Annotated in this window: 46 protein-coding genes (2 of these 46 cut by a window edge); 20 read left to right on the top strand and 26 right to left on the bottom strand. The window is 72.8% G+C overall.

The features are described from left to right. The 3 genes in view from pdhA to ACH4RC_RS17415 are tightly spaced (at most 16 nt apart) and all read left to right on the top strand, a layout consistent with a single transcriptional unit that may run on beyond the window. Window positions 1-833 carry the 3' portion of a pyruvate dehydrogenase (acetyl-transferring) E1 component subunit alpha gene (gene pdhA / locus ACH4RC_RS17425; RefSeq protein ID WP_398201244.1) on the top strand. Its footprint begins 379 nt before the window's first position, so the window shows 833 of its 1212 coding nt (coding positions 380-1212); its start codon lies off the left edge, out of view; it ends in the stop codon at window positions 831-833. Between the two features lie 3 nt (window positions 834-836). Next, complete coding sequence (locus ACH4RC_RS17420; RefSeq protein WP_398201241.1) at window positions 837-1817, top strand: alpha-ketoacid dehydrogenase subunit beta; 981 nt, start codon at window positions 837-839, stop codon at window positions 1815-1817. Between the two features lie 16 nt (window positions 1818-1833). Then, complete coding sequence (locus tag ACH4RC_RS17415; RefSeq protein ID WP_398201238.1) at window positions 1834-3291, top strand: dihydrolipoamide acetyltransferase family protein; 1458 nt, start codon at window positions 1834-1836, stop codon at window positions 3289-3291. Between the two features lie 91 nt (window positions 3292-3382). Here ACH4RC_RS17415 and ACH4RC_RS17410 read toward each other — a convergent pair whose 3' ends face one another. Beyond that, complete coding sequence (locus ACH4RC_RS17410) at window positions 3383-4240, bottom strand: D-alanyl-D-alanine carboxypeptidase family protein (RefSeq protein WP_398201597.1); 858 nt, start codon at window positions 4238-4240, stop codon at window positions 3383-3385. Between the two features lie 215 nt (window positions 4241-4455). Here ACH4RC_RS17410 and ACH4RC_RS17405 point away from each other — a divergent pair, with 215 nt between their 5' ends. Both ACH4RC_RS17405 and ACH4RC_RS17400 read left to right on the top strand, forming a co-directional pair. After that, complete coding sequence (locus tag ACH4RC_RS17405) at window positions 4456-5142, top strand: GntR family transcriptional regulator (protein WP_398201235.1); 687 nt, start codon at window positions 4456-4458, stop codon at window positions 5140-5142. Further along, window positions 5139-6476, top strand: coding sequence for a nitrate/nitrite transporter (locus ACH4RC_RS17400; protein WP_398201232.1), 1338 nt, complete (start codon window positions 5139-5141; stop codon window positions 6474-6476). The genes ACH4RC_RS17405 and ACH4RC_RS17400 overlap by 4 nt, the downstream gene beginning before the upstream one ends. A gap of 254 nt (window positions 6477-6730) precedes the next feature. On the opposite strand, the gene ACH4RC_RS17395 is transcribed toward ACH4RC_RS17400, so the two are convergent. After that, window positions 6731-7555, bottom strand: coding sequence for a maleylpyruvate isomerase family mycothiol-dependent enzyme (locus tag ACH4RC_RS17395; protein ID WP_398201229.1), 825 nt, complete (start codon window positions 7553-7555; stop codon window positions 6731-6733). 223 nt (window positions 7556-7778) lie between these two features. On the opposite strand from ACH4RC_RS17395, the gene ACH4RC_RS17390 reads away from it, so the two are divergent. Further along, the gene (locus tag ACH4RC_RS17390; protein WP_398201226.1) at window positions 7779-8579 is read left to right on the top strand and encodes a carbon-nitrogen family hydrolase; all 801 of its coding nucleotides are present in this window, start codon (window positions 7779-7781) and stop codon (window positions 8577-8579) included. A gap of 16 nt (window positions 8580-8595) precedes the next feature. On the opposite strand, the gene ACH4RC_RS17385 is transcribed toward ACH4RC_RS17390, so the two are convergent. Further along, window positions 8596-9093 carry an LURP-one-related/scramblase family protein gene (locus ACH4RC_RS17385; RefSeq protein ID WP_398201223.1) on the bottom strand — a complete coding sequence of 166 codons (498 nt, stop codon included), beginning with the start codon at window positions 9091-9093 and terminating at the stop codon, window positions 8596-8598. A 236-nt stretch (window positions 9094-9329) separates the two neighbouring features. On the opposite strand from ACH4RC_RS17385, the gene ACH4RC_RS17380 reads away from it, so the two are divergent. Continuing rightward, on the top strand, window positions 9330-11162 hold the full coding sequence (locus tag ACH4RC_RS17380; protein WP_398201220.1) for a thioredoxin-like domain-containing protein: 1833 nt from the start codon (window positions 9330-9332) through the stop codon (window positions 11160-11162). A 17-nt stretch (window positions 11163-11179) separates the two neighbouring features. Here ACH4RC_RS17380 and ACH4RC_RS17375 read toward each other — a convergent pair whose 3' ends face one another. From ACH4RC_RS17375 to ACH4RC_RS17355, 5 genes are all read right to left on the bottom strand, one after another. Further along, a complete protein-coding gene (locus ACH4RC_RS17375; protein WP_398201217.1) occupies window positions 11180-11905 on the bottom strand; it encodes a DUF4232 domain-containing protein in 726 nt (241 codons plus the stop codon). Between the two features lie 107 nt (window positions 11906-12012). Further along, entirely contained in the window at window positions 12013-14787 is a 2775-nt protein-coding gene (locus tag ACH4RC_RS17370; RefSeq protein WP_398201214.1) for a BTAD domain-containing putative transcriptional regulator, read from the bottom strand. Window positions 14788-14890: 103 nt separating this feature from the next. After that, window positions 14891-15115 (bottom strand): DUF6458 family protein, encoded by a 225-nt coding sequence (locus ACH4RC_RS17365; protein WP_398201211.1) that lies wholly within the window; start codon window positions 15113-15115, stop codon window positions 14891-14893. Between the two features lie 113 nt (window positions 15116-15228). Continuing rightward, a complete protein-coding gene (locus ACH4RC_RS17360) occupies window positions 15229-16536 on the bottom strand; it encodes a M18 family aminopeptidase (protein WP_398201208.1) in 1308 nt (435 codons plus the stop codon). Between the two features lie 544 nt (window positions 16537-17080). Further along, window positions 17081-18919: an acyl-CoA dehydrogenase gene (locus ACH4RC_RS17355; protein WP_398201206.1), complete on the bottom strand. Its 1839-nt coding sequence runs from the start codon at window positions 18917-18919 to the stop codon at window positions 17081-17083. Window positions 18920-19145: 226 nt separating this feature from the next. On the opposite strand from ACH4RC_RS17355, the gene ACH4RC_RS17350 reads away from it, so the two are divergent. From ACH4RC_RS17350 to ACH4RC_RS17340, 3 genes are all read left to right on the top strand, one after another. Then, a complete protein-coding gene (locus tag ACH4RC_RS17350; protein WP_398201203.1) occupies window positions 19146-19607 on the top strand; it encodes an SseB family protein in 462 nt (153 codons plus the stop codon). Window positions 19608-19734: 127 nt separating this feature from the next. Continuing rightward, window positions 19735-20700 (top strand): pirin family protein, encoded by a 966-nt coding sequence (locus ACH4RC_RS17345; RefSeq protein ID WP_398201200.1) that lies wholly within the window; start codon window positions 19735-19737, stop codon window positions 20698-20700. A 148-nt stretch (window positions 20701-20848) separates the two neighbouring features. Next, complete coding sequence (locus ACH4RC_RS17340) at window positions 20849-22006, top strand: AI-2E family transporter (RefSeq protein ID WP_398201198.1); 1158 nt, start codon at window positions 20849-20851, stop codon at window positions 22004-22006. On the opposite strand, the gene ACH4RC_RS17335 is transcribed toward ACH4RC_RS17340, so the two are convergent. Next, complete coding sequence (locus ACH4RC_RS17335; protein WP_398201195.1) at window positions 21919-24129, bottom strand: SpoIIE family protein phosphatase; 2211 nt, start codon at window positions 24127-24129, stop codon at window positions 21919-21921. The genes ACH4RC_RS17340 and ACH4RC_RS17335 overlap by 88 nt on opposite strands. A gap of 135 nt (window positions 24130-24264) precedes the next feature. Between ACH4RC_RS17335 and aspS the strand changes: the two genes are divergently transcribed. Continuing rightward, window positions 24265-26031, top strand: coding sequence for an aspartate--tRNA ligase (gene aspS, locus ACH4RC_RS17330; protein WP_398201192.1), 1767 nt, complete (start codon window positions 24265-24267; stop codon window positions 26029-26031). Window positions 26032-26232: 201 nt separating this feature from the next. Then, a complete protein-coding gene (locus ACH4RC_RS17325) occupies window positions 26233-27156 on the top strand; it encodes an intradiol ring-cleavage dioxygenase (RefSeq protein ID WP_398201189.1) in 924 nt (307 codons plus the stop codon). Here ACH4RC_RS17325 and ACH4RC_RS17320 read toward each other — a convergent pair. Both ACH4RC_RS17320 and ACH4RC_RS17315 read right to left on the bottom strand, forming a co-directional pair. After that, complete coding sequence (locus ACH4RC_RS17320; RefSeq protein ID WP_398201186.1) at window positions 27153-27845, bottom strand: response regulator; 693 nt, start codon at window positions 27843-27845, stop codon at window positions 27153-27155. The genes ACH4RC_RS17325 and ACH4RC_RS17320 overlap by 4 nt on opposite strands. After that, window positions 27842-28942 (bottom strand): sensor histidine kinase, encoded by a 1101-nt coding sequence (locus tag ACH4RC_RS17315; protein ID WP_398201183.1) that lies wholly within the window; start codon window positions 28940-28942, stop codon window positions 27842-27844. Before ACH4RC_RS17315 ends, ACH4RC_RS17320 begins: the two co-directional genes overlap by 4 nt. A 330-nt stretch (window positions 28943-29272) precedes the next feature. Here ACH4RC_RS17315 and ACH4RC_RS17310 point away from each other — a divergent pair, with 330 nt between their 5' ends. From ACH4RC_RS17310 to ACH4RC_RS17300, 3 genes are read left to right on the top strand one after another with little or no spacing between them, the layout of a single operon-like run. Further along, entirely contained in the window at window positions 29273-30229 is a 957-nt protein-coding gene (locus tag ACH4RC_RS17310; RefSeq protein WP_398201180.1) for an ABC transporter ATP-binding protein, read from the top strand. Continuing rightward, window positions 30226-31668 (top strand): hypothetical protein, encoded by a 1443-nt coding sequence (locus ACH4RC_RS17305; protein ID WP_398201178.1) that lies wholly within the window; start codon window positions 30226-30228, stop codon window positions 31666-31668. The genes ACH4RC_RS17310 and ACH4RC_RS17305 overlap by 4 nt, the downstream gene beginning before the upstream one ends. Continuing rightward, a complete protein-coding gene (locus ACH4RC_RS17300; RefSeq protein WP_398201175.1) occupies window positions 31665-32429 on the top strand; it encodes a hypothetical protein in 765 nt (254 codons plus the stop codon). Before ACH4RC_RS17305 ends, ACH4RC_RS17300 begins: the two co-directional genes overlap by 4 nt. Window positions 32430-32474: 45 nt before the next feature. On the opposite strand, the gene metG is transcribed toward ACH4RC_RS17300, so the two are convergent. From metG to ACH4RC_RS17285, 3 genes are all read right to left on the bottom strand, one after another. After that, window positions 32475-34202, bottom strand: coding sequence for a methionine--tRNA ligase (gene metG / locus ACH4RC_RS17295; RefSeq protein WP_398201172.1), 1728 nt, complete (start codon window positions 34200-34202; stop codon window positions 32475-32477). A gap of 155 nt (window positions 34203-34357) precedes the next feature. Then, on the bottom strand, window positions 34358-36871 hold the full coding sequence (locus ACH4RC_RS17290; RefSeq protein WP_398201170.1) for a VWA domain-containing protein: 2514 nt from the start codon (window positions 36869-36871) through the stop codon (window positions 34358-34360). Between the two features lie 157 nt (window positions 36872-37028). Beyond that, the gene (locus tag ACH4RC_RS17285) at window positions 37029-37964 is read right to left on the bottom strand and encodes a LysR family transcriptional regulator (protein ID WP_398201167.1); all 936 of its coding nucleotides are present in this window, start codon (window positions 37962-37964) and stop codon (window positions 37029-37031) included. A gap of 185 nt (window positions 37965-38149) precedes the next feature. On the opposite strand from ACH4RC_RS17285, the gene snpA reads away from it, so the two are divergent. Next, window positions 38150-38824 carry a snapalysin gene (gene snpA / locus ACH4RC_RS17280; protein ID WP_398201594.1) on the top strand — a complete coding sequence of 225 codons (675 nt, stop codon included), beginning with the start codon at window positions 38150-38152 and terminating at the stop codon, window positions 38822-38824. A gap of 43 nt (window positions 38825-38867) precedes the next feature. Here snpA and ACH4RC_RS17275 read toward each other — a convergent pair whose 3' ends face one another. The 8 genes from ACH4RC_RS17275 to ACH4RC_RS17240 form a co-directional block, all read right to left on the bottom strand. After that, window positions 38868-40844: an FUSC family protein gene (locus ACH4RC_RS17275; RefSeq protein WP_398201164.1), complete on the bottom strand. Its 1977-nt coding sequence runs from the start codon at window positions 40842-40844 to the stop codon at window positions 38868-38870. 69 nt (window positions 40845-40913) lie between these two features. Next, entirely contained in the window at window positions 40914-41420 is a 507-nt protein-coding gene (locus ACH4RC_RS17270; protein WP_398201162.1) for a hypothetical protein, read from the bottom strand. Continuing rightward, window positions 41417-42343 carry a hypothetical protein gene (locus tag ACH4RC_RS17265; protein ID WP_398201159.1) on the bottom strand — a complete coding sequence of 309 codons (927 nt, stop codon included), beginning with the start codon at window positions 42341-42343 and terminating at the stop codon, window positions 41417-41419. Before ACH4RC_RS17265 ends, ACH4RC_RS17270 begins: the two co-directional genes overlap by 4 nt. A 70-nt stretch (window positions 42344-42413) precedes the next feature. Continuing rightward, window positions 42414-42884 (bottom strand): hypothetical protein, encoded by a 471-nt coding sequence (locus ACH4RC_RS17260; protein ID WP_398201156.1) that lies wholly within the window; start codon window positions 42882-42884, stop codon window positions 42414-42416. A gap of 100 nt (window positions 42885-42984) precedes the next feature. Then, entirely contained in the window at window positions 42985-44397 is a 1413-nt protein-coding gene (locus ACH4RC_RS17255; RefSeq protein WP_398201153.1) for a helix-turn-helix domain-containing protein, read from the bottom strand. Window positions 44398-44436: 39 nt separating this feature from the next. After that, window positions 44437-45246, bottom strand: a complete 810-nt coding sequence (locus tag ACH4RC_RS17250) for a ParB/RepB/Spo0J family partition protein (protein WP_398201151.1) — start codon at window positions 45244-45246, stop codon at window positions 44437-44439. Next, complete coding sequence (locus ACH4RC_RS17245) at window positions 45246-45992, bottom strand: ParA family protein (RefSeq protein WP_398201148.1); 747 nt, start codon at window positions 45990-45992, stop codon at window positions 45246-45248. The genes ACH4RC_RS17250 and ACH4RC_RS17245 overlap by 1 nt, the downstream gene beginning before the upstream one ends. Next, window positions 45913-47364: an MFS transporter gene (locus ACH4RC_RS17240; RefSeq protein ID WP_398201145.1), complete on the bottom strand. Its 1452-nt coding sequence runs from the start codon at window positions 47362-47364 to the stop codon at window positions 45913-45915. The genes ACH4RC_RS17245 and ACH4RC_RS17240 overlap by 80 nt, the downstream gene beginning before the upstream one ends. 82 nt (window positions 47365-47446) lie before the next feature. Between ACH4RC_RS17240 and ACH4RC_RS17235 the strand changes: the two genes are divergently transcribed. Then, window positions 47447-48385 (top strand): LysR family transcriptional regulator, encoded by a 939-nt coding sequence (locus tag ACH4RC_RS17235; RefSeq protein WP_398201142.1) that lies wholly within the window; start codon window positions 47447-47449, stop codon window positions 48383-48385. A gap of 112 nt (window positions 48386-48497) precedes the next feature. Here ACH4RC_RS17235 and ACH4RC_RS17230 read toward each other — a convergent pair whose 3' ends face one another. Then, on the bottom strand, window positions 48498-50828 hold the full coding sequence (locus tag ACH4RC_RS17230; RefSeq protein WP_398201139.1) for a DUF6049 family protein: 2331 nt from the start codon (window positions 50826-50828) through the stop codon (window positions 48498-48500). Window positions 50829-51046: 218 nt separating this feature from the next. On the opposite strand from ACH4RC_RS17230, the gene cbiE reads away from it, so the two are divergent. Together cbiE and cobM are read left to right on the top strand one after the other, a co-directional pair. Continuing rightward, window positions 51047-52327: a precorrin-6y C5,15-methyltransferase (decarboxylating) subunit CbiE gene (gene cbiE / locus ACH4RC_RS17225; protein WP_398201136.1), complete on the top strand. Its 1281-nt coding sequence runs from the start codon at window positions 51047-51049 to the stop codon at window positions 52325-52327. Next, entirely contained in the window at window positions 52324-53073 is a 750-nt protein-coding gene (gene cobM / locus ACH4RC_RS17220) for a precorrin-4 C(11)-methyltransferase (RefSeq protein ID WP_398201133.1), read from the top strand. The genes cbiE and cobM overlap by 4 nt, the downstream gene beginning before the upstream one ends. Window positions 53074-53330: 257 nt before the next feature. Here cobM and ACH4RC_RS17215 read toward each other — a convergent pair whose 3' ends face one another. Next, the gene (locus ACH4RC_RS17215) at window positions 53331-54461 is read right to left on the bottom strand and encodes a cobalt-precorrin-5B (C(1))-methyltransferase (RefSeq protein WP_398201130.1); all 1131 of its coding nucleotides are present in this window, start codon (window positions 54459-54461) and stop codon (window positions 53331-53333) included. Window positions 54462-54472: 11 nt separating this feature from the next. On the opposite strand from ACH4RC_RS17215, the gene ACH4RC_RS17210 reads away from it, so the two are divergent. Further along, window positions 54473-55240 (top strand): cobalt-precorrin-6A reductase, encoded by a 768-nt coding sequence (locus ACH4RC_RS17210; RefSeq protein ID WP_398201127.1) that lies wholly within the window; start codon window positions 54473-54475, stop codon window positions 55238-55240. On the opposite strand, the gene cobJ is transcribed toward ACH4RC_RS17210, so the two are convergent. Continuing rightward, complete coding sequence (cobJ, locus tag ACH4RC_RS17205; protein ID WP_398201126.1) at window positions 55207-56733, bottom strand: precorrin-3B C(17)-methyltransferase; 1527 nt, start codon at window positions 56731-56733, stop codon at window positions 55207-55209. The genes ACH4RC_RS17210 and cobJ overlap by 34 nt on opposite strands. Then, window positions 56730-56801 carry the final stretch of a precorrin-8X methylmutase gene (locus tag ACH4RC_RS17200; RefSeq protein WP_398201125.1) on the bottom strand. Its footprint extends 570 nt past the window's final position, so 72 of the gene's 642 nt are visible here — the last part of the coding sequence; its start codon lies off the right edge, out of view; it ends in the stop codon at window positions 56730-56732. The genes cobJ and ACH4RC_RS17200 overlap by 4 nt, the downstream gene beginning before the upstream one ends.

Below are 56801 nucleotides of genomic sequence, written 5' to 3'. Positions count from 1 at the left end.
TCCCGACCTACCGCGAGCACGGCGTCGCCTGGTGCCGCGGGGTCGACCCGACCAACCTGCTCGGCATGTTCCGCGGCGTGAACCACGGCGGCTGGGACCCCAACAGCAACAACTTCCACCTGTACACGATCGTCATCGGCTCGCAGGCGCTGCACGCCACGGGCTACGCGATGGGTGTGGCCAAGGACGGCGCCGACTCCGCGGTCATCGCCTACTTCGGCGACGGCGCCTCCAGCCAGGGCGACGTCCTGGAGTCCTTCAACTTCGGCGCCGTGTACAACGCGCCCGTGGTGTTCTTCTGCCAGAACAACCAGTGGGCGATCTCCGAGCCGACCGAGCGCCAGATGCGCGTGCCGCTGTACCAGCGCGCGCAGGGCTTCGGCTTCCCCGGCGTCCGCGTGGACGGCAACGACGTCCTGGCCTGCCTCGCGGTGACGCGCTGGGCCCTGGAGCGGGCGCGCAACGGCGAGGGCCCGACCCTGGTCGAGGCGTTCACGTACCGCATGGGCGCGCACACCACCTCCGACGACCCGTCGAAGTACCGGGCCGACGAGGAGCGTGTCGCGTGGGAGGCGAAGGACCCGATCCTGCGCCTGCGCACGTACCTGGAGTCCCAAACGGACACGGATGAGGGATTTTTCGCGGAACTCGACGCCGAGAGCGAGGCGTTGGGCAAGCGAGTGCGTGATGTCGTACGGGCCATGCCGGACCCGGGCCACCTCGCGATCTTCGAGAACGTGTACGCGGACGGGCACGCGCTCGTCGACGAGGAGCGCGCGCAGTTCGTCGCCTACCAGGCGTCGTTCGCCGACGAAGCGGCCGGGGAGGCCTGAGACATGGCGGTACAGAAGCTTCCGATCGCCAAGGCGATCAACGAGTCGCTGCGCACGGCGCTGGAGAACGACCCGAAGGTCCTCGTCATGGGCGAGGACGTCGGCAAGCTCGGCGGCGTCTTCCGCGTCACCGACGGCCTGCAGAAGGACTTCGGCGAGGAGCGGGTCATCGACACCCCGCTGGCCGAGTCCGGCATCGTCGGCACGGCCATCGGACTCGCGCTGCGCGGCTACCGCCCCGTGGTGGAGATCCAGTTCGACGGTTTCGTCTTCCCGGCCTACGACCAGATCGTCACGCAGCTCGCGAAGATGCACGCGCGCGCTCTGGGCAAGATCAAGACGCCGGTCGTCGTCCGGATCCCGTACGGCGGCGGCATCGGCGCTGTCGAGCACCACAGCGAGTCCCCCGAGGCGCTGTTCGCGCACGTGCCGGGGTTGAAGGTGATCTCCCCCTCGAACTCCTCGGACGCGTACTGGATGCTCCAGCAGGCGATCCAGAGCGACGACCCGGTGATCTTCTTCGAGCCGAAGCGGCGCTACTGGGACAAGGGCGAGGTCGACACCGAGGCCGTCCCCGGCGACCTGCACAAGGCGCGTGTGGTGCGCGAGGGCACCGACCTGACGCTCGTCGCGTACGGGCCGATGGTGAAGGTCTGCCTGGAGGCCGCGGCCGCCGCCGCGGAGGAGGGAAAGTCCCTGGAGGTCGTCGACCTGCGCTCGATCTCCCCGATGGACTTCGACACCGTGCAGAAGTCGGTGGAGAAGACACGCCACCTGGTCGTCACGCACGAGGCACCGGTCTTCCTCGGCTCGGGCGCCGAGCTGGCCGCGCGGATCACCGAGCGGTCCTTCTACCACCTGGAGGCGCCCGTGCTGCGGGTCGGCGGCTACCACGCCCCGTATCCGCCGGCGCGCCTGGAGGACGAGTACCTGCCGGGCCTGGACCGGGTGCTCGACGCCGTCGACCGCTCGCTTGCGTACTGAGAGGGGCCTGACAGTCATGGCGCGCGAATTCAAGATGCCCGACGTGGGCGAAGGCCTGACCGAGGCCGAGATCCTCAAGTGGTACGTACAGCCCGGCGACACCGTCGAGGACGGGCAGGTCGTCTGCGAGGTGGAGACGGCGAAGGCGGCCGTCGAGCTGCCGATCCCGTTCGACGGCGTCGTCAAGGAGCTGCTGTTCCCCGAGGGGACGACCGTCGACGTCGGCCAGGTGATCATCTCGGTGGACGTGGCGGGGGACGCGCCCGCGCCGGAGCCCGAGCCCGTGGTGCAGGCGCCGGTGGAGACCGAGGCCGAGGCCGAGGGTGCCGAGCCGCAGGGGCGGCAGCCCGTGCTCGTCGGCTACGGCGTCGCCGAGACGTCCACCAAGCGGCGGGCCCGCAAGGGTGCCGAGGCAGCGGCCAACGGGGCAGCGGCCAATGGCACGGCCACGAACGGCACGGCCACGAACGGCACGGCCACGAACGGCACGGCCACGAACGGGACGGTCGCCAACGGGACGGTCGCCAACGGGACGGCGGCTCCGGCCGTCGTGGAGCGGCCGCTGGCCAAGCCGCCCGTGCGCAAGCTCGCCAAGGACCTCGGCGTGGACCTCGCCGCGGTGGTCCCGTCGAGCCCGGACGGGATCATCACGCGCGAGGACGTGCACGCGGCGGTGGCGCCCGCGTCCGCGCCGACGGCCCCTGAGGCCCCGGTGCGGGCTCCGGCCCCGGCCGCCGCGTCGGTGGCGGCGCCCGCGGCCTCGTACGACAGCGTCCGTGAGACGCGCGTCCCCGTGAAGGGCGTGCGCAAGGCGACGGCGCAGGCGATGGTCGGCTCGGCGTTCACCGCGCCGCACGTCACCGAGTTCGTGACGGTCGACGTGACGCGCACGATGAAGCTCGTCGAGGAGCTCAAGGCCGACAAGGACATGCAGGGGCTGCGGGTCAACCCGCTGCTGCTCATCGCCAAGGCCCTGCTCGTCGCGATCAAGCGCAACCCGGACATCAACGCGTCCTGGGACGAGGCCAACCAGGAGATCGTCCAGAAGCACTACGTGAACCTGGGCATCGCCGCGGCGACCCCGCGCGGGCTCATCGTCCCGAACATCAAGGACGCCCACGCCAAAACCCTGCCCGAACTGGCATCCGCATTGGGTGACTTGGTGGGCACGGCGCGTGAGGGCAAGACGTCGCCGGCGGCGATGCAGGGTGGCACGGTCACCATCACCAATGTCGGCGTCTTCGGTGTCGACACCGGTACGCCGCTGCTCAACCCGGGGGAGTCGGCGATCCTCGCCGTCGGCGCGATCAAGCTCCAGCCCTGGGTGCACAAGGGCAAGGTCAAGCCGCGTCAGGTGACGACCCTCGCGCTCTCCTTCGACCACCGGCTGGTGGACGGGGAGCTGGGGTCGAAGGTGCTGGCGGACGTGGCGGCCGTGCTCGAGCGTCCCCGGCGTTTGATCACTTGGGCCTAACACCTCGACGGTGCCGCTCCGTTCGCGGTGCGGCACCGTCGTGGCTGGTCGCGCAGTTCCCCGCGCCCCTGTGGGGGCGCTCCGTACGGGACTACTTCTTGAAGCCGTAGTCCATGAGCTTCTTCGCGTCGGACGTGCGGGCGTTGACCGACGTCGACTTCAGGACCGTACCGATCACGGTCTTGCCGCTGCGGGTGGCCGCGAAGACCAGGCAGTAGCCGGCCTCCGGGCCCGAGCCGGTCTTCACGCCGATGGCGCCGGAGTACGAACCGAGCAGCGTGTTCGTGTTCGACCACGACATGTAGCGGTAGCCGCCGGACTTCGTCGAGACCTTCTGCTTCGTCGACTTGGTCTTGACGACCGAGCGGAACGTGGAGTTCTTCATCGCCGACGAGGCGATCTTCGTCAGGTCGCGCGGCGTCGAGTAGTTCTTGCCCTTGCCGATGCCGTCGAACGAGTCGAAGTGGGTGTTCTTCAGGCCCAGATCCTTGGCGCTCTTGTTCATCTTGGCGATGAAGTTGTTCACGCGCGCGGTGCGCGTGGAGCCCGAGCCGAACTTGTCCGCGAGCGCGTACGCGGCGTCGCAGCCGGACGGCAGCATCAGCCCGTAGAGGAGCTGGCGGACGGTGACCTTGTCGCCGACGATGAGCCGGGCCGACGAGGCGTTGTTCTTGACTATGTAGTCGCTGTACGCCTTCTGGATCGTGACCTTGGAGTTCAGGTTCAGGCCGCGCTGGGCCAGCACCACCTTCGCGGTCATGATCTTCGTGGTGGAGCCGGTCGACCGGCGGGTGTCCGCGGCCTTGGTGTACAGGGACTTGCCCGTCCCGTTGTTCATCACGAAGCCGCCGACGGCGGCGATCTTGGGTACGGCCGGTGCGGAGGCGGCCTGTGCGGAGGTGGTCAGCGCTCCGCTGGTCAGCACGGTTCCAGCGACGAGAACAGCGATGCCCGTTATGCGAGTCTTCAAGATGGACGCTCCAAGTGCCCCTAATGCGCCGCCCCTTGGGCGGGACGCGCATTGGTGAGACACCCCGGACGGGTGGGGGGTTGCACAGGCGGAGCACAAAATCTTGTAAAGCCGCCCAGTGCCACCAATTGGCCCGGCATCCCACATGACGGACGCTGTCCGACTTGCGTACCTGTTGTATCTATGATGTGCGCATGCCCTCGACCGTCACCGAGAAACGCACCGCCGAAAAGCGCACCGCCGAAAAGCGTGCCCCTGCCGCCGACCGCGTCTATGACCATGTGAAGCGCGGTGTGCTCGAACGCCACTACGAGGGCGGGACGTTGCTCACCGAGGGCGAGCTCGCCGAGGCCGTCGGGGTGTCCCGCACCCCCGTGCGGGAAGCGCTGCTCAAGCTCGAGGTCGAGGGGTTGCTGCGGCTCTACCCGAAGAAGGGCGCCCTGGTGCTGCCCGTCTCGGCGCAGGAGATCGCGGACGTCGTCGAGACCCGGCTGCTCGTCGAGGAGCACGCGGTGCGCAAGGCGGTCCCGGCGCAGCCGTGGCTGATCGAGCGCCTGGAGGAGCTGCTCGACACCCAGCGGCTCCAGGCCGCCGCGGGGCAGTTCGCGGACGCCGCCGCCACCGACCGGTGCTTCCACGCGGAGATCGTGCGCAGCGGGGGCAACGAGATCCTCTCCCGCCTCTACGACCAGCTGCGCGACCGGCAGCTGCGGATGGGCGTCGCCGTCATGCACTCCCACCCGGACCGCATCGCCAAGACCCTCGCCGAGCACGGCGAACTCCTCGACGCGCTGCGCGCCGGGGACGTCGAGGCGGCGGTCGCCGTGGTGCGGCGGCACGTGGGCTGGTTCCAGAGCCTGGCGCGGGGTGACGTGCGATGAGCTCCGCCTCCTCCGCCTCGTCCGCCTCATCCGGGTCCCCCGCCTCGTCCCTGCCCGGGGATCCGCCGGGCGGACGCAGAGCGATAGCCGTGTGGTGCATCGGCGTCGCCGTCTACTTCGTCGCCGTCATCTTCCGTACGTCGCTGGGCGTGGCCGGGCTCGACGCCGTCGAGCGGTTCCACATCAACGCCTCCGCGCTCTCCACCTTCTCGATCCTCCAGCTGCTCGTGTACGCGGGCATGCAGATACCCGTCGGCCTGATGGTCGACCGGCTCGGCACGAAGAAGGTGCTGACGTTCGGCGTGGTGCTGTTCACCATCGGACAGCTCGGCTTCGCGTTCTCGTCGTCGTACGGGATGGCGCTCGCCTCGCGGGCGCTGCTCGGGTGCGGTGACGCGATGACGTTCATCAGCGTGCTGCGGCTCGGCACCCGCTGGTTCCCGGCGCGGCGCGGGCCGCTGGTCGCGCAGCTCGCCGGGCTCGTCGGCATGGCGGGCAACCTGGTCTCCACCCTGGTCATCGCGCGGCTGCTGCACGGGGTCGGCTGGGAGGCCGCGTTCGCCGGGAGCGCGTTCGCGGGCGTCGTCGTCCTGGTGCTGATGCTGTTCTTCCTCAAGGACCACCCCGAGGGGTTCGAGCCCGCGCCGGTGCCCGCGTCGCACAAGGGGACGGTGTATGTGCGGGCGCAGATCGCGGCGGCCTGGCGGGAGCCGGGGACGCGGCTGGGGATGTGGGTGCACTTCACCACGCAGTTCCCGGCGATGGTCTTCCTGCTGCTGTGGGGGCTGCCGTTCCTCGTCGAGGCGCAGGGGCTGTCGCGGGGGGTCGCCGGTGAGCTGCTGACGCTTGTGGTCCTGGCCAACATGGTCGTCGGGCTCGTGTACGGGCAGATCGTCGCCCGGCATCATGCGGCGCGGCTGCCGTTGGCGCTCGGGACGGTGGGGGTGACCGCGCTGGTGTGGGCCGCGCCCATCGCCTGGCCGGGGCGGGCGCCCATGTGGCTGCTCGTCGTGATGTGCGTGGTGCTCGGGGCGTGCGGACCCGCGTCCATGATCGGGTTCGATTTCGCTCGGCCGGCGAATCCGCCTGAGCGGCAGGGGACCGGGTCCGGGATCGTGAACATGGGCGGGTTCATCGCGTCCATGACTACGTTGCTGCTGGTCGGGGTCTTGCTTGATGCCTCCGGCGATGACTACCGGGTGGCGTTTTCCGCGGTGTTCTTGTTGCAGGTGCTGGGGGTCAGCCAGATTCTGCGGCTGCGGAGGAGGGCGGCTCGCGCCGAGCGGGAGCGGCTGGTCGCGTCCCGGGTCACGTCTGTGCACGTGCCGGCGTGAGCCGTACGGGGTTGTAGCGGCGGCCCTTTTTGCCGACGCGTGCCCGGCGCTGGGGTCCGCCTTGCCCACCCGTGCCACCCCGGGGCTCCGGACGAAGTCCGGGGGAGGCAGACGGCCCAAGGCAGACGGCCCAAGGCGGGGCGAGCCGCGGCGGGGCGGGGATCGGCGGAGGCGGCAACCTGCCCCGAGGCGGGGTGGTGGTCGCTCGCTGTAGGGCGGGCCAGTTGCTGTGGCTGGCCTGCGGCTTCCGCGTTCTACGGAGTCACTCTCAGCGCTGCCACTATCGCGGCTGCCAAGTCCATGTCGCCGTCTGCCTTCACCTGGTCCCTCACCGCTTCCGGTGTTACTCGGCCGCAGGACAGGCGGACGTAGGTCTCCCAGTCCAGGGCCAGGGTCACCGCCGGGCCCAGGGAGGGCGCTCCGTCGATCGTGCCCCGGCCGTCCGCGTCGACACGGACCGTGCGGAGGAACTCGACGGGGCCGTGGACGTCGAAGACGATGGCCGAGTTGGCGGGGGCCCCCGCGTCCTTCGCGACGACCTTCGGCAGGGCCGCGAGGAGCATGTCGCGGGTGACGTGGGCGCCCGGGGAGTCGAGGTTGCCGGGCTTGCCGAGGGCCCAGCGGAGGTCCTGTTCGTGGACCCAGATGTCGAACGCGCGCCTGCGCATGGCGAACTCGAGGGTCTCCTCGACGGCGCGCGGGCCGCGCACGACGGTCCCCGGGGCGCGGCTCTCGTTCCGCAGCTGACGCGAGCGGCGGATGATCGTGTACTCCAGCTCGGCGACCATCTCCGGCGCCGTGTGATGGCGGCGGACGTCGACCTGGACCTCCTGGTAGCGCTGCGACTCGGTCTGTACGTGGTACAGGTCGCGCGGCAGGGTGTGGATCGGCCGGGGGTCGCCGAGCATCTCGCAGTCGGCGCCGATGACATGGGACACGATGTCGCGCACCGACCAGCCGGGGCACGGCGTCGCGCGGTTCCACTCACCTTCGACGAGCGGTGTGACCAGCTCGGATATCGCTTCCACGGAGTGGGTCCAGGCGTCGGCGTAGGTCTGAAGGCTGGGGTGGAGACTCACGGAAGGGGACCCCTCGAGCGGTGTGGTGCACGGTCGGTGAAGTAGACGGGCGGATGCGGGCGGCGGTGCGGTCGCGGGCTGCGGGGTGGATCATGGCGCGTCCGTGGGGGTCCGGGGGCTCCCCCGGGTTGGCACAGTACGCTGCCCGTAGGCACCCCTGCAGTGCTTTCGTGTGACGATCGTAGGCCCGTGTCGAAGACTCGAATGCCAGGACGGTGGTAGTGTGCGCGCCTCCCTCATCCAGATCGCGGTAAACGAGGGCGAATCGGTCAACGAGCGGCGAGATCGAGTGAGTTCGCTGGTCGGCGCGGAGTCAGGCGCCGCCGATCTCGTCGTCCTCCCCGAGCTGTGGACGACCGGCGCCTTCGCCTATGACCTGTTCGCGGAGGAGGCCGAGCCGCTGGAGGGGCCGACCTTCGAGGCGATGGCCAAGGCGGCGAGCGAGGCGGGCGTGTGGCTGCACGCGGGGTCGATCCCCGAGCGGGACCCTGAGGGCCCGCTGTACAACACGGCGCTCACCTTCTCACCCGACGGCGAACTCGTCGCCGCCTACCGCAAGATCCACCGGTTCGGCTTCGACAAGGGCGAGGCCGTGCTGATGAGCGCGGGCGAGGAGCTGGTGAGCGTACGTCTGCCGGAGACGGTCCTGGGCGTCAGTACCTGCTACGACCTGCGCTTTCCGGAGCTGTACCGGGGGCTGGTCGACCGGGGCGCGGAGACCTTGCTCGTCGCGGCCGGCTGGCCCGAGCGGCGCCGCGCGCACTGGACGCTGCTCGCGCAGGCGCGCGCCGTCGAGAACCAGGCGTACGTGCTCGCCTGCGGAAGCGCCGGGACGCACGCGGGCGTTCCGCAGGCGGGGCACAGCATCGTGGTCGATCCGTGGGGCGAGGTCCTCGCGGAGGCGGGCGCCGGGGAAGAGGTGCTGCGGGTGGAGTTCGACCCGGCGCGGGTCTCGGCCACCCGGGATCAGTTCCCGGCGCTCAAGGACCGCCTTCTCGGCATGGAGACGCCGCCCCGCCGCTGAGAGCGGACCTCACGGATCAGTCGCCGGCCCCCCGTTCCTTCTCCGCGAGGTGGATGACGCAGACCGCGACGGCGATGATCAGGGCCGGGTCGGCGTCCTCGCGGACCACGTTGACGCCGTAGGTGTCGCGCACGCGCAGCCAGCGCCGGGAGATCTCGGCGAGGAGTTCGCCGTCGTACTCGATGGCGAACTCACGGTCCAGGATCTTGCCGCTGACGTCGAGTTCGGTGCCGTCGACCAGCTCGACCCGGTAGTGGTTGCGCAGCAGCGACAGCCGTTTGCGCTTGATCTTGGCGAGCTGGTCGTCACCGCGCTCGATGACCATCGTGTCGCGCAGGGCGAACATCTTCTCGTGGATGTCGATGAGGACGCGCCCGTCGGGACCCTTGAGCTCGAAGGTGTCCCGCAGGTGCATCGCCTTGCCGTCGACGAGGAACGCCTTGTGGCCGTTCTCGTCCTCGATCCAGTAGTCCTCGCCGATGGCGAAGAGCCGTTCCCGTACTTCGTAGCGCATACGTCGATGCTTGCCCGGAAGCCGCCGCTCGGACCCTCCCGCGGTGCAGCCGGGTGACAACGGCGCGAACTCGTCGCACGGCGACAAGACTGCCGCGCCGCTGGGAAGCCCACTCCGGGAGGTACGGCGGAAGCCGCCGTGGTGGAACCTATGCCTTGAGCAGGTGCTTCGTTGTATGAGCAGGTGCTTCGTACGGGCGTGATCCCGCGTTCGCGGAGCGATGGCAAGCTTGAAGCATGAACGATGCTGCCCCTGCGCCCACCCCCGCGCCCCTCCGCCGTGCCCGTGTCCGCGCCCCCGAGCTGATCGGCAAGGGCGGCTGGCTGAACACCGGTGGGAAGGAACTCACGCTCGCTGACCTACGAGGTAAGTGTGTCGTTGTAGATTTCTGGACCTTCTGCTGCATCAACTGCCTGCACGTCCTCGATGAGCTGCGGGAGCTGGAGGAACAGCACCGGGACACCCTCGTGATCATCGGCGTGCACTCGCCGAAGTTCGTGCACGAGGCCGAGCACGCGGCGGTCGTCGACGCCGTGGAGCGGTACGGGGTGGAGCACCCGGTGCTCGACGACCCCGAGCTCGCGACCTGGAAGCAGTACGCGGTGCGGGCCTGGCCGACGCTGGTCGTGATCGACCCCGAGGGGTACGTCGTCGCGCAGCACGCCGGTGAGGGGCACGCGCACGCCATCGCCAAGCTCGTCGAGGAGCTGGAGGCCGAGCACGGGGCGAAGGGGACGCTGCACCGCGGCGAGGGCCCCTACGTCGCGCCCGAGCCGGTCGCCACGGACCTGCGCTTCCCCGGCAAGGCGCTGCTGCTTCCCTCCGGGAACCTCCTGGTCAGCGACACCACCCGGCATCAGCTCGTCGAGCTGGCGGCCGACGGCGAGAGCGTCGTGCGGCGCATCGGCAGCGGCGAGCGCGGCTTCGGGGACGACGCGTTCAACGAGCCGCAGGGGCTCGCGCTGCTCGACGAGAACACCGTCGTCGTCGCAGACACGGTCAACCACGCGCTGCGCGCCGTCGACCTCGCGAGCGGCGCCGTCCGCACCCTCGCCGGTACCGGCAAGCAGTGGTGGCAGGGGTCGCCGACCAGCGGTCCGGCCCTGGAGGTCGACCTGTCGTCGCCGTGGGACGTCGCCGTCTTCGGCGGCAAGGTGTGGATCGCCATGGCCGGTGTGCACCAGCTGTGGACGTACGACCCGCGGGCGGGGACCGTCGAGGTCGCCGCCGGGACGACCAACGAGGGCCTCGTCGACGGACCGGGCGCCGAGGCCTGGTTCGCGCAGCCCTCCGGGCTCGCCGCCACCGAGGAGCGGCTGTGGGTCGCCGACCCGGAGAACAGCGCCCTGCGCTGGGTCGGCCTGGACGGGCACGTCCACACGGCCGTCGGCACCGGCCTCTTCGACTTCGGGCACCGTGACGGCGACGCCGCACAGGCCCTCTTCCAGCACCCGCTCGGCGTCACCGCCCTGCCCGACGGCTCGGTCGCGGTCTCGGACACGTACAACCACGCCCTGCGCCGCTACGACCCGGCGACGGAGCAGGTGACGACGCTTGCCACCGACCTGCGCGAGCCCAGCGACGCCGTCCTCGTGGGGGACGACATCGTCGTCGTGGAATCCGCGCGGCACCGGCTGACCCGGCTCCGGCTGCCCGAGGAGGCCGTCCGCGTCGAGTCCGTCGCCCACCGCACGCAGCGCGCGGCGACCGACGTGGCGGGCGGAAAGCTCGCACTCGATGTCATCTTCCAGGCACCGGCCGGGCAGAAGCTCGACACCCGCTACGGGCCCTCGACCCGGCTCCTCGTCTCCGCGACCCCGCCCGAGCTGCTCGCCTCCGGCGACGGCGCGGGCACCGACCTGGCGCGCGAGCTGACCCTGAACCCCGAGATCACCGAGGGCGTCCTGCACGTCTCGGCGATGGCCGCGTCCTGCGACGACGACCCCGCCAACGAGTACCCGGCGTGCCACGTGCACCAGCAGGACTGGGGCGTCCCGGTCCGCGTCGCCGAGGGCGGCGCGGACCGGCTGCCGCTGGTGCTCGCCGGGATGGACGAGCAGGGGGCCTGACAGGGCCTGACAGCGGCTCAGTAGTCGAACGGCTTGCGGGTGTTCCAGGAGAGCACCTCGATGCCGTCCGCCTGCTTGCCCGCGTACTCGACCTCGCCCGGCGTCTTCAGCGTGACGAAGGCGCCGGACGCGTCGGCGTCGTTCATCACCAGGGACAGCTTGATCGACGTGAAGTAGTCGTCCTCGGCCTTGATGTCCTGGTAGACGGGGAGCGCCGAGTAGACGGTGGAGCCCGGCTTCACGAGGATCGGCTGCGCGGGCCGCTGGTCGTCCTTGGCGAGCGGCACGTCGCCGTTGGCGTCGCCCGGGGTGACGACCGGGAACTTCTGCACGGTGCAGGCGGCGCCGGACTTGTTGACCGCGGTGATCAGCAGGTGGTCGCCCTGCTGCTCCGGGTTCTTGCGCTGGAGGGTGTAGCCGAGCGACGTCACCTTGCACTCGGGCGCGGCGGCCTTGGTGCCTGCGGCGGCGCCGTTCTTCGCGGTGCCGGTGCCGCTCTTGGCGGTGCCGGTGCCGCTCTTGGCGGCGTCCGCCTTGGACGCGCCGCCCGCCTGCGTGTTCGTACCGGAAGCGGCTTCGGCGTCGGTCGCGGTGCCCGTGACCGTGGTCGCGGCGACGGTCGCCTTCGGGGCGGCGCCCTCGTCCTTGGTGCCTCCGTCGCCGCCGGAGCAGGCGGTCATCGTGAGGCCGGCGACGAGAGCGGCGGCGGCGAGAACGGTCGTACGGGCGGTGATGCGGGCCATGGTGGAGATTCCCCCGGTTTCGAGCGGTTGCGATGTGCCCGCCTGGTCCGGCGGGCTGCTGTGTGTCCCACAGTGCCCGCCGCTGTCGCCGTCCGGTCGCCGACGCGTTATCGCCTCGTCGCCGTTTGGCTGTCGGCCCGTGTGAGCTGCGCTTCCGCCCGCTGGATGCCGTCCTCGAAACCCTGGCGCACCGCGTCCTCGTACGCCCGGCGCAGACACGTACGGGCCTCCTCCGCGCGGCCCGTGCCGAGCAGCGCGGCGCCGCGCGAGACCCGGAGCAGGGTCTGCCGCAGGGGAGCGAGCCCTTCGGCCGCGACGCCCGGAAGAGCGAGGCCGCGCTCCGTGCAGGCGAGCACGGCCGGGTGGTCGCCGAGGGCGAGGAGGCGGCGGGCCCGGTGCTCCAGGGCGAGCAGTTCGGTCAGTACGTCACCGGCGGCGCGGGCCAGGTCGGCGGCGCGGGTCAGATGGGCGAGGGGCTCGGGGCCCGCCGCCCCGCCGCGGTCCAGGGCGACGGCCAGGTTGACCAGGGCGGTCGCCTCGCTGGACGGGTCGCCCGCGCGCGCGGCGAGCGCCGGGGCGCGCTCCAAGTGCTCAAGAGCCTGGGCGAGCCGGCCCTCCTCGGTGAGGACCCAGCCGCACAGCGCGCGGATCCGGGCCTCGGCGTCCGGGTCACAGAGGCGCACGGCGGCGGCCACGCCCTGTTCGAGCAGCGGCATCCAGTCGTCGCGTACGTAGCTGACGACGGAGGGCCACTGGAGTACGACCAGGCGCCAGGCCCGGTCGTCGTGCCCGGCGGCGTGGGCGGCCCCGGCGGCCGCCGCGAGGTTCTCGCGCTGCGCGGTGAACCAGCCGAGCGCGGCCGCCCGGTCGGGCAGCGGCGGTCCGCCCAGGTCGGGGCGGACGTCGGCGGGCAGGACGCAGCAGGGCCGGTCGTCGGGTTCGGCGACGGTGGTGGCGCGCAGGGCGGTGCGGACGTAGTGGTCGAGGAGGCGGACGAGAGGTTCGCCCGGATCACCGTGGGTCTCAGAAGAAGGTGGCGCGTCGTCACGGGCGGGGCCGCGCGCGTAGAGCCGTACGAGATCGTGCATCCCGTACCGTCCTGGTGCCCGCTCGGTGACGAGGTGGGCGGCGGCGAGGCGGTCCAGGGCGGTGGCGGCGTCGCCGGGCGAGGTCCCGGTGAGGGCCGCGGCGGCGTACCGGTCGAGGTCGGGGCCCGGCAGGTCGCCGAGGCGGCCGAAGAGGGCCCTGGCGTCGGCGGGCAGGGCGAGCAGGGTGAGGCGGAGCGCGGCGGCGACGCCGGTGTCGTCGACGTCGAGGAGGGCGAGGCGGCGCTGTTCGTCGGCGAGTTCCTCGGCGAGGGGGGCGAGCGGCCACCGCGGCCGGGCGTTGATCCGGGCCGCGACGACGCGCAGCGCGAGCGGCAGGCCCGCGCACAGGGCCGCGAGCCGGGCGGCGGCGGCCGGTTCGGCGGCGAGCCGCTCCTCGGCGCCGGTGGCGGCGGCGAGCAGCGCGGCGGACGCGGGCCCGTCGAGGACGCCCATGTCGACGGTGCGGGCGAGTTCGCTGACCGCGAGCCCGTCGAGCCGCAGCCGCGACGTGACGAGCGCGGCGCTGCCCCGCCCGGCCGGGAGGAGCGGGCGGACCTGCGCGGCGGTCCGGGCGTTGTCGAGGACGACGAGCAGTCGCCGGTCCTCGGTACGGAACCGGTAGGCGGCGGCCAGCGCGCCCGGCGTGTCCGGCAGCTCGCGGGGCGCGACCCCGAGGGCGATCAGGAACTCCCGGAGCACGTCGGCGGTGTCGGGGGCGCCCGGGTCGCCGCCGGCCTCGTCGTCGAAGCCGTGCAGGTCGGCGAAGAGGACGCCGTCGTAGTGCGGGCGTGCGGCGTGCGCCCAGTGCAGGGTCGCGGCCGACTTGCCGACCCCGGCGGGCCCGGTGACGACGACGACGGCGTGCTCGCGCCGCGCGGCGGCGGTGATCGCGGCGAGCTCCCGGTCCCGCCCGACGAACCCGCGCGGCGGACGCGGCAGCAGGTCGGGACCGTCCGCGCGGGGCGCGGGATCGATGGCGGGGGCCGGTACGGGGACCGGTTCGGACCGGGCGGGGTCGGGGGCCGGGGCAGGGGCCTGGCAGCCCGCGAGGATCTCCCCGTACGCCTCGCGGAGCGCGGCGCCGGGATCGACGCCGAGCTCGTCGGCGAGCAGGGTGCGGGTGCGGTGGTACTGGTCGATGGCGTCGGACTGGCGGCCCGAGCGGTACAGCGCCCGCATCAGCGCGGCGGCGAGCGACTCCCGCATCGGGTGGGCGACGGCCTCGGCGTGCAGCAGGGAGGCGGCGCGCGCGTGCTCGCCGAACTCGCCGTAGGTGCGCGCGAGGTGCTCGACCGCCGAGATCCGCGCCTCCTCCAGGCCGTCCGCCGCGACCCGCAACGGGCCCGCGGTGGCGACGCCGACGAGCGCGGGCCCGTGCCACAGCGCGAGCGCCTCGCGCAGCAGGGCCGCCGCGTCGTCGGGCGAGCGCTGCGCGTGGGCGAGGCGGACCAGTTCGTCGAAGCGGTGGGCGTCGAGCAGCGACTCGGGCATCTCCAGGACGTACGCGTCGCCGCGCGTGACGAGCCGCACGCCCCACATGTCGGCGCCGCCCTGCGCGAGCAGCGCCCGCAGCCGCGAGACGTGGCCCTGTGCGACGGTTCTGGCCCGTGCGGGCGGCCCCTCGGGCCACAGCGCGTCGATCAGCTGATCGAGGGGGACCGTCGTGTTGGGGCGCAGCAGCAGCGCCGCGAGGAGGCTGCGCCGCTTGGCGGGGCCGAGCGGCAGCTCCCCGCTCCCGGTGGTCACGGCGACCGCGCCGAGCAGCCGGAACTCCACGGCGTCGTCCCCCTCCACCTGCCCCGAAAACCCAGGTGATCAGGGTACGTGGCGGGGGCTACCGGGGAGTACGCAGCGCCGGGCACATGGCCGGTACGCGCCGGGTCACCGCGGAACAGGATCAGATGCGGCGGTGCCGCTCGTCCTCGATCACGGTCGTCTGCGCGGGCGGTACGACCACGCCGCGGCGCCGGCCGACGCTGCGGAACACGAACAGGCCGATCAGACCGACGATCATCAGGATCCAGCCGACGAGCGTGAGGTTGACCCCCTTCATGTGCCAGTCGGTCGCGAAGCTGAGGATCGCCCCGACGGCGATCAGGATGATGCAACCTCCCATGCTCATGAGGTCCGCCTCCCCAAAGTTGTCTGTCACGTGGCTACTTGAGGGCTCCGGGTACCCGGAGCGCCTCGCGTCACACGGCTGTCGGGGAGGCGGCGTGCGAGCCGCGGGGGTTCTCAGCCCTCCAGGAACGCGGTCAGCGCGTTCGCGAGAAGGTACGGGTCGTCGGCGCCGCACAGTTCACGGGCGCTGTGCATCGACAGGATCGCCGCACCGATGTCGACCGTCTTGATGCCGTGCCGGGCCGCGGTGATCGGGCCGATCGTGGTGCCGCAGGGCATCGCGTTGTGGGAGACGAACGACTGGAACGGCACGCCCGCCTTCTCGCACGCCGCCGCGAACACGGCCCGACCGCCGCCGTCCGTGGCGTACCGGTTGTTGACGTTGACCTTGAGGATCGGGCCGCCGTTGGCGCGCGGATGGTGCGTGGGGTCGTGGCGCTCGCCGTAGTTCGGGTGCACGGCGTGCCCGGTGTCCGACGACAGGCACACCGTCCCGGCGAAGGCCCGCGCGCGGTCCTCGTAGGAGCCGCCGCGTGCGAAGACGGAACGTTCCAGCACGGTGCCGAGCAGCGGGCCGTCGGCGCCGGTGTCGGACTGCGACCCGTTCTCCTCGTGGTCGAAGGCGGCGAGCACCGGGATGTACGGGAGCGCGCCCGCGTCGTCACGCCTGCCGACCTCGGCAAGGGCGGCGGTGCAGGCGTGCACGGACAGCAGGTTGTCCATCCGGGGCCCTGCGACGAGTTCCTTGTCGCGGCCCAGGTAGGCGGGGGGTTCGACCGAGTACGTCATGAGGTCCCAGCCGGTGATCGAGCGGCGCTCCAGGCCGTACTCGTCCTCGACGAAGCCCAGCAGATCACCCTCGTGCACGTCGCCGCCCAGGCCCCAGATGGGCTGCATGTGGCGCTGCTTGTCCAGCTTCAGACCGTCGGCGGTGACGGAGCGGTCCAGGTGGATCGCGAGCTGCGGGACGCGCAGCAGCGGGCGGTCGATGTCGATGAGCCGCTCGCTGCCGTCGCGGAGCGAGATCCGGCCCGCCAGGCCGAGGTCCCGGTCCAGCCAGCTGTTCAGCAGCGGGCCGCCGTAGACCTCGACGGCGACCTGGCGCCAGCCGTTGCTCCCCATGTCGGGCTGCGGCTTCACCCGCAGGTTCGGGGAGTCCGTGTGCGCGCCGACGATGCGGAACGGGGTGTGCGGGTGCGCTCCGCTCGGCACGTACCAGGCGACGACGGCGCCGCCGCGCGTCACGAACTTGCCTCCGCTGGTGCCGTCCCAGGCGTCGACCTCCGCGACCTGCTTGAACCCCGCCTCCTCCAGGCGTGCGGACACCGTTGCCACGGCGTGGTACGGGGTGGGGCTTGCGGCGAGGAAGGTCAACAGGTCGTCGGTGTGCCCGCGATCGAAGGGGCCGGGAGGGTTTGCCATGCCGCCAGGGTAGTGCGGGTTGCCGGGGCGGGCCTGGGGTGGTCCCGGGCCTCGTGATCTGCCCCGTTTGCACGAAGCGTCTGCCCACCGGGGGTTTCGTGTCTCGCGCGGCTCCGTGTCGGCTGGTCGCGCAGTTCCTCGCGCCCCTGAGGGGGTGCCTCTTCGGGTCTTTCGCGGGTGCGGGTGTCGTGGTGGCTTGTCGCGCAGTTCCTCGCGCCCCTGGTGGGTGCGCCTTGGGGTCCGGTGGTGGGTGCGGCGCTCGCCGTGGCTTGTCGCGCAGTTCCTCGCGCCCCTGAGGGGGTGCCTCTTCGGGTCTTTCGCGGGTGCGGGTACGGGTGCGGGTGTCGTGGTGGCTGGTCGCGCGGTTTTTCGCGCCCCTGGAGGCGTGCCTCTATTGCGGTGCGCCCCTGAGATGCGCACGCAGTGCGCATCTCAGGGGCGCGGGGAACTGCGCGACCAGCCACGACGGGAGCGGCGGACGGACGAAGGCCCGTCGTCCCCGGGGGAGACAACGGGCCCGGCCTGGATACCGGCTCGGCGGAGCCTAGAACGCCGCTTCGTCGAGCTCCATGACGTCAAGCCCGGACTCACTCGTGGCCTGCGCCAGCTTGCGCGCCCCGACGACCCCCGGCAGGACATTCGCCGCGAAGAACTTCGCCGCCGCGATCTTGCCCTGGTAGAACGGCATGTCCTTGCCGGCAGCGCCACCCGCGAGGGCCTCGGCCGCGACAGCCGCGCCCTTCAGAAGGAGGTAGCCGACGACCACGTCGCCGGAGGCCATGAGGAGCCGCGTCGTGTTCAGACCCACCTTGTAGATCGACTTGACGTCCTGCTCCGTGGCGGCCAGATCGGTCAGCATGACGCCGACGATCGCCTCCAGCTCGACAGCCGCCTTGGCCAGCGACTCGCGCGCCCCGGCAAGCTCCTCACCGCCCGTCTCGACCGCGAGGAACTTCTTGATCTCCTCGGCGAGCCCGTTCAGCGCGGCACCCTGGTTACGGACGATCTTGCGGAAGAAGAAGTCCTGGCCCTGGATGGCCGTCGTGCCCTCGTACAGCGTGTCGATCTTCGAGTCACGGATGTACTGCTCGATCGGGTACTCCTGGAGGAACCCGGAGCCGCCGAACGTCTGGAGGGACTGCGCGAGCTGCTCGTAGCCCTTCTCGGAGCCGTAGCCCTTGACGATGGGGAGGAGCAGGTCGTTGAGCGCGTGGTCGGCCGACGCGTCCTCGCCCGCCGCCTCCTTGACCTGGATCGCGTCCTGGACCGAGGCGGTGTAGAGCACCAGCGAGCGCATGCCCTCGGCGTACGCCTTCTGCGTGAGCAGGGAGCGGCGGACGTCGGGGTGGTGCGTGATGGTGACCTTGGGCGCCGTCTTGTCCATGAACTTGGCGAGGTCAGGGCCCTGCACGCGCTCCTTGGCGTACTCCAGGGCGTTCAGGTAACCGGTCGAGAGCGTCGAGATCGCCTTCGTGCCGACCATCATGCGGGCGAACTCGATGATCCGGAACATCTGGCGGATGCCCTCGTGCTTGTCGCCGATCAGCCAGCCCTTGGCGGGGTGCTTGTCGCCGAAGGTCATCTCGCACGTGTTGGACGCCTTGAGGCCCATCTTGTGCTCGACGTTGGTCGCGTACACGCCGTTGCGCTCGCCCAGCTCGCCGGTCTCCCAGTCGAACTCGAACTTCGGAACCAGGAAGAGGGAGAGACCCTTCGTGCCCGGGCCGTGGCCCTCCGGGCGCGCGAGGACGTAGTGGAGGATGTTCTCCGACATGTCGTGCTCACCGGACGTGATGAACCGCTTCACGCCCTCGATGTGCCAGGAGCCGTCGTCCTGCTGGACGGCCTTGGTGCGGCCGGCGCCGACGTCCGAACCGGCGTCCGGCTCGGTGAGGACCATGGTCGAGCCCCACTGCTTCTCGACGGCGACCGCGGCCGCCTTCTTCTGCTCCTCGGTGCCCTCTTCGAAGAGGATGCCGGCGAACGCCGGGCCGGAGGAGTACATCCAGACCGCCGGGTTGGCGCCCAGGATCAGCTCGGCGTGGGCCCAGATCAGGGAGCGCGGCGCGGTGGTGCCGCCGATCTCCTCGGGCAGGCCGAGGCGCCAGTACTCGGCGTCCATGAACGCCTTGTAGGACTTCTTGAAGCTGGCCGGGACCGGCGCCGTGTTGGTCTCCGGGTCGAAGACCGGCGGGTTGCGGTCGGCGTCCGCGAAGGACTCGGCCAGGTCGTTCTCGGAGAGGCGGGCGACCTCTTCGAGGATGCTCTTCGCCGTGTCGACGTCCATGTCCCCGAACGGTCCTGTGCCGTACAGCTTGTCGCGGCCGAGCACCTCGAAGAGGTTGAACTCGATGTCGCGGAGATTCGACTTGTAGTGCCCCATGGCGACGGCTCCGTAAAGGATCAGGGAGGTAGACCCGCGGCATGGGGCCCGTCTCGTGCCGGGCTCCGGGATCGTCCTCGTACGCGTACCAACTAGTAATCAACAGGATGCTACCCGTCGGTAATAAGACGCAACCCCTGGCACGGCAACTGTGACGAACGAGCCGTAAGTGGCCGGATCCGCTGCCCGGCCCACCGGCCCCCTCGCCCTCGGTAGGCTTTGCCCCATGTACGGATACGAGCAGCACGCCGGCGCTGCCGGGCAGCAGTACGCGCCGCCGCAGCAGGGCGGGTACGGGCAGCAGGCGCCGCCGCTGTACCCGGAGCCGTCGCCGCCCTCGCTCTCCGACGCGGTCCGCGCGTTCACCACCGGCTCGATGTCCGCCGAGGACTTCCAGCAGATCTTCGCCTCGTCGAAGGTCTACTGCCCGCGCGGCGACAACCCGGGCTTCCTCGCGCTGCACAACACCCAGCAGCCGGTGATCCCGATGTTCTCCACGCTCAAGGAGCTGCGCCGGTACGCGGGCAAGGAGTCCAAGTACTTCGTCATCACCGGCGCCGAGGTGATCGACCTGCTGCCCACCGGGTACGGCTTCGTCCTCGACATGGAGGGCGAGCACCGGATGGTCTTCGACGCGAAGGCCGTCGAACAGATGGTCGACTTCGCCATGCGGCGCATGTACGGCTGATACCGGCCGCCAGCCACCTTCACCGGACGCCCGGAGGGAATTCCCTCCGGGCGTTCCGCGTTCTGGGTGGCAGAAAGTTCTACGTTCAACTAAAGTCGAGGCACGAGGACGCCAAGGAGGCCCCCAAATGCCCGCTGTGACCGTCGAGAACCCGCTGACCCTGCCCCGTGTGGCCGCGCCGGCGGATGCCGTGGCGCGCCCCGTGCTCACCGTGACCACCGCCCCGAGCGGCTTCGAGGGCGAAGGATTCCCGGTGCGCCGCGCGTTCGCCGGGATCAACTACCGCCACCTCGACCCGTTCATCATGATGGACCAGATGGGCGAGGTGGAGTACGCGCCGGGAGAGCCCAAGGGCACGCCCTGGCACCCCCACCGCGGCTTCGAGACCGTGACCTACATCATCGACGGCACCTTCATCCACCAGGACTCGCACGGCGGTGGCGGCACCATCACCAACGGCGACACGCAGTGGATGACGGCGGGCTCGGGCCTGCTCCACATCGAGGCCCCGCCGGAGTCCCTCGTCATGTCCGGCGGCCTCTTCCACGGCCTCCAGCTGTGGGTGAACCTGCCCGCCAAGGACAAGATGCAGAACCCGCGCTACCAGGACATCCGCGGCGGCCAGGTCAAGCTGCTCACCACGGCCGACGGCGGCGCGCTGCTCCGCGTCATCGCCGGCGAGTTCGACGGCCACGAGGGCCCCGGCATCACGCACACCCCGATCACGATGGTGCACGCCACCGTCCGCCCCGGCGCCGAGGCCACCCTGCCCTGGCGCGAGGACTACAACGGCCTGGTGTACGTGCTCGCGGGCCGCGGCACCGTGGGCGCCGATCGCCGCCCGGTCCACGCGGGCCAGACCGCCGTCTTCGGCGCGGGCTCCTCCCTGACCGTGCGCGCCGACGAGTCCCAGGACGGCAACACCCCCGACCTGGAGGTCGTCATCCTCGGCGGGCAGCCGATCCGTGAGCCCATGGCCCACTACGGCCCGTTCGTCATGAACACCAAGGCCGAGCTCCAGCAGGCCTTCGACGACTTCCAGGCGGGCCGCCTGGGCGTCGTCCCGTCGAAGGAGCGCCTGCCGCACACGTAACCGAGCCGCACACGCAACCGACCCGTGTGCCCTTGAACCGACGGCCCGCCGACTCTGCACCCGGCGGGCCGTCACCCATATGTGCCCCTGCTCACCCGCCCGGTCCGCCCGAGAGGTGAGCCGCGCCCGGTCATGATCGTCTGACCGGGTGCCGACCCGTCAGCGACTCCTCCCCGAACCCGCCCGCCGCGTCGCCGCCTGGTGCGCGGTGGCCCTGCTCGTCGCAGGGGTCGCCTGGGTCGGGATCCGGCTCTGCGTCGAGCTCAAGACGGCCGTCGTACCGGTCCTGCTCGCGCTGCTCGGCACCGCCCTGCTGCGCCCCGTCTACCTCGCCCTGCGCCGTGCCAAGGTGCAGCGCTCCCTCGCCTCGGGCCTGACCTGCGCGCTGATCCTGATCGTCGTCGGCGGCGCCGGATACATCGTGGTCGCGGCCCTCATCGACACCGGCGACCAGATCGTGGCCTCGGTGAAGACCGCCGCCAACGACCTCTCCGACCGGTTCGGCACCGGCGCGATCGACTTCGACCACCTCGCCGACAGCGCCCAGGACCTGCTCAAGAAGTACGGGGGCAGCGCCGCGTCCGGCGTCATCAGCGGGCTCAGCGTCGTCGGTGAGGTCGTCGCCATGGCGGTCCTCGCGCTGCTGCTCTGCTTCTTCTTCCTCCGCGACGCGGGCCGCTTCCGCAGAGCCCTGCGCCACGCCGCGCCCCACAACGGCGAGACCCTGGAGGCGATCGCCCGCCGCTCCTTCAACTCCATCGCGGGGTTCATGCGCGGCACCACACTCATCGCCCTCATCGACGCCACCTGCATCGGCGTCGGCCTGCTCATCCTGCGCGTCCCCGGCGCCGTCGGCCTGGCCGCGCTCGTCTTCGTCGGCGCCTACATCCCCTACCTCGGGGCCTTCATCTCCGGCGCCGTCTCCGTCCTCGTCGCCCTCGCCGACCGGGGTTTCGTCATCGCTGTCTGGGCGCTCGGCGTGGTTCTGGCGGTGCAAGTGCTGGAAGGGCACGTCCTCCAGCCCATGATCCAGTCGCGCACGGTGCAGATGCACCCGGCGGTGGTGCTGCTCGCCATCACCGGCGGCGCCTCCGTCGCCGGGATCATCGGGATGCTGCTCGCGGTGCCGCTGACGGCGGCCGCGTTCGGCATCGTGAACGAGCTGCGGGGACGCTACGGGGCCGGAGGCGACGGGACCGGAGACTACGGGACCGAAGGCTACGGAAACGGAGGCGTCGGCGTTTCACGTGAAACAACCGGCTCCTCGTCCCCGGCGCCCGACGGCTCGTGGAGCGACTTCTCATAGAGCTCGAACCAGATGCACTTGCCTTCGCCCTGCGGGTCGACGCCCCAGCGCTCGGCGAGCAGCTCCATGAGGACGAGGCCGCGCCCCGACGAGGCCAGCTCCCCCGGCCTGCGCTTGTGCGGCAGGTTGTCCGAGGCGTCCGCGACCTCCACGCGCAGCCGCCGCGCGCCCTCCGCGTCCTTGGCGACCTCGGCGACGAGCAGCGCGTCGCCGTCGGTGTGGACCAGGACGTTGGTGACCATCTCGGAGATGAGCAGCACGGCCGAGTCGACCTGGTCGTCGTCGGCCCAGTCGTGCAGCAGCTCGCGCATCTGCTGGCGGGCGGCGGCGATCCGCTCCGGCTCGGCCTGCGCGATCGTCATCGCCGTGCGGCGGCCGGTCGAGGGCTTGCTCGACTGGAGCGTACGGCGCAGGAGGAGCAGCGCTATGTCGTCCTCGCGGCGATCGACGAGCGGGCCCGTGGTGTGGTGCGACGACGGTCCGTGCACCGCCTGGACGAGGGAGTCGGCCAGCTCCTCCAGGGAGTCGGCGGGGCCGGTCTCCAGCGTCCTGCGCACCCGGAGCCAGCCCGTGTCGAGGTCGTGGCCGCCGGTCTCGATCAGGCCGTCGGTGCACAGGAGCAGCGTCTCGCCGGGCTCCAGGACGAGCCGGGTCGTGGGGTAGTCGGCGTCCGGGTCGATGCCGAGCGGGAGCCCGCCGGCCGTGGGCCGCATCATGACCGTGCCGTCGGCCATCCGTATCGCAGGGTCGGGATGGCCCGCACGGGCGATCTCCAGGACGCCGGTCGCCGGGTCCGCCTCCACGTAGAGGCAGGTCGCGAAGCGCAGGTCGTCCGGGTCGCCGCCGTTGACGGTGTCGCTGATGCCGTTCAGGAAGCGGGAGGCGCGGGAGAGGACCGCGTCGGGGCGGTGCCCCTCGGAGGCGTAGGCGCGCAGGGCGATGCGGAGCTGCCCCATGAGGCCGGCGGCGCGCACGTCGTGGCCCTGCACGTCGCCGATGACCAGGGCGACCCGGCCGCCTCCGGCCTCCGTCCTGGCGGCGCCGCCGGGCAGCGGGATGATGTCGTACCAGTCGCCGCCGACCTGGAGGCCGCCGCCGGTCGGCACATAGCGGGCCGCGATGGCGATGCCGGGGATCTCGGGGCCCAGGTTCGGCAGCATCGACTTCTGCAGGCCGTCCGTCAGCTCCCGCTCCGACTCGGCGACCCCGGCCCGCGACAGGGCCTGCGCCAGCATCCGCGCGACCGTCGTCAGGACCGAGCGCTCGTCGGGCGTGAACGACACCTGGTAGGCGAAGCCCGCCATCCACGCGCCGATCGTCCGGCCCGCGATGATGAGCGGCAGGAACGCCCACGACTGGCGCCGGAACCGGGCGGCCAGCGGCCAGGCCGCGGGATACCGCTTCTGGTACTCGGCGGGTGACGAGAGATAGACCGCGCGCCCGGTCCGGCAGACCTCGGCCGCCGGATAGTCCGTGGACAGGTCCATGTCGGTGAAGGGGTGCTCGGAGTCCGCCGGCTGCCCGTAGTGCCCGATGACGGTGAGGCGGTCGCCGGTGACGCCGAACACCGCGAGCCCCTCCGGGGAGAACCCGGGCATCGACAGGCCCGCGGCGACCCGCAGCACCTCCTCCGTCGACCCGGCCTCGGCGAGCGCGCGGCCCGCGTCGAGCAGGAACGCCTCGCGCGAGCGGCGCCAGTCGCCGGTCACGGGGGCGCGCGCCGCGGCGCCCGGCGGCGGCTCGGTGACCTCCTGGAGCGTGCCGATCAGCTCGTACGAGTCCGGGCTCTCGCCGGTCATCACCGGCTTGGAGCGGCTGCGCACGGTTCGGATGACGTGCCCGCGTTCGTCCATGACGCGCAGGCGGGCCTCGGCGAGGGTGCCCTCGGCGACGGCGAGCTGGACGACGCCGTCGATCTCGTTCCAGTCCACGGGGTGGAAACGGGCCCTGGCCCCCGACTCCGACAGGCTGACCGGACGCCCGTCGGGCGACGGCATCCCGATCAGCCGGGCGGCCTCCACGTCGAACGTGACGAGGCCCGCCCGGTTGTCCCACCGCCACAGGCCGGTCGCGAGAGCGGCGAGGACGTCCTCCACCGGAGGGAGGGGCTCACCAGTGCGCATGGCCCCACTCTAAGAAGAGGTGATCGCATACGGCCACCGAGAGTATCTGGCGGCTGATCCCGAGGCGGCCGGTACCCTTGGGGGAACCGGGCTGTCACCCCGGAACCCCGAAACGCGAAGGCTGGATGAACGACGATGCATCGGTACAGGTCCCACACCTGCGGCGAGCTCCGCGCCACTGACGTCGACGCCGACGTCCGGCTGAGCGGCTGGCTGCACAATCGCCGAGACCTGGGCGGCATCCTCTTCATCGATCTCCGCGACCACTACGGCATCACACAGCTCGTCGCCCGGCCCGGCACCAAGGCCGCCGAGGTCCTCGACAAGCTGACCAAGGAAACGGTCGTCCGCGTCGACGGCAAGGTCGTCTCGCGCGGCGCGGACAACGTCAACCCGGAGCTGCCCACCGGCGAGATCGAGATCGAGGCCGCCGACATCGAGGTGCTCGGCGCCGCCCAGCAGCTGCCGTTCCAGATCAACCAGGACGACGGGGTCGGCGAGGAGCGCCGCCTGGAGTACCGCTTCCTGGACCTGCGCCGCGAGCGCATGCACCGCAACATCATGCTGCGCTCCTCCGTGATCGCGTCCATCCGCTCCAAGATGGTCGCCCTCGGCTTCAACGAGATGGCGACGCCGATCCTCACCGCGACGTCCCCCGAGGGCGCCCGTGACTTCGTCGTCCCCTCCCGTCTGAACCCCGGCAAGTTCTACGCGCTGCCGCAGGCCCCGCAGCAGTTCAAGCAGCTGCTGATGATCTCCGGCTTCGACCGGTACTTCCAGATCGCGCCCTGCTTCCGCGACGAGGACGCGCGCGCGGACCGTTCGCCGGGCGAGTTCTACCAGCTGGACGTCGAGATGAGCTTCGTCGAGCAGGAAGACGTCTTCCAGCCGATCGAGAAGCTCATGACCGAGCTGTTCACGGAGTTCGGCGGCGGCCGCGAGGTCACGTCCCCGTTCCCGCGCATCCCGTTCCGCGAGTCGATGCTGAAGTACGGCAGCGACAAGCCGGACCTGCGCGCCAAGCTCGAACTCGTCGACATCTCCGACATCTTCGAGGCGTCCGGGTTCAAGGCGTTCGCGGGCAAGCACGTGCGCGCGCTGCCCGTGCCGGACACCGCCTCGCAGTCCCGCAAGTTCTTCGACGGGCTCGGTGACTACGCGGTCGAGCAGGGCGCCAAGGGCCTGGCCTGGGTGCGCGTCGCCGAGGACGGTTCGCTGACGGGCCCGATCGCCAAGTTCCTCACCGAGGAGAACGTGGCGGAGCTGACCAAGCGCCTCGGCCTCGAAGCCGGTCACGCCGTGTTCTTCGGCGCGGGCGAGTTCGACGAGGTCTCCAAGATCATGGGCGCGGTGCGTGTCGAGGCCGCCAAGCGCGCGGGCCACTTCGAGGAGGGCGTCTTCCGGTTCTGCTGGATCGTCGACTTCCCGATGTACGAGAAGGACGAGGAGACCGGCAAGATCGACTTCTCCCACAACCCCTTCTCGATGCCCCAGGGCGGCATGAAGGACCTGGAGGAGAAGGACCCGCTGTCCATCCTTGCCTGGCAGTACGACATCGTCTGCAACGGCACGGAGCTGTCCTCCGGCGCGATCCGGAACCACGAGCCCGAGATCATGCTCAAGGCGTTCGAGATCGCAGGCTACGACCGCGACACCGTCGAGGCCGAGTTCGCGGGCATGCTCCGCGCCTTCCGCTTCGGCGCCCCGCCGCACGGCGGGATCGCCCCCGGCGTCGACCGCATCGTCATGCTCCTCGCCGACGAGCCCAACATCCGCGAGACGATCAGCTTCCCGCTGAACGGCAACGCGCAGGACCTGATGATGGGCGCGCCCACCGAGCTGGACGAGTCGCGCCTGCGCGAGCTGAACATCCAGCTGCGCAAGCCGGTGGAGAAGAAGTAGCGCGCTGACGCTCCGCTGATCGACGCGGTGTGAAGGGCCCGGAACCGAACGACGGTTCCGGGCCCTTCGGCGTACACGGCGTACACGGCGTACACGGCGTACACGGCGTTCATCGGGATGGGAGCGGCGGTTTTCGGCTCACATGGAACACACAGCTCTCACCCATCTCTTTGACAGCAGGCGCCCCTAGCTTCCTCGGCCATGACGGAGAACGAGTTACCTCAAGAGGGCGCGGCTGTACCGGAGTTCACGCGACGCAAGGTCGTCGTCGCCGGTGGGGCGGCTGTGGCGGCGGTTGCTGTCGGTGGTGGTGTTGCCTTCGCCGGGCAGGGTGAACGGGGTGCGGAGGAGTGCTACCGGCTCACCGCCGAGACCACCGAGGGGCCGTACTACATCGACGCCGACAGGATCCGCCGTGATGTCACCGAGGACAAGGACGGCATCCCGCTGATCCTGCGCGTCAAGGTGATCGACAGTGAGAGCTGCCGGCCGCTCAAGCACGCCGCCGTCGACATCTGGCACTGCGACGCGCTCGGGATCTACTCCGGGTACGAGGACGCGTCGCAGGGCGGGCCGCCCGGGGGGCCGGGTGGGCCCGGCGGTTCCGAGCCACCCACTGCGCCGCCGACCGAGCCGCCGCCGGGTGGTGGCGGCGGTCTCGGGAAGACCGAGCCGACCGACGACCACCGCTACCTGCGCGGCACCTGGCTCACCGACCGGCACGGGTTCGTCGAGTTCAGGACGGTCTTCCCGGGCTGGTACCGGGGACGGGCCGTGCACATCCACACCAAGGTGCATGTCGGCGGCAAGCTCACCGAGAGCGGCTACGAGGGCGGGCACACCTGCCACACCGGCCAGTTCTTCTTCGACGAGGCCGCCGTCCTCGCCTCCGCCGAGGTCGCCCCGTACTCCACCAGCACCACGGAGCGCACGACGCTCACCGAGGACACCATCTACGACCGGAGCGGCGTCAGCGGCGGCCTGCTGCGGCTGCGCTACAAGAGGGGCCACATCGCGCGCGGTGTCGTCGCCTCCATCACGGTCGGCGTGGACCCGGACGAGACGCACGAGGGACAGGACGACCCGGGGACCGCTCCCCCGGCGCCCTCGCCCTCGGCCTCCTAGGCGCCCGAGCGCGGCACCACCAGGCCCGACTCGTACGCCGCCACCACCGCCTGCGCCCGGTCGCGTACGCCGAGCTTGGCGAGGACCCGGCTGACATGGGTCTTCACGGTCTCCCCGCCGACCACGAGCCGCTCCGCGATCTCCTGGTTCGACAGGCCCTCGGCGATCAGCCGCAGCACCTCGCGTTCGCGCGGGGTCAGCGCGTCGATACCGAGGGCCTGTCGCGGTGGCACGGCCCGTGGGCGCAGCCGCGTGAACTCCGCGATCAGGCGGCGCGTCACCGTCGGCGCCAGCAACGCCTCACCCGCCGCGACGACCCGTACCGCCTCGAAGAGCCGCTCGGCCTGCATGTCCTTGAGCAGGAAGCCGCTGGCGCCGGCGGCGAGCGCGTCGTACACGTACGCGTCGAGGTCGAACGTCGTCAGCATCACGATCCGGGTCTCCGGCAGCTCCCGGGCGATCCGGCGCGTCGCCTCGATGCCGTCCATGCCGGGCATGCGTACGTCCATCAGGACCAGATCGGGGCGGACCGCCCTGCAGACGCGGACCGCGTCGGCGCCGCCGGGCGCGCTGCCGACCACGGTGAAGTCCGGCTGGCTGTCGAGGAGCGCGCCGAAGCCGGCCCGTACGACGTCCTGGTCGTCGGCGACGACGACGCGGATGCCGGGGGGATCGGTCGCCGCCGTCATGAGTCGTGGCTTTCGGTGGCGACGATCGGCAATGTCGCCTCCACCAGGAAGCCGCCCGCCGGGGCCTGGCCCGTGCGAAGCGTGCCGCCCGCCATCGCCGTGCGTTCGCGCATGCCGAGCAGGCCGTGGCCCGGGGTGGTGTCGTGGGGCGGGGCGCCCGCGCCGCTGTCGCGGACGCGTATGGCCAAGTGCCGCGGCGCGTACGTGAGCCGGACGTCCACCGCGCCTCCTCGCGCGTGCCTGCGGGCGTTGGTCAGGGCCTCCTGCACGATGCGGTACGCCGTCAGCTCCAGGCCCGGGTCGAGTGCTGTGACCGGTCCGCTCACGATGAGCCGTACCGCGCCGGCGGCCGTCTCCCGGGCCTCGTCGACGAGTGCGACGAGCTGGTCGAGGCCGGGTTGCGGGGCGCGTTCGGGTGGGGTGGCGGCCGTCTCGGGCGGGTCCTCGCGCAGGACACCGAGCAGGCGGCGCATCTCCGTCAGCGCCAGCCGCGCCGTGTCCCCGATCGCCAGGAACGTCGCCGCGCCCTCCGCCGTCAGGCCCGGCGTCGTGAAGCGGGCCGTCTCCGCCTGCACCGAGATCGTCGACACGTGGTGCGCCACGATGTCGTGCAACTCGCGTGCGATGCGGGCGCGTTCGCCCAGCGCCGCGTGGGCCAGGGCCGTGCCCGTGTACGACTGGTCGGCGGCGCGGCGGCGGGTGTCGTCGGCGCGGGTGCGGTGAGCGTGGCCCGCGGTCAGTGTCGCGGCGGCGCCGATTAGGAGGGGGACGGCGCGATCCTCGCCGGTCAGGGCGTAGAGGGCGAACGGGGTGGCGAAGAGGGTCGCCGTGCGGCCGTGGTGGTGGCGGGCGATGACGTACAAGGAGATTGCCAGCGCCGGGAGGCCGGAGAGGATGACGTGGCCGTAGGCGGGGATGGCGAGCAGCGCCGCTGCGGTGACGGTGAGCGCCGCCAGTACGGGCTGGGGGCGGATGAAGATCAGGGGAAGAGTGGTGGCCAGGGCCAGGGCGGTGGGGCCCAGCGGGTCCGCGGTCGCGGGCAGGGCGGGGCGCAGCACCTCGGTAAGGGCGGCGAGGGTCAGAGAGGCGATGGCCATGAGCTCCGCGGGTCTGCGGGTTTGTGTTGGCCTGGGCCACGTCATGGGGGTCATTATCGGGCGGGGGCCGGGGAAGGGGCGTCACCCTGTGGGGGGAAGGGGCCCTTACGAAGGGTTGCCGGGTGTGAGTGTGGGTGTGGGTGCGTCGTGGTCGCTCGCGCGGTCTCCCGTGCCCCTGGAGCATGCGGCTCCGCCGCAGCCCCACAGGGCGCGCGTGACGGGAGCCGGGGACGGACGACGGGCCTCTCCCCCGCGCGGGGGAGCGCGGCCTGGCACAGACCCCGCTCCGGTGGGACGCCCGCCCGTACCCCCGTGGCTACCGTCTGGGCCATGACCACCGACATGACGATCGAGGCGCGAGCCCTGAGCAAGCGGTACGGGGGCACCGTCGCCGTGGACGCGCTCAGTTTCAGTGTGCGGCCGGGGCGGGTGACCGGGTTCGTGGGGCCCAACGGGGCGGGGAAGTCGACGACTTTGCGGATGATGCTCGGGCTTGACAGTCCGGACGGCGGGGAGGCGTTGATCGGGGGCAGGGCCTACGCGCGGCTCGACGACCCCCTCGGCACCGTGGGCGCCCTGCTCGACTGCGAGGCGCTGCACCCGGGGCGGCGCGCCCGCGATCACCTGCTCTGGCTGGCCCACTACAGCGGGCTGCCGGCGCGGCGGGTCGACCACGTCCTGGATCAGGTCGGGCTCGCCCCCGCCGCCAGGAAGCGCACCGGAGGCTTCTCGCTCGGCATGCGGCAGCGGCTCGGCATCGCGGCTGCGCTGCTCGGTGATCCGCCCATCCTGATCCTCGACGAGCCGGTCAACGGGCTCGACCCCGAGGGCATCCAGTGGATCCGGCAGTTCCTCAAGGGCCTGGCCGCCGACGGGCGAACGGTGCTCGTCTCCTCGCACCTCATGAGCGAGTTGCAGGACACCGCCGACCACCTCGTGGTCATCGGGCGCGGGCGGCTGCTCGCCGACACGGACGTGGGGGAACTGCTCGCGGAGGTGTCCGGTGCCCGGCTCGCCCTGCGCACCGCCCGCCGCGCCGACGCGATGACCGTGCTGACCGGCGCGGGCGCCACCGTAGCCGTGACCGGTGCCGACTCCCTGACGGTCACCGGACTGGCCGCCGAACAGGTCACCGCGCTGCTGGGCGCGCGGAACATACCCTTCTCCGAACTCGCGCGCCACCGGGCCACGTTGGAGGAGGCGTACATGGAGCTGACCGCCGACATGACCCAGTTCCGCGCGCAGGAGCCGTCATCGCAGGTGCCGTCATCGCAGGAGGCGTCATGAGGGGCGGCACCGTGCGCGGAGCGCTCCGCGCCGAGTGGACGAAGCTGCGGTCCGTGCGCAGCACACCGCTGGCGCTGCTCGCGCTGCTCGGCCTGCTCCTGCTGATGACGGTGGCGTCGGCGAGCGGCAGCACGTTCGGCTACGGCGGCCCGGACGCGTACGACGGGGTGAGCTTCGCGCACCGGAGCAGCACCGGTGCGGATGGCAGCGCCTACACCGTTCGCGTCGCCGAGCAGCGCGACAGCCACCCCTGGGCGAAGGCCGGGCTGCTGCTCAAGGACGGAACGGCGAGCGGATCCTCGTACGCCGCTCTCATGGTCACGCCGGGGCACGGAGTACGGATGGCGGCCGACGGGAAGCACGAGCTGACCGCCGCCGCCGGTGACAGTGGGGCGCCCGTGTGGCTGCGGCTGCGGCGGGAGGGGGCGCGCGTCACCGGGTACGTGTCCCACGACGGGCGGTCCTGGCAGCGCGTCGGGGCGCTGACCGTGCGCGGGCTGCCCGCCGCCGCGCAGGCCGGTGTCTTCGTCACCTCGCCCGAGCGCGCCGTCGAGAAGCGCACCGGGCCCACCCAGGTCACCGCCCACCCCGTACCCACCGTGGGCCGGGCCGTCTTCGACCACCTGGACTTTCCCCGTACGCACGGGGCGTGGCGGCACACGGACGTCGTGCAGCCGCCCGACGCGAACGCGCCGCCCCCGGACGCCGCCGCCCCAGCAGGCACCCTCCACCGCACCGCCGGCGCGCTCACCCTCACCGGCAGCGGGGACCTCGGCGGGCTCGGCATGGGCGGGGTCGGAGGCGGCCCGGAGATCGATCTCGTGCGGCAGTCCCTGGACGACGGGACGCAGTTCGCCGCGCTCGCGGTGATCGCGCTCGGCGTCCTGTCCGTCACGTCCGAGTACAGGACGGGCACCTTGCGCACGACGTTCACCGCGAGCCCGCGCCGCGGCCGGGTCCTGGCGGCGAAGGCGGTGGTGCTCGGGGCGGCGGTGTTCGCCGTCGGCCTCGTGGGCAGCGTCACCGCGTTCCTCCTTGCCCGGCCGTACCAGCGCGAGAACGGCTTCCGGCCGCCCCTTTTCGACAACCCCGCCCTCACCGACCCGGACAGCGTCCGTGCCGTCGTCGGCAGCGCCGCGTTCCTCGCGCTGATCGCCGTCCTGAGTCTGGGTGTCGGGGCGCTGCTGCGGCGTACCGTGCCCGCCGTCGTCCTGATGTTCGTGACGGTGGTCGTGCTGCCGGTCGTCGCCGCCACGACCTCCATCACGCTCGACGACGTCGTCGGCAGCGCGACGCCCGTCGCCGGCATGGCGATCCAGCAGACCAGGCACCTCATCGAGGACGCGACCACCCCGTGGGCGGGCTTCGGTGTGCTGTGCCTGTACGTGATCCTCGTGCTCGGAGCGGCACGGTGGCGGCTCGTCCGGCGGGACGCATGACGGGGGTGGGGGCGGCCGTCCACGGGGAGTGGACCAAGCTGCGCACCGTACCGGGACAGCTGTGGACGGTACCGGGGCTCACCGTCGCCATGGTCGCGCTCACCGCGCTCATCGCGGCGGGCGCCCGCCCCGAGGAGAGTGGCACCCTCGACCCGACGGCGCTCTCCCTGTCCGGCGTCTACCTCGCGCAGGCCGTCGCCGTCCTGGTCGCGGTCGCCGTCGTGTCGTCGGAGTACCCACGGATGATGCGGACGACGCTCGCCGCGAACCCGCGCCGCACCACCGTCTTCGTGGCGAAACTCGTGGTGGTGGCCGGGGCGGTGACGGCGGCGGCGCTGCCGGCGGTCGTGGCCGCGCTGTTCGCGGGGCGTGGGATTCTGTCCGCTTGGCCGCGATGGCCGCTCACCGACGGGGCGTTGTGGCGTGCGGTGCTCGGCACGGCGGCGTACCTGCTGCTTGTCGCGCTGCTGAGCGCGGGCGTCGCGCTGCTCCTGCGGCACGCGGCGGCGGCCGTGGGCACGGTGCTCACGCTGCTCTACGGGCCCTACCTCGCCACCCTGATCATCAAGATGCCCGAGCACGCGCTGCATCTCGTGCAGAAGGTGTCCCCGATGACGGCGGGGCTCGCCGTCCAGACAGTCGCGCCGACGAGTACGGGGACGGCGCCGCTCGGGCCCGTCACCGGGCTGTCGGTGCTCGCCGGGTATGCCGTGGTGGCCCTGGCCGGGGGCTGGGTGGCGCTGCGCGTCCGGGACGCGTGACGCCACCACCTGCCGGTGCTACTCGGGGGCCACCACCTGCCGGTGCTACTCGGGGGCGCCGCCGAACCGCTCCTTGTACGAGACCAGGTCCTCGTCCGTGATCTTCGCGAAGAGGACCGGCGGGACGGTGAAGGCGGTGCCCGCGGGGACCAGGGTCAGGGACTTCGCCTCGTCGGCGCTGATCCAGGTGTGGGTGTCGTCCGTGAGGGCGAACGCCGCGCGCATCGCCGCCGCGGACGTCGGGATGAACGGCTCGGAGACCACCGAGTAGAGGTGGATGAGGTTCATCGCCGTACGGAGGGTGAGGGCGGCGCCCTCGGGGTTGGTCTTGATCTCCAGCCAGGGGGCCTTCTCCTCCAGGTAGGAGTTGCCCGCCGACCACAGGGCGCGCAGCGCGGCCGCGGCCTTGCGGAACTGGAGGGCCTCCATCTGGGTCTCGTACTCGGCGAGGAGCTCGGCGATCTGCTCGCCGAGCTTCGTCTCCGCCTCGCCGGGCTCGCCGCCCGCCGGGACGTCGTCGCCGAAGCGCTTGCGGGAGAAGGACAGGACGCGGTTGACGAAGTTGCCGAGGGTGTCGGCCAGGTCCTTGTTGACCGTCGCCGTGAAGTGCTCCCAGGTGAAGGAGGAGTCGTCGGACTCGGGCGCGTTCGCGATGAGGAAGTAGCGCCAGTAGTCCGCCGGGAGGATCTCCAGGGCCTGGTCGGTGAAGACGCCGCGCTTCTGGGAGGTGGAGAACTTGCCGCCGTAGTAGGTCAGCCAGTTGAAGGCCTTCAGATAGTCGACCTTCTTCCACGGCTCCCGGATGCCCATCTCGGTGGCCGGGAACATGACGCTGTGGAACGGCACGTTGTCCTTCGCCATGAACTCCGTGTACCGGACGTCGGTGGCGCCGGCCGGCTCGTACCACCAGGACTTCCAGTCCCGGGTCTCGCCGTCGGGGGCCTGGTCGGCCCACTCCTTCGTCGCGCCGATGTACTCGATCGGGGCGTCGAACCATACGTAGAAGACCTTGCCGTCGGCCGCCAGCTCGGGCCAGGTGTCCGCGGGGACCGGGACGCCCCAGTCCAGGTCACGGGTGATCGCGCGGTCGTTCAGGCCCTCGGTCAGCCACTTGCGGGCGATGGAGGAGGAGAGCTGCGGCCACTCGTCGGCGACCTCGTCGATCCACGCCTCGACCTCGCCCTGGAGCTTGGACTGGAGGAGGAAGAGGTGCTTCGTCTCGCGGACCTCGAGCTCGGTCGAGCCGGAGATCGCGCTGCGCGGCTCGATCAGGTCCGTCGGGTCGAGGACACGGGTGCAGTTCTCGCACTGGTCGCCGCGGGCCTTGTCGTAGCCGCAGTGCGGGCAGGTGCCCTCGACATAGCGGTCCGGGAGGAAACGGCCGTCGGCGGGCGAGTACACCTGGCGGATGGCCCGCTCCTCGATGAACCCGTTCTCGTTCAGGCGGCGGGCGAAGTGCTGGGTCAGCTCCGCGTTCTGCGGGGACGAGCTGCGGCCGAAGTGGTCGAACGCGAGCGCGAAGCCGTCGTAGATCGCCTTCTGCGCGTCGTGCGCCTGCGCGCAGAACTCGGCGACCGGCAGGCCCCGCTCCTTCGCGGCCAGCTCGGCCGGGGTGCCGTGCTCGTCCGTCGCGCAGATGTACAGCACGTCGTGGCCGCGGCGGCGCAGGTAGCGGGCGTACACGTCGGCCGGGAGCATGGACCCCACCATGTTGCCCAGGTGCTTGATCCCGTTGATGTAGGGAAGGGCGCTGGTGATGAGGTGTCGAGCCATCGGGGGCTGCTCCCAGGTCGTGACGATGTGGTGCGCGCAGTGACGGGTTCCGTGTTCCGGCTGCGGGATGTGAATCCAGAAATCGTAGCCGACATGGGGCGGCCGCCCGCGCGGTGTTTTGCTGCGCGGACGGCCACGGGGCAGGTGAGCCGGGTCTATGGGCGCCAGGCCGCCAGTACGCCTTCGTAGAGCTCGGCGTCGGTCAGCTCGAGCGGGGCCGGGCCCGCGTGGAAGAAGGCGGCGTTGTCGGCCTTCAGCTTGCGGAGGTAGTCGAAGCCCTTCGCCTCGTGCTCGCCGAACGCGACGAACTGGAAGAAGAGCGGGTGGCTCGCCGCCTTGGCCAGGGCCTCGTTCGCCGGGCGCTGGGTGTCCGGGGGGCCGTCCGTCTGGAAGACGACCAGGGCGGGGGCGGTCGGGTCGTCGCTCTTGGTGTGGTGCGCGACGATCTCCTCGATGGCGCGGTGGTAGCTGGTGCGGCCCATCCGGCCCGCGGCCGCGTGCCACTCGTCGATCTTGCCCTCGTAGGTGTCGTCGAGGGTGAGGTCGCCGGTGGCGTCGATGTCCGTCGAGAAGAAGACGGTGTGGACGGCCGGGGTCTCGCGGTCGTCCAGGTGCGCGGCGAGGGCGAGCGTCTGCTCGGCCAGGGCGCTTGCGGAGCCGTCCTTGTAGTACGGGCGCATCGACCCTGAGCGGTCCAGTACGAGGTACACGCGGGCGCGGGTTCCGGTCAGTCCCCGCGCCTCCAGGGCGGCGCCGGCGGCTTTGTGGGCGGCTACGAGCCCTGGGGCGACTGCCTTGGCGGTGGCCTTGGCGGCGGCAGCGGGTGCGGTCTTGGCCGGGGCCTTCGACTTGGCGGTCTGCTTTGTCGCGGTTTTGCTGCCGGCGGGGGTGGCCGTTTTCGCCGCGGCCTCGCCGTCCGAGGGCTCGGCCGTGGTCTTGGCGGGGGCCTTCTTCCGCGCGGCGGGCTTCGCCCCAGTTGCGGCAACTTCCGGCTCCGCCGGGCTGTCCGTCTTGGCGGGGGCCTTGGTCGCGGCGGGGCTCGACCCCCGTGCGGGGCTGTCCGCGGCCGGACCGTTCGGCTCCGCCGGGTCCGAGCCCTTGGCGACGTCGGCGGAGTCGGCCGGGGCGTCGGGCGCAGCGGGGCTGGTCCCCCCGGTCGCGGTGGCTGCCTCGCTCTTCGCCGAGCCCTCAGCGCCGCCCGCGCTCGCGGGCCGGCCCGGGGTTTCGGAGGCAGCGGCCGGGGCCTCTTCCTCGGCCGCTGCCTGGACGGGCTTCTCATCCGATGCCGCAGCCTCGACCGAGTCGTCCTCCGTCACCGGAACGGTGACCTCGGCCGCGTCAGCGCCCTTGGCAGCAGCCGGGCTGCTGCCCTTGTCCGGGGCATCCACCGTCGCCGAAGGCCTGGCTTCGCTTGCGCTTGCGGCCGAGTCGTCCGTCGTCGCCGGGGCGTCCTCCGCCACCCGGCTTTCACCCTTGCCCGCGCCAGCCGCCTCGTCCGGGGCCGCGGCCTTCGCCGGGCTGGCCTCGGGTGCGGGGGTGATGGCGGACGTGCTCTCCTCGTCCGGGGCTGCGACCTTGGCCGTGCTGTCCGTCGTGGCCGACCCCGTGGCGTCACCCGTGTCCGCGTCCTGGTCCGGGGTCTCGTCCGTAGCAGCGGTGCTTCCCTCAACCGGGGCCGCGGCCTTCGCCGTGCTCTCCTCGTCCGGACCTGCGGCCTTCGCCGTGCTGTCCGTCGTCGCCGACCCCTCGGCCTCACCCGCGTCCGCGCCCTGGTCCGGGGTCTTGTCCGCAGCAGCGGTGCTGCCCTCGTCCGGGGCTGCGACCTTGGCCGTGCTGTCCGTCGTCGCCGACCCCGTGGCCTCACCCGCGTCCGCGCCCTGGTCCGGGGTCTCGTCCGCAGCAGCGGTGCTTCCCTCAACCGGGGCCGCGGCCTTCGCCGTGCTCTCCTCGTCCGGGGCTGCGGCCTGCGCCGGGCTGTCCGTCGTCGCCGACCCCTCGGCCTCGCCCGTGTCACCGACCTTGTCGGCGGTCTCAGCCGCCTCCTCGGCCGGGGCCGAAGCCGGGGCCGAGGCCGGGGCCGCATCCGGGGCGGCACCAGCCTGCGCCGGGACGGCCGCCGCCCCCTCGGCCTCGCCCGCGTCAGCCACCTTTCCCGAGGTCTCAACCGGGCCTGCGGCCTTCGCCGAGTCGTCCGCGTCCGGCGCCGGGCTCTCAGCCCCCGCCGCGTCGGCGGTCCGCCCCGAGCCGTCCGCGTCCGGCGCCGAGCCGGTCACGGGCTCTGAGGCGTCCGCCCCGGTCAGCCCCTCATCCGGCTCCGAGGCCTCCGCCCCGGCCGACCCCTCATCCGGCGCCGAGCCGGTCACGGGCTCCGAGGCCCCCGCCCCGGCCACCCCCTCATCCGGCGCCGACTTCTGCGCGGGTACCCCCGCGTCAGCCGCGGCCCGCGCCCCCGCATCCCCCGGAGGGGACGGCTTCGGGACCGTGATGTTGTCGAAGGCCGCGGCGACCAGGTCGTCGGCCTCGCCGCGGGACGGGGCGGGGACCGCCGGCCGGGCGGGAGGCTCACTGGGCGCGGGCCGCGTCGAATCCGGCGAATCCGCGGCAAGCGGCTCCGTGTCCCTCTTTCGGGACCGCCCGAACGCGTTCCGCAGCAGATCCAGAATGCCCATGTGCGCAACCTTCCGCATGAGTTGGTCCCCGAACGTCCCCTGGAACCCCTGGCCAGGGCGGACACGTAAGGTTAGCCGCCGCGGGGGGTGATCTTGGGAAGGGTCCGCCGACGATCCCCCCGACGGGCCGCCCGTTTCACCCGGCCAGGACGACGCCTCAGACCGGGTCCTCCTGGAAGTGGTACGCCGGAGCCTGCCGCGCCGCCTCCCCGTAAGCGGCCCGGAGATCGGGCAGCACCGCGTCGAGCAGCGTCTCGCTCCGGGCCGCCAGCAGCAGTCGTACGCCCACCGGATCCCCGTACAGCGGCCGGATGGCCATGTCGGTGCGGGAGCGGGAGGTCGGCTGGCACAGGGCCACCACCTCGCCCGTCGCGACGAGGGACGCCGCCGTGAGGTAGTCGCCGTGCAGGACGCGCGGTTGCAGCCCCGCGGAGCGCAACGCCCGCAGCAGGCCGTCCCATTCGCCGTCCACCGTGGGGTCGACCATCCAGCGGTCGCCCGCCAGGTCGGACAGTCTCACCACGCTGCGGCCCGCCGCCGGGTGGTCCGTCGACAGCGACACGAACTGCGGTTCACGTTCCACCAGCACCCGCCACACGAGGCCCGGCGGCATCCGCAGCGGGCTGCCCTCCACCTCGTGCACGAACGCCACGTCGAGCCCGCCCTCGGCGACCCGCCGCAGCAGCGCGTGCGCGGAGACGTCCACCCGCAGGGTCGGCTCCGTGCCCAGGAACTCGGCGTTGGCCCGAAGCCGCCGCAGCCACCCCGGCAGCGCCCGGCTCGCCGTGGAGCCGATCCGGAGCCGGCCGGGTCCTTCGGCCGTCGCCGCCGCGACCGCGCGGGCCTCGTCGACGAGCGTGCCGAGACCGTCGATCAGCGGACGGGCCCGGGTCAGCAGGATCCGGCCCAGCGGGGTCGCCCGGCACCCGGTGCGTTCCCGGGTGAACAGCGGGCCGCCGACGAACGCCTCGATACGGCGCAGCTGTGTGCTCAACGCGGGCTGCGTCAGGCCGAGTTGACGCGCGGCCTTGTGCAGGCTGCCGGTGTCCTCGATCGCGCACACGGCGCGCAGGTGCCGTATGTCGAGCTCCATGGGCGCTGAGCGTAGGGCGAGCGCGGGGGCCGCACCAGTGGTCCGTCACGTACTACCCCGCACCATCACGGCCATTTTTCACCGCTGTCACGAGCGGCCGCCCGCCGTCGGCGATAACACCGCGCTATCCCCAAGTGCCATCATCCCCAGCCGCCCCGCCCGCCCCCACACTCACTTGCATGACCATGACAGCACCCCCCACAGTCATCCGTCTCCTCGCGGCAGCCTTCGGCGCCGGACTCACCGTCACCGCGCTCGCGGCCGGTCCCGCCACCGCGCAACCGGCGCCCCAGGAGCGGGCGGAGACCGTCAGAGCGGGCTACACCGGCTCGACCGAGGACGCCGCCGCCAACAAGGCGTTCTTCGAGGCGGTCGTGAAGTCCGTCGCCGAGCAGCGCGCCGCGAACCCGCTCGCCGCGCAGGTCACCGTCACCTACAACGCGTCGCGTGCGCCGTCCTTCCGGACGCAGATAGCGAACAGCACGTCCATCTGGAACTCGTCGGTCACGAACGTCAAGCTCGCGTCGACGACCGGCACCGGCAACTTCTCGTACCGCGAGGGCAACGACTCGCGCGGTTCGTACGCGTCCACGGACGGGCACGGCCGGGGCTACGTCTTCCTCGACTACGCGCAGAACCAGCAGTACAACTCCACCCGCGTCACCGCCCACGAGACCGGTCACGTGCTCGGCCTGCCGGACCACTACTCGGGTCCGTGCAGCGAGCTGATGTCGGGCGGCGGCCCCGGCACGTCCTGCACCAACGCGTACCCGAACGCCACCGAGCGCTCCCGCGTCAACTCCCTGTGGGCCAACGGCTTCGCCAAGGCCCTGGAGAAGGCCGGGGCCCAGCTCCGGTAGGAGCAACAGGAGCAACCCGTCACCACGCCCGGCCGGGGCGGGTCTACGGACGGATCATCTCCGCCGTGGGCCCGCCCCGCACCCCGATCGCCCGCGCCGCCGCCACCTCCTGGCGTACGTGCTCCAGGACCCCGGCGCCGTCGGCGGCGGGGGCGCCGAACTCCACCCGTACCTCCTCCAGAACCACCGCGTCCCGCAACCCCTGCGACAGCTCCCGCAACTGCCGCACCACCTGGGTCACCTCCGCCGCCGTGGGCGGAGCGGCACCGTGCCGGACCCGGACCCGCGCCGCGGTCGTCGCGTCCACGATGCGTTCGACCGCGACGACCAGGGGCCACCACGCCGCCGCCCGCCTCCCCGTGGGCGGCGGCTCCGTGAGCGCCCGCTGGAACTCGGTGCGGATGACGGACAGGTCCCGGTACAGGCGGCGCCGCATCCGCGCCCGTACGGCCGGTTCCTCCGCGCTGCCGAACGCGCACTCCACGTACGACGCCGTGTCGGCCACCGCGTCGGCGAGCCGGTCGCCGATCCGCGTGTGCCAGCTCTCCGGCCACAGCAGATACCCCGCTACGAGGGCGATCGCGCACCCCGTCAGGCTGTCCAGGAGGCGGGGGCCGAGCAGCGCCGTGCCCTGGTGGTTGAGGAGGTCGGAGAGGAGCAGGATGACCGGGGTGATCGCCGCCGTCTGGAAGGCGTAGCCGCGGGGCGTGAGCGCGGGGATGAGCGGCGCGAGCAGCAGCATCACCGGCACGTCCCACCAGCCGAGCGGCACCTCCGCGAGCACGGCCGCCGCGACGACGAGCCCGGCCGCCGTGCCGACGGCGCGAAGGACCGCCCGCGAGAACACGGACCCGAAGTCGGGCTTCATGACGAACGTGATGGTCAGCGCCACCCAGTAGGAGCGCGGCACCGGCACGGTCGACACGAGGATCTGGGCGGTGCCGATGCACAGGGCGAGGCGCAGGCCGTAGCGCCAGGAGGCGCCGGAGAGGAGGACGTTGCGGGCGCCGCGGCGGGCCCGTACCCGTAGGGCGGCGGGGTGGCCGAGGCGGTCGTCGACGTTGGTGAAGTCGTTCTCCCCGGTGCGCGCCGCGACCTCCGCCGCGTGCCGCACCGCGTGGTCGAGGGCGCGCGCGGCGGGGCCGTCGGGCTCGGGCAGCGTGAGCGGGGCGGCCTCGGCGGGCCGTCCGGCGGCGATGGTGTCGGCGAGCGCGCGCACCGCGTCCGGCACCTGCGGCGGCAGCGGCACCCCGCACTGATGGACGGCGGGAGCCGCCTCGACCACCGGTGTCACCGCGTTCAGCTGCGCCACCAGCCGCACCTGCTCCGGGTTGCGGCCGTGGGTGCGGGCGCGCCGGGCGAGAACGAGGTCGTACGCCTGGTTGAGGGACTGGGTGACGGCGAACCGGGCCTCGGCGTAGCCGACCGGGTCCTGGCTCGCGGCCTCCAGGAGGTGGGCGACGCCCCGGTACGTCGACGCGACCGCCGCCCGTTCGGGCACACCGCCGCGCAGCGGCCAGGCGAGCAGCGCGAGGAGCAGGACGAGCGCGCCGCCGCTGGTCATGAGCAGCGGGGCGAGCCACCAGTCGCCGGGCATCGGCAGCCCCGCGCCCACCACGCAGTTGAGCAGGAGCAGCAGCCCGGCGACGGAGGCGACCGCGCCGATCGTCGAGATCATCCCGGAGACGAGCGCGACGGCCGTGACCGCCACGACCGCGAACCAGCCCTGCCCGTTCACCAGCGTGCCGACCGCCACGCCCACCGCGCCGGACAGCTGCGGGACGGCGATGTTCAGGATGCGCATGCGGTACGCGTCCGCCGTGTCGCCGATGACCCCGCTGAGGGCGCCCATGGAGGCGAGGGCGCCGTAGGCGGTGTGGCCGGTGGCCAGGCCGGCGGCGAGCGGCGCCGACATGGCGACCGATGCCCGTGCCACTGCGGGCCAGGGGACCGGGGCGCGCTGCGGCTTGAGCGTTCTGACCAGCCAGTCGGGGGGTGTCAGGCGGCGGCGGGGCGGCATGGGACCAGTATGCGATCTTCGCCGCTCCCCTCCGCGGGCCCGCAAGCTCGCGGGCCCGCGGACGCGTGGTCAGGCGGCCGTGCGCCGGTGGCCGTCGTGGTGCGCGAGCGCCCAGATGACGAAGACGCCGATGCCGATGGAGATGACGGACCAGACGGGCGCGTACGGCAGGAAGAGGAAGTACTCGATGACGTAGAGCGAGGCGAGGCCGATGCCCACGCCGCGTGCCCAGTCGGCGCCCTTGAGGATGCCCCAGCCGGTGAGGGCGACGAGGATGCCGAGGATCAGGTGGATCCAGCCCCACGCGGTGAGGTTGAAGGAGTAGACGTAGTCGCCGACGCGGGCGAACACGTCGTCCTTGGCGATGCCCGCGATGCCGTCGAGGATCCCGAGGACGCCGCTGACCAGCATCAGGACGCCGGCGAACACGGTGCCGCCGGTGGCCAGGCCACCGTCGTCCCCGCGCTTGTGCGAACCGGCCGTCGGGTCCGGGCCCGGGTCGGGTGCCGGGGGCGGCGGTGTGCTGGACGGCGGGGTGTCGGGCGGCGGTGTGCCGGGGGGAGTCGTCTGGCTCATGGGGAAGCCCTCCTCGTCTCGCGCCTCGTGTCACGGCTCGTATACGGGGAAGGCTCGTCCTGCTCCGGCGCCTCGGCATCCCCGGTGCGGCCGAACGGGTGAAACCTGGTCAGCCACGCCGCGACCGCGACCGCCGAGCCCACCCCCACGATCACCCAGGACACGGTCCGCATCGACGACGTCAGCGCGTCGTACACCGCGCCCGCCGTCGCCTTGTCGGTGTCGTTGTCGAGGTCGCCGAGGGTGAGGGAGCGGGCGATCGTCAGCGCGAGGAGCAGCGCGGCGGCGCCGAGGGCCATGCCGAGCGCCGTGGCGACGACGGCGCGGCGGCGGCGCAGCGCCAGGAGCAGGCCCGCGACGGTGAGGACGAGGGCGGCGAGCGGCAGCCACACCCCCGCGACCTGGAGCAGGTGGAACCCCTTGCGCAGCTTGGCGAACTCACCGGCGGACAGGACGGTGATCTCGGTGTGGGTGACCGGGATCTGCGCCGCGAAGGGCACGCCGTCGTCCTCCAGCTGCTGCTTCACCTGTTTCGTGACGGGCGCCAGGTCGAGGGTGACGGCGCCGGTGCCGCCCTCGTCGAGGGCGCGCTGCACCGCGTCGTGGGCGGCGCGGTTGGCGGTGTCCCACGCCTTCTTGAACGCGTCGGTGTCCGTGAACGAGACGACGGCGTCGTGCAGGTACTGCTCGACGGTGGACTGCAGCGGGCCGACGCTGATGTTCTTCATGATCCCGGTGGTCACCGCGGCCCCGACCGTGTTCCGTACGTCCTCGTCGCCGGCGAGCGGCGCCATCGCCGCCACGTACCGGTCACTGTCGCCGATCTCGTACCTGGCCCAGGTGGAGAGCGTGCCTAGGGGGACGAGGAGGCAGGCGAGGACGAGGAGCACGGGGGCGAGCGCGGCGCGGACGGTGCGGTTCACCCTCCAAGGCAAGGCCCCGCGCGCGTGGGCCGCGAGCGGGGGGCCCGCATTCGGGGTACGGCGGGCCGGGTCACTTGGTGACGAGGGTGCGTCCCCGGGTGGGGGCGGCCTTGTGCGCGTCGGTGTACTCGCTGGACGAGTAGAAGCGGTAGAGGGTTCCGAGGAGGACTCCGACGCCCACGGCCAGGCCGAGGAGCATGGACCAGACGACCGCCCCGTTCGCGAGGCTGTGCAGGAAGCCGATGGCGGCACCGGCGAAGACGCCCCAGACCAGGGCGCGCAGCAGGATGTGGCGGACGCCCTGGCGGGCGCTCCAGAGGTGGATGCCGAAGCAGAGCGCCGCGACGAGGACGCCGCTGATCAGGCCGAGCGCGATGTTGCCGCCGGTCACCTCGTGGCCGTAGCGCTCGATGTTCGCCGCCCAGAACCCGTAGAGGATGCCGGCGAGGACCGGCAGGGCCAGTGCGGTCATGGACGCCGACGGGGTCGCGGGGCGGCCGGCCTGTGTGGAACGGGCCGGTGCGGGTGCCGCGTGAGCCATGACGGGCTCCTTTCAGATGCCCCCTGTGCCGTTAGCCGTCACTCCATTGACGGCCGCCCGCGTACGTTCCGCAACGCGGCGGCTCCGCGACGACCGGTTCTCAGTGGGCCGGTACGGCCACGAACCGCGAGGTCACGTGCAGGTCGGCGGCGACAGCCGCGCCGGTCGCCCGCAGCGCCCGCGCCCAGTCCCCGGTGGCCCCGCGGCCCTGGTGGCCGGTGACGTCGAGCGCGGAGACGACGCGCCCGTCCCGGTCCCGCACGGGGACGGCCACGGACCGCAGCCCGTCCTCCGGTCCGTCCACCACGGCCGTCTCCGTCCCCTCGGAGAGCACGTGCCCGGCCGCCGTCACCGCGGCGGGCAGCCGCGAGCCGACGCCGATGTCGACGGCCATGACCCGGCGCGGAGCGACCCGGGCCGTGCACCGCACCCAGTCGCCGTCCGGCACGGAGTCCCGTACGGAGAGGCCGACGGACTCCCCGAGCCGCTCCGAGAGCGCCGCGAGGTGCGGGGCGGCAATGCGAGGCAGCGTCGTACGGGACAGCGGGGCGCAGCCGAGGGCCAGCACGCGCGGCGTGAGCCGGTACGTACGGTTCGCCTCCGGCGCGGCGTAGCCCAGGTGCTGGTACGTGAGCAGGGCGCGCCGCGCCGTCGCCCGGGCGAGCCCGGTCCGCTCGGCGATCCGGCTCAGGGTCAGGGCGGGGTGCGCGGCGTCGAAGGCGGTCAGCAGACTGAGCCCGCGGGCGAGCGAGGCGACGGGGCCGATGACAGGCCCTCCGGCGATCGAGGAGCGGGGGCCGGGGCGGAGCCCCTGGGGGTGCGGCGAAGTGGCCAGTGCCTCTTCCATCTCCGCGACGCACGCGTCCAGCTCCTCGCGGACAGCCCGGCTCAACGAAGCCACCCCGTGCCGACTCGTATGGCTCACCACGCTCACCGCGCAGACCACGTCCCCGGCAGGGCCCCGTACGGGTACGGCCACCGCGATGAGCCCCGGCTCCACCAACTGGTCGTCGACCGCCAGCGGCACCCCGTCCCGGAAGACGAGCCCCGGCGCCGACCCGGCGAGGGGCAGCGCGTCACCGACCCGGAAGCTGATGGACAGCGCGCGCCGCCTCAGCACCTGGTGCACGAAGCGGATGTCCGGGCCGTCGGGGACCGCGAGGGAGACGGACTCGTCGAGGGTGTCGGCGAGGCGGTCGGCGAGCGGACCGAGGAGTTCCGGCACCCGCAGCGCGTCGAGGCAGGCGTTGGCGACGGCCATGAGGGGCGGGGCGAGGGAGGCGTCCCGCCCGTCGAGACGCACGTACCCGAGGTGGGCCAGGGTCGCGCAGACCCGGTCGACGGTGGAGCGGGCGAGCCCGGTGGCGCGGGCGAGTTCGGCGAGGGCGAGCGTGGCGTCCGCGTCCGTGAGACGCCGCAGCACGTCGAGGCCCCGGATCAGCGGGGTGACGGCCTCGGCGGGCGGCGCCTGGGGCACGGACGGGGGCGAGAGCGGGGACGGCGGCGGAAGCACGTGGGCAACCGTAAGCGAACAGGGGCGATCGGGCCCGGGTCAGCCGCGCAGGAGCTGCACGATCCGGTCGAGGGTGGCCGGGGCGAGGTGGCGGCGCAGGGAGTCCACGACGTCCTGCGGCGTCCCCCGGCTGTCGATGGTGATTACGCCGTAATCGCGGCCCCGCCGCTCGGCGCGGGCGGCGGGCACGGAGGCGGTGGGCAGCTCCCCGTACTCTCCCGGCAGCCGCTGCTCCTCGCGGGGGAGGCGGGCGATGCGCCGGGCGTCCTCGACGGAGACCCGCCCGTCGGCGAGCGCCTCCTGGAGATCCTCGCGGAGCTTCATCAGGGACAGGCGCTGGGAGACGAAGCCCTGGGTCTTGCCGATGCGGGCGGCGACCTGGCGCTGCGAGTAGCCGTAGGCGGTGATCAGGCCCTGGATGGCCTGGGCCTGCTCCAGCTCGGTGAGGTCGTCGCGCTGGACGTTCTCGATCAGCGCGTCCTCGTCGGAGCGGCTGGCGTCGGCCCGGACGAGGACGGGCACCTCGTCGAGCCCCGCCATCTTGGCGGCGGCCAGGCGCCGGTGGCCGTGCAGCACGACGTACGGGGCCGCGCCGACCGCCTTCTCGTGGTGCGGGTACGCGGCGACGAACACGGCGGCGGGGACGACGCCGAGCGCCTGGAGCACGCCGCGCTCGCGCACGGTCTCGGCGAGCCCGTCGAGGTCGCGCAGTTCGTGGCGCGGGTTGTCGGGGTTCTCGGCGAGGTCGGAGACGGGGACGGTGAGCGGGCGCGTGCCGGGGGCCTGCGGCGCGGGGTTCTCGGGGGCCGTCGCGCCGAGGAGCGAGGAGAGATCGGTACGGCGCCCCATCAGGCCTGCACCTCCTTCTTCGCGCGGGTACGGGTACGCGTACGGGTCCGCGTGCCGCGCGCGGGCTTCGGGATCGCGGCGAGGCCCACTTCGAGCGCCAGCCGGAAGAAGTCCTCGCGGGCCTGGAGGGCGACGCGGTTGGCGCCGTACTGAGTGACGACCAGGCCGTCCGCGCTGGCCCGCGTGTGCAGCTTGTAGTGGCGCACGACGGTACGGGCGAGCGGCCAGCCCTGCGCCTCGACGAAGGCGCGGGTCTGCTCCAGGTCGGCCTTGCCGTCGCGCGGGTCCCAGTTGTTGATGACGACGCGGAAGGGGAGCCCGCGCGGTTTGACGACCCGTTCGACCGTGCGCTGCGTCGGCTGGAACCCGAGCGGCTCGGGCTCGATGGGCACGATCACGTCGGTGGCGGTGGAGAGGACGGCCCGGAGCGCGTCGGCGGCGGCCCCCTTGCCGAGGGGGTCGGCGCCGTCGTTCTCGGCGAGGTCGAGCCAGCCCGGGGTGTCGACGAAGATGTGCTGGGCCGACGGGATCCGCGACAGCGCGGCGAGCCCGGGCAGGTCGTTGTGCGCCTGCACGAAGTCGAACGGCAGGCCGTCGCCGACCCGCTCGGACCACCACACGGCCGAGCCCTGCGGGTCGATGGAGACGGCGACGACCGGCGGGTGCTCACCTTCCCGGGGTTCGCCCGCGCCGAGCACGTCGGCGGTGACGGCGGCCAGGTTCACGGCGAGGGTGGATTTCCCCACCCCGCCTTTCTGATTGAGGATCACGTGCACATGTGCCACGAGAACTCCCTAATGGGTGTGTTTGGCGCGTTTTGGACGCCTGCTCGTGGTCACTGTGACAGCGCGGCGGGGCCGGGGCGGGGTGTACACGCCGCAGGCGCCAGGACGGCCGCCGCGCGGGGGACTTCGTAGCCCAGGGACGCAACAGCACAGGCGTGCCGAGCAGAAGGACACCCGCCGCGCCCAGCGCCTCCCGCGTACCGATGGCCGCCGCGAGCCCACCCCACGCCAAGGTCAGCGCAGCGGTAGCCGCACTGCCGGTGACGGACCAGGCTGTCAGGGTGCGGGCCACCCGGTCCGCGTCGGTCCGCCGGAGGCGTTCGCGTGCCATGACCGGGTTGAAGACGGAGCAGCAGGTGATGAGCCCGAGCTCGACGGTCATCACCACGAGCAGGCCGCCGATCCCTGGCCCGGTGAACGCCAGGCCCACGGGCCAGCACGCCCGCGCGGCCCCGCTGACCCACAGCACCCGGCGCGTCCCGTACCTGCGCACGAGGCGGGGCGAGAGGCGGGAGCCGAGGAGGCCGCCGAGGCAGGGCACGCTGAAGGCGAGGCCGTACTGCCATACGGGGAAGCCGAGTTCGCGGAGCATGAGCACGGCCGTCAACGGGGAGCCGACCATGATCAGGGCGTTGTTGAGAGCCGAGTTCAGGAACAGCGCGCGCAGATCCGGACGGCGCCACACGTACCGCCAGCCCTCCCCCACATCGGCCCAGCGGTACCGGGCCGCGCCGCCCCCGGAGGGCACCGGCTCGGGGGTGCGGATCGCGCGGACGGCCGCCGCCGACAGGACGTAGCTGAGCGCGTCCCCGACGACCGTCGTCAGCGGGCCGAGCACCCCGATCGCCGCGCCGCCCAGCGGCGGGCCCAGGGCTGTCGCCGTCCACGCCGTCGTCTCGAACCGGGCACTGGCGACGAGCAGCCCCTCCGCCGGTACGAGGGCCTTCAGGTGGGCCCCGCTCGCGGCCTTGAAGACGATGTCGGCGGTGGCCACGACGACCGACACGAGCACGAGCTGGGTGAAGCCCAGGACGCCGAGGACGTACGCGGCCGGCAAGGTGAGGAGCGCCGCGCACCGCACGAGATCCGCCCCGATCATCGCGGGACGCTTGCGGCGGAACTCCACCCACGGGCCGAGCGGCACCGCGATCAGCGCCCCGGCCGCGAGCCCGACCGCCGCCAGGAACGACACCTGCGCCGTGCCGCTGTCCAGGACGAGGACCGCGATCAGCGAGAAGGCGTCGAGCGCCAGCCAGCTGCCCGCCGTGCTCACGGCGAACGCCGCCCACAACCATCCGAAATCCCGGCCGAGCCGTACCCGCGTCTCCGTCATGACCTGCGATGTAAGCGGTGCGGGCCGCCCCGATCAAACAACCGGGAGACCGGCCTCGTACAACTCATGGTTGTATGGCGAGGTGGATGTGGAAGCCGTACGCACCTTTGTCACCGTCGCCGACGAGGGCCAGTTCCAGGTGGCCGCGCAGGAGCTCGGCGTCAGCCAGCAGGCCGTCTCCAAGCGGGTCGCCGCTCTGGAGCGGGAGCTGGGTGTGCGGCTGTTCACGCGGGTGCCGCGCGGCGCCCGGCTCACCCTGGACGGGCAGGCGTTCCTGCCGCACGCGAGGGCCGTACTGCGGGCGGCGGACAAGGCCACCGCTGCCGTACGGCCGGGGCGGCGCCCGCTGCGGGTCGACGTGATGGGTACCCGCGCCATGACGGCAGGGCTGGTCCAGGACTTCCACCGCGCCCACCCCGACGTGCCGCTCGACGTGGTGGCGCTCGGCGCCGACGGCAGGACCGTGCTCGCCGCGGTGCGGGACGGCAGCGTCGACTCCGGGTTCTGGGCCCGCCGCGTCCCCGAGGACCAGTTGCCGCCCGGGGTGCGCAGCACGCGCGTGGCGGACGAACCGCTCCTGCTCGTCACGGGGCCCGGCCACCCCCTCGCGGACGCGGACAGCACCACGCTGCACGCCCTCGCCGGTCACCGCATCTGGATGCCGAGCCTGACACCGGGCACCGAATGGGCGGCGTACTACCGGGAGTTGGCGGCGGAGTACGGGCTCACCATCGACGCGGCAGGGCCGAACTTCGGCACGGACCACCTGCTCCAGGCCGTCGCGGAGTCGACGACGGTCGCCACGTTCATGGGCCCGCGCACCCCGCTCGCCTACCCGGCCGGTCTCGACCTGCGCACCATCCCCGTACGCCACCCGGAACCGGTCTATCCCCACTCGCTCCTCTGGCGCGAGGACAACCCGCACCCGGGCCTGGCCGCGCTGCGCGCGCACCTGACGGCCGGCTACGCCCCGGACGCGAAGGAGCACTGGCTGCCGGGCTGGGCCCGGACCGGCCCGTGACATCCGTACGGTCAGGGTCGGGATGCCTCGCTCCGGGGACGGCTGTGCGGGGCGGTGCCGGGGCCACCTGGTCTGCGGGTGGCTGTGCGGGGCGGCGTTGGGGGCACCTGCCCTATTCCACAGGTGGCTGTGCGGCTCGGCGTCCGCGCACCCGCCGCATCCGGAACAGCGCCGCGAGCACGATCAGCACGACCCCCGCCGCCACCACGGCGATCGAGCCCGTCGACACCGAGGTGACGTCCACCTCGAACGTCATCGGCCTGCCCCACGGCTTGCCGTCGCTACGGGTGTAGAGCCGGGCGGTGACGCGCGCCTTGCCGTTGGCCTTGGCGGTGACGTCGACGTGGGCGGTGTGGTTCGCGGAGCCCGCCGCCTCCACGGCGAGCTTCGGGTCGTTGACCAGCAGCCGCTCCGGGTCGCTGGAGGTGACCCGCAGTTCGAGCCCGGAGACCGGCTGCTGGAGCCCGTTGTCGACGGTCACCGGGACCGTCGAGTCACCGGAGGTCAGCGTCAGCGTCGTCTTCGGCACGAGCCGCAACGACTCCACGGACGTGTCCAGGAAGTCGGACGTACGCTCCTGGAACGTCTCCTGCGCCGCGTCGTTCCGCAGCCGCCAGGCCGTGGACAGGGCGCGCGCCATGGCCGCGTGCACGGAGGCGGTGGTGGTCTTCGGATCGGCGAGCACCTTGCTCAGGGTGGCGAGCCCGTCCAGGTCGGCGGCGACGGCGGAGAGCTGGGCGCCGGTCAGCTCGCCGCCCGCCAGCCCGGACGGATACTTCGCGGGCGCCGCGACCGTGCCGCGTACGGGGTCGTTGTCGGCGCTGCGGATGCCCTCCAGGTCCAGCCAGCCCTTGTCCGTACCGGTGTCGAGCGCGGCGCCGAGCGCGTCCGCGGCGGTGCCGGAGAAGTCGCGGGGCGGTACGAGGACGGGGCGGGTGTTGCTCTTGAGGAGCGCGGTGATGCGGGTGAGCGTCGCGGGGTCGGGGGAGCCGGTCGGACCGGTGGTGGGGCCGGCGCTGGGCGTGGGGCCGGTGCTCGGTGACTTGGTCGTGGAGGCCTGGGGGGCCGGGGAGACCGACGGGGACGGGGAGGCGGTGGGATCCGGGTCCTTGATGCGGGCGAGGGCGGTGGTGAGGGTGGCGTTGTAGGGGAGGGCGGTGATCTGCGTGACCTTGGCGCCGGAGCCGGAGCCGGAGCCGGAGTCCAAGTCGGAGGCTGAGTCGGAGCCGTCGTTCTCATCGGTCCGCATGCCGGGGCTGCCACCGGTGCTGATCGCGGCCTTGGGAACGTTGAGAGTGACCGGGTCCGCGCCCGCCGGGGTCAGCCCCTCGCCCGAGGCGAGCACGCGGGTCATGCCGAGCTCCGGACCCAGCCGCGTGATCTCGGTGTCGAGCGCGCCGTCGGCGGGCCAGCCGAGGCCGGTCCGCGTCCCGGCGCCGAGGATGTCGTCGACCTCGTCCTTCGTGGCGTCCGCGAGACCGGCGACGACCTCCGTCAGATCGGCGGTGTCGGTGCCCGGATGGTGGGCGAGCGAGGCCAGGTCCGGGTCGGCGAACGGCAGCAGCCACACGTCACGCCCCTCGACCGCGTCCCGGAGCGCGGCCAGCCACGACCGGGCCGCGCTCTGCCCCGTACCGCGTGTGCTGTCCTGCGGGTTGCTGGAGTCGGCGCTGCCCGCGATCCGGTACCCGTTCGCCATCTCCTGCGCGGCGATCACCAGCTCCGGGTCGAGCACCCAGCTGACCTCGCGCCCTTTCCCCGCCTCGACGACCTCCCGCAGCCGCCCGCCCGTGGTGAACAGCCCCGCCAGCGCGTCGTCATCGAAAACGGCCTGCGCCCCCGCCCCGGACCCGAGGGCGGCGGCCGTCATGTGCGGGGTCGCCATGACCGGCCAGACGACGGCGGCGCGCACGGTGTCGGCTGCGTCGGCGGTGGCGTCCCCGGGGCCCTCGTCGGCGGGGGGCAGTGGGGCGGCGGCGCGCGGGGCGGCGGCGCGGTCGGCGCGGTCCGTGGCGTCGCCGCTCGTGCGCGGGGTCCGCAGGCCGTCCGCGCAGGAGGTGTCCGCGCCGGCTGCGCGCAGACCGCCCGTGTCACCGGCCAGGACGGGGGAGCCGCCGCCCTCGTGCACGCCGCCGGTCACGGCCGTCCGCACCGAGCCGGCGCCGGTCGTGTGCACGGTGGGAGCCGTCCCGGCCGCCTGCGCGGCGCCCACGGCGCCGGTTCCGGTCGCGCACGACGTGCGGGCGGAGGCCGCCGCGCGCCCCGGGGCGTTCTCGGCGGCCACCCGCACCGCGTCGCCGTCGGACGAGCCCCGCGGCCCCGCGCCCGTCACCGCGCCCGTCACCGAGCCCGTCACCGAGCCCGTCCCCGTTCCCGGGAGGGCGGATGCCCCGAGCACCACGGCGGACACGACCCAGGCCCGCGCCGCCCCGTACTTCGTCATGCGCCCCGTACCTCCGCTACCCGCTCGCTGTCACCGGTCCGGTTCCCGAGGTAACACCGTGCGGGGGGCCGCTCCGGGGACCGAACGGCCGGGCGGCGCGTCGGGCGCGGTGCCCCAGGGGCGTCGGCGGGGTCGCTGATGTCGCCCGATAGAGTGCGGCTCCCTTGACCACACGTAAACCCACCGATCGCGACGCAACCCGTACGAGGTACCAGGCAGTGACTCCTCCGCCCTCCGCGACGCCCGCCCCGCCCGTGGTGACCGTCGTCGGGATCGGCGCCGACGGCTGGCCCGGACTGCCGGAGAGCTCGCGTTCCGCGCTGCGCGCCGCCGAGGTCGTCATCGGGGGCCCGCGCCAGCTCGCCCTGCTGCCGGACACCGAGTGCCTCGCGGAACGGGTGCCGTGGCCCACCCCGCTGCGCCCTGCCGTCCCCGGGCTCCTCGCCCGGTACGCGGGGCGCCGCCTCACCGTCCTGGCCAGCGGCGACCCCATGTTCTACGGGATCGGGCGCACCCTGACCGAGATCGCGGGCCCGGCCGCCGTACGGGTCCTGCCGCAGCCGTCCTCCGTCTCCCACGCGTGCGCGCGGCTCGGCTGGCCCGTCGAGGAGACCGAGGTCGTCACCCTGGTGGGCCGCCCGGCGGACCGGCTCGCCGCCGCGCTGCACGACGGGCGCCGGGTCCTCGTCCTGTCGGCGGGGGCGGACACCCCGGCCGAGGTGGCGGCCCTGCTCACCGAGCGCGGCTTCGGACCCAGCCGGATGACGGTGCTCGAACAGCTGGGCGCGGAGAGCGGTGAGGCGAGGTACGAGGGCGTCGCCGCGGAGTGGGACCGGGCGCCCGGCGATCCGCTGAACGTCGTCGCCGTCGCCTGCCGCCGAGCCCCCGACGCCCTCCGGCTCGGCGCCGTGCCCGGCCTGCCGGACGCCGCGTACGAGAACGACGGCCAGCTCACCAAGCGCCATGTCCGCGCCGCGACCCTCGCCGCGCTCGCCCCCGCCCCCGGCGAACTCCTCTGGGACGTGGGCGGCGGGTCCGGTTCGATCGGCGTGGAGTGGCTGCGTACGCACCCCTCTTGCCGCGCGTACGCCGTCGAGCGCGACCCGGCACGGGCTGAGCGGATCGGGCGCAACGCCGCCCGGCTCGGGGTGCCGCGGCTGACCGTGGTCACGGGCCCTGCCCCGGACGCGCTCGCTCAACTCCCCGCGCCCGACGCGGTGTTCATCGGCGGCGGGCTCACGGCCCCCGGCCTTCTCGAACGCTGCTGGGCGGCGCTGCCGGTCGGCGGGCGGCTCGTCGCCAACACCGTCACCCTGGAATCCGAGGCGCTCCTCGCCGCCTGGTACCGGCGCCACGGCGGCGAACTCGTCAGACTGGCGGTCGCGCACGCCGTGCCGGTCGGCGGGTTCACGGGCTGGCGGCAGGCGATGCCGGTCACGCAGTGGTCGGCGACGAAGACCAGCGAATCTCTCGGAGCGGGACAGGTGGAACAGGCATGACCGTGTACTTCATCGGGGCGGGCCCCGGCGCCGCCGACCTGATCACGGTGCGCGGCGCGCGCACCCTCGCCGCCTGCCGGGTGTGCCTCTACGCGGGTTCGCTGGTCCCGAGGGAACTCCTCGCCGAGTGCCCGCCGGACGCGCGGCTCGTCGACACGGCCGGCCTCGACCTCGACGCCATCGAGCGGGAGTTCGTCGCCGCGCACGAGGCCGGGCAGGACGTGGCCCGCCTGCACTCCGGCGACCCGTCGGTCTTCAGCGCCGTCGCGGAACAGATGCGCCGCCTCGACGCGCACGGCATCCCGTACGAGGTCGTCCCCGGCGTGCCCGCGTTCGCGGCGGCCGCCGCCGCGCTGAAGCGGGAGCTGACGGTGCCCACCGTCGGCCAGACCGTCATCCTCACCCGTATCGCGCAGCAGGCCACGCCGATGCCCGCGGGCGAGGACCTGGCGACCCTGGGCGCGAGCGGCGCCCTCCTCGTCCTGCACCTCGGGGCGCGTTACGTCGACCGGATCGTCGCCGAGCTGCTTCCGCACTACGGGGCCGAGTGCCCGGCGGCGGTCGTGGTGTACGCGAGCCGCGCGGACGAGCTCGTGCTCCGGGGCACCCTCGGGGACATCGCGGGGCAGGTGAAGTCGGCCGGTGTGCTGCGCACGGCGGTGATCCTGGTGGGCCGCACGCTTGGTGCCTCGCAGTTCCGGGACAGCCATCTGTACTCGGCGGAGCGGGATCGCCACGTGTGCTGATCTCCGCGGGCCGGTGGGGGCTGGTCGCGCAGTTCCCCGCGCCCCTGGGGGCGTCTGCCCCCTTCGCGTCGTTCTCGGGCGCGGCTCTCGTCGTGGTTGCTCGCGCAGTTCCCCGCGCCCCTGAGATGCGCACTTCGTGCACCATCTCCCGATGGAGGCGCGGCGGAGCCGCATGCCTCCAGGGGCGCGGGGAACTGCGCGACCAGCCACGACGCAGCGGTGAGTCGGCCACTGGGCGAGGGGCCACGGCGGGGCGTTCAGCCCCGGCCCACCACGTTCCCGGCGCGGTCGATGCAGATGACGTCCACCTCGACCGGCGCGCCCCGCAACACGAGCAGCGCCTGCGCACGGGCTTCCGCCGCGACAAGGTCCCCGAGCGGCACCCCCGCCCCGGCACAGAGTTCCAGCGCCGCCAGCCCGGTATTGGCCCCAGCGACCCGCGCGGAAAGCCCGGGCCCCGCCCCGCCCCGCACCGCCAGCTCCGCCAGAAACCCCTTGTCGACCTGGGACCGCCCCGAGTGCAGGTCGAGATGGCCCGCCGCCAGCTTGGAGAGCTTCGCGAACCCGCCGCAGATGGTGAGCCGGTCGACGGGATGCCGGCGCACGTACTTCAGCACGGCCCCGGCGAAGTCCCCCATGTCGAGCAGCGCGTCCTCCGGCAGCCCGTGCTCCCGTACGACCGTCTTCTCGGACGTGGACCCGGTGCACCCGGCGACATGTTTGCGCCCCGCCGCCCGCGCCACATCGACCCCCCGCCGGATGGAGTCGATCCACGCCGAGCAGGAGTAGGGCACGACGACCCCGGTGGTGCCGAGGACGGAGAGGCCGCCGAGGATGCCGAGGCGGGGGTTCCAGGTGGAGCGGGCGATCTCCTCGCCGTGGTCGATGGAGACGGTGACTTCCACGTCCCCACCGCCACCGAACGCGGCGGCGACCCGCGCCACATGCTCCCGGATCATCTGCCGCGGCACCGGATTGATCGCGGGTTCACCGACGTCGAGCGGCAGCCCGGGACGGGTGACGGTACCCACCCCGGGACCGGCCCGGAAGACGACCCCCGACCCGGCGGGCAGCACCCGCACCGTGGCCCGGACGAGCGCACCGTGCGTCACGTCGGGATCGTCACCGGCGTCCTTCACGACCCCGGCGGTCGCGGACCGGGGCCCGCCCGCCCCCGCGTCGAGCGCCTCGACCGCCAGCGCGAACGCCGGCGTCTGCCCCTTGGGCAACGTGATCGTCACCGGGTCCGGAAACTCCCCGCTCAGCAGCGCGGTGTACGCGGCGGTCGTCGCCGCCGTCGCACAGGCCCCGGTCGTCCAGCCGGACCGCAGACCGGTGTGCTTGAGTTGGGCGCCGCGCCCGCCCTTCGCCTCGGGCATGTCACCCATGGAGCCCCTCGATGCCTGTACATGTACTGGTCCTGGGCGGCACGACGGAGGCCAGGCGCCTGGCCGAAGTGCTGCACACGCACCCCGACCTACGGGTCACCAGTTCGCTCGCGGGCCGCGTCGCCGCCCCGCGCCTGCCCCCGGGCGAGGTCCGGATCGGCGGTTTCGGCGGAGCCGACGGCATGGCGCGCTGGCTGCGCGAGCACGCCGTGGACGCGGTCATCGACGCCACGCACCCTTTCGCCGAGAGGATCAGTTTCAACGCGGCCGGAGCGGCCGCCACCACCCATGTTCCCCTGCTGGCGCTGCGCCGGCCCGGCTGGGTCCCGGGCGAGGGCGACGACTGGCGGCAGGTGGACTCCCTGGCGGAGGCGGCGCGAGCGGTCCAGGAAGCGGGAACGGGGCGCCGCGCCTTCCTGACCACGGGCCGCATGGGCCTGGCCTCGTTCGCCCACATCGACGACGCCCACTTTCTCGTACGCTCCGTCGACGCACCGGAGCCGCCGTGCCCGCCGCACATGGAGCTGCTCCTGGACCGGGGCCCGTTCACACTGGCGGGCGAACGCGACGTACTCGCCCGCCATCGCATCGACATCCTGGTGACGAAGGACAGCGGCGGCGCGGCCACCGCCCCCAAGCTGACGGCGGCCAGGGAGGCGGGCGTCCCGGTCGTCGTGGTCCGGCGCCCGCCGACCCCCGGGGGGGTGCCGGAGGCGGCCACGGTGGCGGAGGCCGCCGCCTGGATTCAGGCGCGCTCCGGCGCCACCGCCTCCGGATAGCGCCGCGGCGTCCACGCCACCGTGGAACCGTCGCCCCGTACGACCGCCCGCGTCTGCGACGAGCCCACGATGAGCAGCGTGCGCATGTCGACGACGGCCGGGTCGAGATCGGCGAGACGGACCGTGCGGACGCTCTCCTCGGGCCCGCCCACGTCCCGCGCGAGGACGACCGGGGTGTCGGGAAGCCGCACCTCGAGGAGGAGCTCGCGGACCTTGCCCACCTGCCAGTTCCTGCTGCGTGAGCCGGGGTTGTAGAGCGCGAGCACCAGGTCGGCGGCGGCGGCCGCGCGCAGGCGCTCCGCGATGACCTCCCAGGGCTTGAGCCGGTCGGAGAGGGAGATCGTGGCGTAGTCGTGGCCGAGCGGGGCGCCCGCCTTCGCGGCCGCGGCGTTGGCGGCGGTGACGCCGGGCAGCACCCGTACGGGCACGTCCGCGTACGCCTCCTGCGACGCGACCTCGAGAACGGCCGTAGCCATGGCGAAGACACCCGGGTCGCCGCCCGAGACGACGGCCACGCGCCGCCCGCGCCGCGCCAGGTCGAGCGCGAACTCGGCGCGCTCGGACTCCACCTTGTTGTCCGAACCGTGCCGCCGCTGACCGGGGCGGACCGGCACCCGGTCGAGGTAGGTGGTGTAACCGACCAGGTCATCGGCGTTCGCGAGCGCGCCGCGCGACTCGGGCGTCAGCCAGGGCGCCCCGGCGGGCCCGGTCCCGACGACGACGACCTCGCCCCGCTCACGTCCCTCGGCGGGGGTGGCGTCGATACGGGACGGCAGGACCGCGACCGAGAAGTACGGCACCGACCCGGGGTCGATGTCGGCGAGGCGGCCGGTGCGCTCGCCCGCCATGAAGGCCCGCTCCACGTAACGGGCGTCGTCGAGCCGCCCCGCGTTCTCCATCGCGCCACGGACCTTCGTGAACGTGCGGCCCAGCTTCATCACGACCGCCGAGTCCGCCGCCGCGATCCGCGCCGCCAGCTCGTCCCCGGGGAGCGTCCCCGGGATGATCGTCAGTGTCTCCGTGTCCTCGCACAGCGGCTCCCCGAGCCGGGCCGCCGCCGCGCTGACCGACGTGACACCCGGGATGACCGTCGTGTCGTACCGGTCCGCGAGCCGCTTGTGCATGTGCTGGTACGAGCCGTAGAAGAGCGGGTCGCCCTCCGCGAGGACGGCGACGGTGCGCCCCGCGTCGAGGTGCGCGGCGAGCGTCGCGGCGGCCTCGGCGTAGAAGTCGTCGAGCGCGCCGCGGTAGCCGCCGGGGTGGTCGGTCGTCTCGACCGTGAGCGGGTACATCAGCCGCTCCTCGATCTGCCCCTCGCGGATGTGCTCCGCGGCGATCGAGCGGGCGATGGAACGGCCGTGCCGGGCGCAGTGGTACGCGATGACGTCCGCCCCGGCGATGGCCCGGACCGCGGCGACGGTCATCAGCTCGGGGTCACCGGGCCCGAGCCCGACCCCGTACAGCTTGCCCTTCTCGACGAGTGACTCGCTCATGCCTGGATCTCCACCTCGGTCGCGATGGCGTTGATCGCGGCGGCGGTGATGGCGCTGCCGCCACGGCG

The sequence above is a fragment of the Streptomyces sp. NPDC016845 genome (genome assembly GCF_044332585.1).
In the GTDB taxonomy this organism is placed as follows: domain Bacteria; phylum Actinomycetota; class Actinomycetes; order Streptomycetales; family Streptomycetaceae; genus Streptomyces.
This window is presented reverse-complemented; position numbering and strand designations above follow the sequence as displayed.

What these genes read in the sequence shown, in the direction of transcription:
- ACH4RC_RS17380 (WP_398201220.1), top strand. Translation starts at nt 9,330, where the DNA reads ATGAACGATGCTGCCCCTGCGCCCACCCCCGCGCCCCTCCGCCGTGCC.
- ACH4RC_RS17230 (WP_398201139.1), bottom strand. Translation starts at nt 50,828, where the DNA reads ATGACGAAGTACGGGGCGGCGCGGGCCTGGGTCGTGTCCGCCGTGGTG.
- ACH4RC_RS17290 (WP_398201170.1), bottom strand. Translation starts at nt 36,871, where the DNA reads ATGGGCATTCTGGATCTGCTGCGGAACGCGTTCGGGCGGTCCCGAAAG.
- ACH4RC_RS17240 (WP_398201145.1), bottom strand. Translation starts at nt 47,364, where the DNA reads ATGACGGAGACGCGGGTACGGCTCGGCCGGGATTTCGGATGGTTGTGG.
- ACH4RC_RS17320 (WP_398201186.1), bottom strand. Translation starts at nt 27,845, where the DNA reads ATGACGGCGGCGACCGATCCCCCCGGCATCCGCGTCGTCGTCGCCGAC.
- ACH4RC_RS17350 (WP_398201203.1), top strand. Translation starts at nt 19,146, where the DNA reads ATGTACGGATACGAGCAGCACGCCGGCGCTGCCGGGCAGCAGTACGCG.
- ACH4RC_RS17310 (WP_398201180.1), top strand. Translation starts at nt 29,273, where the DNA reads ATGACCACCGACATGACGATCGAGGCGCGAGCCCTGAGCAAGCGGTAC.
- ACH4RC_RS17215 (WP_398201130.1), bottom strand. Translation starts at nt 54,461, where the DNA reads ATGGGTGACATGCCCGAGGCGAAGGGCGGGCGCGGCGCCCAACTCAAG.
- ACH4RC_RS17300 (WP_398201175.1), top strand. Translation starts at nt 31,665, where the DNA reads ATGACGGGGGTGGGGGCGGCCGTCCACGGGGAGTGGACCAAGCTGCGC.
- ACH4RC_RS17210 (WP_398201127.1), top strand. Translation starts at nt 54,473, where the DNA reads ATGCCTGTACATGTACTGGTCCTGGGCGGCACGACGGAGGCCAGGCGC.
- ACH4RC_RS17400 (WP_398201232.1), top strand. Translation starts at nt 5,139, where the DNA reads ATGAGCTCCGCCTCCTCCGCCTCGTCCGCCTCATCCGGGTCCCCCGCC.
- ACH4RC_RS17420 (WP_398201241.1), top strand. Translation starts at nt 837, where the DNA reads ATGGCGGTACAGAAGCTTCCGATCGCCAAGGCGATCAACGAGTCGCTG.
- metG (WP_398201172.1), bottom strand. Translation starts at nt 34,202, where the DNA reads ATGGCTCGACACCTCATCACCAGCGCCCTTCCCTACATCAACGGGATC.
- ACH4RC_RS17270 (WP_398201162.1), bottom strand. Translation starts at nt 41,420, where the DNA reads ATGAGCCAGACGACTCCCCCCGGCACACCGCCGCCCGACACCCCGCCG.
- ACH4RC_RS17415 (WP_398201238.1), top strand. Translation starts at nt 1,834, where the DNA reads ATGGCGCGCGAATTCAAGATGCCCGACGTGGGCGAAGGCCTGACCGAG.
- ACH4RC_RS17355 (WP_398201206.1), bottom strand. Translation starts at nt 18,919, where the DNA reads ATGGGGCACTACAAGTCGAATCTCCGCGACATCGAGTTCAACCTCTTC.
- ACH4RC_RS17335 (WP_398201195.1), bottom strand. Translation starts at nt 24,129, where the DNA reads ATGCGCACTGGTGAGCCCCTCCCTCCGGTGGAGGACGTCCTCGCCGCT.
- ACH4RC_RS17345 (WP_398201200.1), top strand. Translation starts at nt 19,735, where the DNA reads ATGCCCGCTGTGACCGTCGAGAACCCGCTGACCCTGCCCCGTGTGGCC.
- ACH4RC_RS17405 (WP_398201235.1), top strand. Translation starts at nt 4,456, where the DNA reads ATGCCCTCGACCGTCACCGAGAAACGCACCGCCGAAAAGCGCACCGCC.
- ACH4RC_RS17385 (WP_398201223.1), bottom strand. Translation starts at nt 9,093, where the DNA reads ATGCGCTACGAAGTACGGGAACGGCTCTTCGCCATCGGCGAGGACTAC.
- snpA (WP_398201594.1), top strand. Translation starts at nt 38,150, where the DNA reads ATGACAGCACCCCCCACAGTCATCCGTCTCCTCGCGGCAGCCTTCGGC.
- ACH4RC_RS17315 (WP_398201183.1), bottom strand. Translation starts at nt 28,942, where the DNA reads ATGGCCATCGCCTCTCTGACCCTCGCCGCCCTTACCGAGGTGCTGCGC.
- ACH4RC_RS17325 (WP_398201189.1), top strand. Translation starts at nt 26,233, where the DNA reads ATGACGGAGAACGAGTTACCTCAAGAGGGCGCGGCTGTACCGGAGTTC.
- cobM (WP_398201133.1), top strand. Translation starts at nt 52,324, where the DNA reads ATGACCGTGTACTTCATCGGGGCGGGCCCCGGCGCCGCCGACCTGATC.
- ACH4RC_RS17360 (WP_398201208.1), bottom strand. Translation starts at nt 16,536, where the DNA reads ATGGCAAACCCTCCCGGCCCCTTCGATCGCGGGCACACCGACGACCTG.
- ACH4RC_RS17275 (WP_398201164.1), bottom strand. Translation starts at nt 40,844, where the DNA reads ATGCCGCCCCGCCGCCGCCTGACACCCCCCGACTGGCTGGTCAGAACG.
- ACH4RC_RS17250 (WP_398201151.1), bottom strand. Translation starts at nt 45,246, where the DNA reads ATGGGGCGCCGTACCGATCTCTCCTCGCTCCTCGGCGCGACGGCCCCC.
- ACH4RC_RS17375 (WP_398201217.1), bottom strand. Translation starts at nt 11,905, where the DNA reads ATGGCCCGCATCACCGCCCGTACGACCGTTCTCGCCGCCGCCGCTCTC.
- aspS (WP_398201192.1), top strand. Translation starts at nt 24,265, where the DNA reads ATGCATCGGTACAGGTCCCACACCTGCGGCGAGCTCCGCGCCACTGAC.
- ACH4RC_RS17260 (WP_398201156.1), bottom strand. Translation starts at nt 42,884, where the DNA reads ATGGCTCACGCGGCACCCGCACCGGCCCGTTCCACACAGGCCGGCCGC.
- ACH4RC_RS17305 (WP_398201178.1), top strand. Translation starts at nt 30,226, where the DNA reads ATGAGGGGCGGCACCGTGCGCGGAGCGCTCCGCGCCGAGTGGACGAAG.
- cobJ (WP_398201126.1), bottom strand. Translation starts at nt 56,733, where the DNA reads ATGAGCGAGTCACTCGTCGAGAAGGGCAAGCTGTACGGGGTCGGGCTC.
- ACH4RC_RS17365 (WP_398201211.1), bottom strand. Translation starts at nt 15,115, where the DNA reads ATGAGCATGGGAGGTTGCATCATCCTGATCGCCGTCGGGGCGATCCTC.
- ACH4RC_RS17285 (WP_398201167.1), bottom strand. Translation starts at nt 37,964, where the DNA reads ATGGAGCTCGACATACGGCACCTGCGCGCCGTGTGCGCGATCGAGGAC.